At 72.9% G+C, this 57,521-nt stretch carries 49 protein-coding genes and 2 rRNA genes (2 of these 51 cut by a window edge); 40 read left to right on the forward strand and 11 right to left on the reverse strand.

Annotated elements, in window-relative coordinates; genetic code table 11:
* Both CO540_RS26045 and rrf read left to right on the forward strand, forming a co-directional pair.
* Positions 1-2,826 (forward strand): 23S ribosomal RNA (locus CO540_RS26045) (it extends 283 nt beyond the left edge of the window).
* Positions 2,827-2,901: 75 nt separating this feature from the next.
* Positions 2,902-3,018 (forward strand): 5S ribosomal RNA (rrf, locus tag CO540_RS26050).
* 135 nt (positions 3,019-3,153) lie between these two features.
* On the opposite strand, the gene CO540_RS26055 is transcribed toward rrf, so the two are convergent.
* Entirely contained in the window at positions 3,154-3,831 is a 678-nt protein-coding gene (locus CO540_RS26055; protein WP_099163994.1) for a hypothetical protein, read from the reverse strand.
* A gap of 69 nt (positions 3,832-3,900) precedes the next feature.
* Here CO540_RS26055 and CO540_RS26060 point away from each other — a divergent pair, with 69 nt between their 5' ends.
* From CO540_RS26060 to CO540_RS26070, 3 genes are read left to right on the forward strand one after another with little or no spacing between them, the layout of a single operon-like run.
* Positions 3,901-6,519 carry a valine--tRNA ligase gene (locus tag CO540_RS26060; RefSeq protein WP_099163995.1) on the forward strand — a complete coding sequence of 873 codons (2,619 nt, stop codon included), beginning with the start codon at positions 3,901-3,903 and terminating at the stop codon, positions 6,517-6,519.
* Positions 6,516-7,859: a folylpolyglutamate synthase/dihydrofolate synthase family protein gene (locus CO540_RS26065; RefSeq protein ID WP_099163996.1), complete on the forward strand. Its 1,344-nt coding sequence runs from the start codon at positions 6,516-6,518 to the stop codon at positions 7,857-7,859. The genes CO540_RS26060 and CO540_RS26065 overlap by 4 nt, the downstream gene beginning before the upstream one ends.
* Positions 7,856-8,329, forward strand: a complete 474-nt coding sequence (locus tag CO540_RS26070; RefSeq protein ID WP_099163997.1) for a DUF4233 domain-containing protein — start codon at positions 7,856-7,858, stop codon at positions 8,327-8,329. The genes CO540_RS26065 and CO540_RS26070 overlap by 4 nt, the downstream gene beginning before the upstream one ends.
* Positions 8,330-8,377: 48 nt before the next feature.
* On the opposite strand, the gene CO540_RS26075 is transcribed toward CO540_RS26070, so the two are convergent.
* On the reverse strand, positions 8,378-9,685 hold the full coding sequence (locus tag CO540_RS26075) for a VOC family protein (protein ID WP_099163998.1): 1,308 nt from the start codon (positions 9,683-9,685) through the stop codon (positions 8,378-8,380).
* A 145-nt stretch (positions 9,686-9,830) separates the two neighbouring features.
* Here CO540_RS26075 and ndk point away from each other — a divergent pair, with 145 nt between their 5' ends.
* Positions 9,831-10,256: a nucleoside-diphosphate kinase gene (ndk, locus tag CO540_RS26080; RefSeq protein ID WP_091571867.1), complete on the forward strand. Its 426-nt coding sequence runs from the start codon at positions 9,831-9,833 to the stop codon at positions 10,254-10,256.
* A gap of 61 nt (positions 10,257-10,317) precedes the next feature.
* Here the strand turns inward: ndk and CO540_RS26085 are convergent, their stop codons facing one another.
* On the reverse strand, positions 10,318-10,758 hold the full coding sequence (locus CO540_RS26085; RefSeq protein ID WP_091571870.1) for a carboxymuconolactone decarboxylase family protein: 441 nt from the start codon (positions 10,756-10,758) through the stop codon (positions 10,318-10,320).
* A 189-nt stretch (positions 10,759-10,947) separates the two neighbouring features.
* Between CO540_RS26085 and CO540_RS26090 the strand changes: the two genes are divergently transcribed.
* The 3 genes from CO540_RS26090 to CO540_RS26100 all read left to right on the forward strand — a co-directional run bounded on the left by CO540_RS26090 (position 10,948) and on the right by CO540_RS26100 (position 16,833).
* Positions 10,948-12,507 carry an alkaline phosphatase gene (locus tag CO540_RS26090; protein WP_099163999.1) on the forward strand — a complete coding sequence of 520 codons (1,560 nt, stop codon included), beginning with the start codon at positions 10,948-10,950 and terminating at the stop codon, positions 12,505-12,507.
* A 328-nt stretch (positions 12,508-12,835) separates the two neighbouring features.
* A complete protein-coding gene (ileS, locus tag CO540_RS26095) occupies positions 12,836-15,982 on the forward strand; it encodes an isoleucine--tRNA ligase (RefSeq protein WP_099164000.1) in 3,147 nt (1,048 codons plus the stop codon).
* Positions 15,983-16,140: 158 nt separating this feature from the next.
* Positions 16,141-16,833, forward strand: coding sequence for a 1-acyl-sn-glycerol-3-phosphate acyltransferase (locus CO540_RS26100; protein WP_091571880.1), 693 nt, complete (start codon positions 16,141-16,143; stop codon positions 16,831-16,833).
* A 9-nt stretch (positions 16,834-16,842) separates the two neighbouring features.
* Here CO540_RS26100 and CO540_RS31080 read toward each other — a convergent pair whose 3' ends face one another.
* Positions 16,843-18,555, reverse strand: a complete 1,713-nt coding sequence (locus CO540_RS31080) for a hypothetical protein (RefSeq protein WP_099164001.1) — start codon at positions 18,553-18,555, stop codon at positions 16,843-16,845.
* A 232-nt stretch (positions 18,556-18,787) separates the two neighbouring features.
* Between CO540_RS31080 and CO540_RS26110 the strand changes: the two genes are divergently transcribed.
* The 11 genes from CO540_RS26110 to CO540_RS26160 all read left to right on the forward strand — a co-directional run bounded on the left by CO540_RS26110 (position 18,788) and on the right by CO540_RS26160 (position 32,041).
* Positions 18,788-20,773 carry a TIGR03960 family B12-binding radical SAM protein gene (locus CO540_RS26110; protein ID WP_091571887.1) on the forward strand — a complete coding sequence of 662 codons (1,986 nt, stop codon included), beginning with the start codon at positions 18,788-18,790 and terminating at the stop codon, positions 20,771-20,773.
* A 169-nt stretch (positions 20,774-20,942) separates the two neighbouring features.
* Positions 20,943-21,380, forward strand: a complete 438-nt coding sequence (locus CO540_RS26115; protein WP_091571890.1) for a hypothetical protein — start codon at positions 20,943-20,945, stop codon at positions 21,378-21,380.
* A gap of 13 nt (positions 21,381-21,393) precedes the next feature.
* Positions 21,394-22,866 (forward strand): hypothetical protein, encoded by a 1,473-nt coding sequence (locus tag CO540_RS26120; RefSeq protein WP_099164002.1) that lies wholly within the window; start codon positions 21,394-21,396, stop codon positions 22,864-22,866.
* 10 nt (positions 22,867-22,876) lie between these two features.
* Complete coding sequence (gene mycP, locus CO540_RS26125; RefSeq protein WP_099164003.1) at positions 22,877-24,337, forward strand: type VII secretion-associated serine protease mycosin; 1,461 nt, start codon at positions 22,877-22,879, stop codon at positions 24,335-24,337.
* A 325-nt stretch (positions 24,338-24,662) separates the two neighbouring features.
* Positions 24,663-25,382: a TIGR03936 family radical SAM-associated protein gene (locus CO540_RS26130; RefSeq protein WP_099164945.1), complete on the forward strand. Its 720-nt coding sequence runs from the start codon at positions 24,663-24,665 to the stop codon at positions 25,380-25,382.
* 130 nt (positions 25,383-25,512) lie between these two features.
* Entirely contained in the window at positions 25,513-28,623 is a 3,111-nt protein-coding gene (locus CO540_RS26135) for an Rne/Rng family ribonuclease (protein WP_099164004.1), read from the forward strand.
* Between the two features lie 119 nt (positions 28,624-28,742).
* Entirely contained in the window at positions 28,743-29,216 is a 474-nt protein-coding gene (locus CO540_RS26140; protein WP_099164005.1) for a hypothetical protein, read from the forward strand.
* Positions 29,217-29,404: 188 nt separating this feature from the next.
* Positions 29,405-29,722, forward strand: coding sequence for a 50S ribosomal protein L21 (rplU, locus tag CO540_RS26145; RefSeq protein WP_099164006.1), 318 nt, complete (start codon positions 29,405-29,407; stop codon positions 29,720-29,722).
* A gap of 11 nt (positions 29,723-29,733) precedes the next feature.
* Positions 29,734-29,988, forward strand: coding sequence for a 50S ribosomal protein L27 (rpmA, locus tag CO540_RS26150; RefSeq protein ID WP_013288010.1), 255 nt, complete (start codon positions 29,734-29,736; stop codon positions 29,986-29,988).
* Between the two features lie 89 nt (positions 29,989-30,077).
* Complete coding sequence (gene obgE / locus CO540_RS26155) at positions 30,078-31,532, forward strand: GTPase ObgE (protein ID WP_099164007.1); 1,455 nt, start codon at positions 30,078-30,080, stop codon at positions 31,530-31,532.
* 59 nt (positions 31,533-31,591) lie between these two features.
* Positions 31,592-32,041 carry a GNAT family N-acetyltransferase gene (locus CO540_RS26160; RefSeq protein ID WP_099164008.1) on the forward strand — a complete coding sequence of 150 codons (450 nt, stop codon included), beginning with the start codon at positions 31,592-31,594 and terminating at the stop codon, positions 32,039-32,041.
* A 75-nt stretch (positions 32,042-32,116) separates the two neighbouring features.
* Here the strand turns inward: CO540_RS26160 and CO540_RS26165 are convergent, their stop codons facing one another.
* The gene (locus CO540_RS26165) at positions 32,117-32,593 is read right to left on the reverse strand and encodes a DUF4383 domain-containing protein (protein WP_091571918.1); all 477 of its coding nucleotides are present in this window, start codon (positions 32,591-32,593) and stop codon (positions 32,117-32,119) included.
* Positions 32,594-32,790: 197 nt separating this feature from the next.
* Between CO540_RS26165 and CO540_RS26170 the strand changes: the two genes are divergently transcribed.
* Genes CO540_RS26170 through CO540_RS26180 form a run of 3 tightly spaced genes read left to right on the forward strand, consistent with a single transcriptional unit; the run spans position 32,791 to position 34,695 of the window.
* Positions 32,791-33,576 carry a hypothetical protein gene (locus CO540_RS26170; RefSeq protein ID WP_099164009.1) on the forward strand — a complete coding sequence of 262 codons (786 nt, stop codon included), beginning with the start codon at positions 32,791-32,793 and terminating at the stop codon, positions 33,574-33,576.
* 31 nt (positions 33,577-33,607) lie between these two features.
* Entirely contained in the window at positions 33,608-34,060 is a 453-nt protein-coding gene (locus CO540_RS26175) for a phage holin family protein (RefSeq protein WP_099164010.1), read from the forward strand.
* Positions 34,057-34,695, forward strand: a complete 639-nt coding sequence (locus CO540_RS26180; RefSeq protein WP_099164011.1) for a DUF3618 domain-containing protein — start codon at positions 34,057-34,059, stop codon at positions 34,693-34,695. The genes CO540_RS26175 and CO540_RS26180 overlap by 4 nt, the downstream gene beginning before the upstream one ends.
* 70 nt (positions 34,696-34,765) lie before the next feature.
* Here CO540_RS26180 and CO540_RS26185 read toward each other — a convergent pair whose 3' ends face one another.
* Positions 34,766-35,827: a glycosyltransferase family 2 protein gene (locus CO540_RS26185; protein WP_253866196.1), complete on the reverse strand. Its 1,062-nt coding sequence runs from the start codon at positions 35,825-35,827 to the stop codon at positions 34,766-34,768.
* Between the two features lie 139 nt (positions 35,828-35,966).
* Positions 35,967-37,214, reverse strand: coding sequence for a cytochrome P450 (locus CO540_RS26190; protein WP_099164013.1), 1,248 nt, complete (start codon positions 37,212-37,214; stop codon positions 35,967-35,969).
* Between the two features lie 249 nt (positions 37,215-37,463).
* On the opposite strand from CO540_RS26190, the gene CO540_RS26195 reads away from it, so the two are divergent.
* On the forward strand, positions 37,464-37,850 hold the full coding sequence (locus CO540_RS26195) for a hypothetical protein (protein ID WP_099164014.1): 387 nt from the start codon (positions 37,464-37,466) through the stop codon (positions 37,848-37,850).
* Positions 37,851-37,860: 10 nt separating this feature from the next.
* On the opposite strand, the gene CO540_RS26200 is transcribed toward CO540_RS26195, so the two are convergent.
* Positions 37,861-38,079, reverse strand: coding sequence for a DUF397 domain-containing protein (locus tag CO540_RS26200; RefSeq protein WP_089158060.1), 219 nt, complete (start codon positions 38,077-38,079; stop codon positions 37,861-37,863).
* A 66-nt stretch (positions 38,080-38,145) separates the two neighbouring features.
* On the opposite strand from CO540_RS26200, the gene pepN reads away from it, so the two are divergent.
* The 10 genes from pepN to CO540_RS26250 all read left to right on the forward strand — a co-directional run bounded on the left by pepN (position 38,146) and on the right by CO540_RS26250 (position 49,404).
* Positions 38,146-40,662, forward strand: coding sequence for an aminopeptidase N (gene pepN / locus CO540_RS26205; protein ID WP_099164015.1), 2,517 nt, complete (start codon positions 38,146-38,148; stop codon positions 40,660-40,662).
* Between the two features lie 93 nt (positions 40,663-40,755).
* Positions 40,756-41,352: a nicotinate-nucleotide adenylyltransferase gene (nadD, locus tag CO540_RS26210; RefSeq protein ID WP_091571955.1), complete on the forward strand. Its 597-nt coding sequence runs from the start codon at positions 40,756-40,758 to the stop codon at positions 41,350-41,352.
* A gap of 110 nt (positions 41,353-41,462) precedes the next feature.
* Positions 41,463-41,867: a ribosome silencing factor gene (gene rsfS / locus CO540_RS26215; protein WP_091571960.1), complete on the forward strand. Its 405-nt coding sequence runs from the start codon at positions 41,463-41,465 to the stop codon at positions 41,865-41,867.
* Positions 41,864-42,493, forward strand: a complete 630-nt coding sequence (locus CO540_RS26220; protein WP_099164016.1) for a histidine phosphatase family protein — start codon at positions 41,864-41,866, stop codon at positions 42,491-42,493. Before rsfS ends, CO540_RS26220 begins: the two co-directional genes overlap by 4 nt.
* A 48-nt stretch (positions 42,494-42,541) precedes the next feature.
* Entirely contained in the window at positions 42,542-43,390 is an 849-nt protein-coding gene (locus CO540_RS26225) for a DegV family protein (RefSeq protein WP_099164946.1), read from the forward strand.
* 40 nt (positions 43,391-43,430) lie between these two features.
* Positions 43,431-44,207, forward strand: a complete 777-nt coding sequence (locus tag CO540_RS26230) for an SDR family NAD(P)-dependent oxidoreductase (protein ID WP_099164017.1) — start codon at positions 43,431-43,433, stop codon at positions 44,205-44,207.
* Positions 44,208-44,535: 328 nt separating this feature from the next.
* Positions 44,536-45,423 (forward strand): helix-hairpin-helix domain-containing protein, encoded by an 888-nt coding sequence (locus CO540_RS26235; RefSeq protein ID WP_371682314.1) that lies wholly within the window; start codon positions 44,536-44,538, stop codon positions 45,421-45,423.
* Positions 45,420-47,795: a ComEC/Rec2 family competence protein gene (locus tag CO540_RS26240; protein ID WP_172967941.1), complete on the forward strand. Its 2,376-nt coding sequence runs from the start codon at positions 45,420-45,422 to the stop codon at positions 47,793-47,795. Before CO540_RS26235 ends, CO540_RS26240 begins: the two co-directional genes overlap by 4 nt.
* 134 nt (positions 47,796-47,929) lie before the next feature.
* The gene (holA, locus tag CO540_RS26245) at positions 47,930-48,910 is read left to right on the forward strand and encodes a DNA polymerase III subunit delta (RefSeq protein ID WP_098746956.1); all 981 of its coding nucleotides are present in this window, start codon (positions 47,930-47,932) and stop codon (positions 48,908-48,910) included.
* Positions 48,907-49,404 carry a hypothetical protein gene (locus CO540_RS26250; RefSeq protein ID WP_253866198.1) on the forward strand — a complete coding sequence of 166 codons (498 nt, stop codon included), beginning with the start codon at positions 48,907-48,909 and terminating at the stop codon, positions 49,402-49,404. The genes holA and CO540_RS26250 overlap by 4 nt, the downstream gene beginning before the upstream one ends.
* 305 nt (positions 49,405-49,709) lie before the next feature.
* On the opposite strand, the gene CO540_RS26255 is transcribed toward CO540_RS26250, so the two are convergent.
* The 3 genes from CO540_RS26255 to CO540_RS26265 form a co-directional block, all read right to left on the reverse strand.
* Positions 49,710-50,324: an HDIG domain-containing metalloprotein gene (locus CO540_RS26255; protein ID WP_216642304.1), complete on the reverse strand. Its 615-nt coding sequence runs from the start codon at positions 50,322-50,324 to the stop codon at positions 49,710-49,712.
* A 196-nt stretch (positions 50,325-50,520) separates the two neighbouring features.
* Positions 50,521-50,787, reverse strand: a complete 267-nt coding sequence (rpsT, locus tag CO540_RS26260; protein ID WP_091571988.1) for a 30S ribosomal protein S20 — start codon at positions 50,785-50,787, stop codon at positions 50,521-50,523.
* 236 nt (positions 50,788-51,023) lie between these two features.
* Complete coding sequence (locus CO540_RS26265) at positions 51,024-52,055, reverse strand: phosphotransferase family protein (protein ID WP_371682246.1); 1,032 nt, start codon at positions 52,053-52,055, stop codon at positions 51,024-51,026.
* Positions 52,056-52,110: 55 nt separating this feature from the next.
* On the opposite strand from CO540_RS26265, the gene CO540_RS26270 reads away from it, so the two are divergent.
* From CO540_RS26270 to CO540_RS26295, 6 genes are all read left to right on the forward strand, one after another.
* Positions 52,111-52,647: a DUF4240 domain-containing protein gene (locus CO540_RS26270; RefSeq protein ID WP_099164019.1), complete on the forward strand. Its 537-nt coding sequence runs from the start codon at positions 52,111-52,113 to the stop codon at positions 52,645-52,647.
* 95 nt (positions 52,648-52,742) lie between these two features.
* Entirely contained in the window at positions 52,743-54,620 is a 1,878-nt protein-coding gene (gene lepA / locus CO540_RS26275) for a translation elongation factor 4 (RefSeq protein ID WP_099164020.1), read from the forward strand.
* A 232-nt stretch (positions 54,621-54,852) separates the two neighbouring features.
* The gene (locus tag CO540_RS26280) at positions 54,853-55,137 is read left to right on the forward strand and encodes a GlsB/YeaQ/YmgE family stress response membrane protein (protein WP_091572003.1); all 285 of its coding nucleotides are present in this window, start codon (positions 54,853-54,855) and stop codon (positions 55,135-55,137) included.
* A 260-nt stretch (positions 55,138-55,397) separates the two neighbouring features.
* Positions 55,398-55,682 carry a GlsB/YeaQ/YmgE family stress response membrane protein gene (locus CO540_RS26285; protein WP_098746948.1) on the forward strand — a complete coding sequence of 95 codons (285 nt, stop codon included), beginning with the start codon at positions 55,398-55,400 and terminating at the stop codon, positions 55,680-55,682.
* 224 nt (positions 55,683-55,906) lie between these two features.
* Positions 55,907-57,199 (forward strand): sugar ABC transporter substrate-binding protein, encoded by a 1,293-nt coding sequence (locus CO540_RS26290; RefSeq protein ID WP_099164021.1) that lies wholly within the window; start codon positions 55,907-55,909, stop codon positions 57,197-57,199.
* On the forward strand, positions 57,196-57,521 hold the 5' portion of the coding sequence (locus tag CO540_RS26295) for a carbohydrate ABC transporter permease (protein ID WP_099164022.1). It continues 667 nt past the right edge of the window; the window shows 326 of its 993 coding nt (coding positions 1-326); it begins with the start codon at positions 57,196-57,198; its stop codon lies off the right edge, out of view. The genes CO540_RS26290 and CO540_RS26295 overlap by 4 nt, the downstream gene beginning before the upstream one ends.

The following is a 57,521-nucleotide window of genomic DNA, read 5'->3' on the forward strand; positions in this document are numbered from 1 at the left end:
GCGTGTGATACCTGTCAGGGGTTGCGTGGTTGGGGTTGTGGGACCCTGCTGAGTGTGCTGACACGCACTCGAGGAGTTACAAAGCTGGTGGCTAGTCGAACAGTCTGGAATGGCTGACCGTAGACGGTGATAGTCCGGTAGGTGAAAGTTGCCAGTCTTCTGTGGGTGTTCCCGAGTAGCGGCGGACTCCTGAAATCTGCCGTGAATCTGCCAGGACCACCTGGTAAGCCTAAATACTTCCTGGTGACCGATAGCGGACGAGTACCGTGAGGGAATGGTGAAAAGTACCCCGGGAGGGGAGTGAAATAGTACCTGAAACCGTTCGCCTACAATCCGTCGGAGCCTTGCGGGGTGACGGCGTGCCTTTTGAAGAATGAGCCTGCGAGTTAGTGGCATGTGGCGAGGTTAACCCGTGTGGGGGAGCCGTAGCGAAAGCGAGTCTGAATAGGGCGTATTCAGTCGCATGCTCTAGACCCGAAGCGGAGTGATCTAGCCATGGGCAGGCTGAAGCGCGGGTAAGACCGCGTGGAGGGCCGAACCCACCAACGTTGAAAAGTTGGGGGATGACCTGTGGTTAGGGGTGAAAGGCCAATCAAACTCCGTGATAGCTGGTTCTCCCCGAAATGCATTTAGGTGCAGCGTCGCGTGTTTCTTGCCGGAGGTAGAGCACTGGATGGTCTAGGGGGCCCACAAGCTTACCGAAATCAGCCAAACTCCGAATGCCGGTAAGTGAGAGCGCGGCAGTGAGACTGCGGGGGATAAGCTTCGTAGTCGAGAGGGAAACAGCCCAGATCACCAGCTAAGGCCCCTAAGCGTGTGCTAAGTGGAAAAGGATGTGGGGTCGCATAGACAACCAGGAGGTTGGCTTAGAAGCAGCCACCCTTTAAAGAGTGCGTAATAGCTCACTGGTCAAGTGGTTCCGCGCCGACAATGTAGCGGGGCTCAAGCACACCGCCGAAGCTGTGGCATTCACATTTCAACCTCGCTTGGACTTGATTCCTTGTGCAGGTGTGTGGATGGGTAGGGGAGCGTCGTGCCGGGGGTGAAGCAGCGGGGTGACCCAGCTGTGGACGCGGCACGAGTGAGAATGCAGGCATGAGTAGCGAAAGAAGGGTGAGAAACCCTTCCGCCGGATGACCAAGGGTTCCAGGGCCAGGCTAATCCGCCCTGGGTGAGTCGGGACCTAAGGCGAGGCCGAGAGGCGTAGTCGATGGACAACGGGTTGATATTCCCGTACCCGCGAAAGAGCGACCCTGATGAACCTCGTTGTGCTAACCACCCAAACCGTGGATGACCTTCGGGTCTGATGCGGGGAGCGTGGGAACCTGGCGGGTAGTAGTCAAGCGATGGGGTGACGCAGGAAGGTAGCTGATCCCGGCCGGTGGTTGTGCCGGGGTAAGCGTGTAGGCCGTACCGTAGGCAAATCCGCGGTGCATGTAGGCTGAGACGTGATGCCGAGCCGATTCAGGTGAAGTCAGTGATCCTATGCTGCCGAGAAAAGCCTCTAGCGAGTTCTGAGCGGCCCGTACCCCAAACCGACACAGGTGGTCAGGTAGAGAATACCGAGGCGATCGGGCGAACTGTGGTTAAGGAACTCGGCAAATTGCCCCCGTAACTTAGGGAGAAGGGGGGCCGGAGACGTGAAGCCCCGCGCGGGTGGAGCGTTGTATGGCCGCAGAGAGCAGGGGGAAGCGACTGTTTACTAAAAACACAGGTCCATGCGAAGAAGTAATTCGATGTATATGGACTGACGCCTGCCCGGTGCTGGAACGTTAAGGGGACCTGTTAGCTCTTCGGGGCGAAGCGGAGAACTTAAGCGCCAGTAAACGGCGGTGGTAACTATAACCATCCTAAGGTAGCGAAATTCCTTGTCGGGTAAGTTCCGACCTGCACGAATGGCGTAACGACTTCCCCACTGTCTCAACCACAGGCCCGGCGAAATTGCATTACGAGTAAAGATGCTCGTTACGCGCGGCAGGACGGAAAGACCCCGGGACCTTTACTATAGCTTGACATTGGTATCTGAATTAGCTTGTGTAGGATAGGTGGGAGCCGGTGAAGTCCATACGCCAGTATGGGTGGAGGCAATCTTGAAATACCACTCTGGTTGATTTGGGTATCTAACTTCGGACCGTTATCCGGTTCAGGGACAGTGTCTGGTGGGTAGTTTAACTGGGGCGGTTGCCTCCTAAAGGGTAACGGAGGCGCCCAAAGGTTCCCTCAGCCTGGTTGGCAATCAGGTGTTGAGTGCAAGTGCACAAGGGAGCTTGACTGTGAGACTGACAGGTCGAGCAGGGACGAAAGTCGGGACTAGTGATCCGGCACTGGCATGTGGAAGCGGTGTCGCTCAACGGATAAAAGGTACCCCGGGGATAACAGGCTGATCTTCCCCAAGAGTCCATATCGACGGGATGGTTTGGCACCTCGATGTCGGCTCGTCGCATCCTGGGGCTGTAGCAGGTCCCAAGGGTTGGGCTGTTCGCCCATTAAAGCGGTACGCGAGCTGGGTTTAGAACGTCGTGAGACAGTTCGGTCCCTATCCGCCGTGCGCGTAGGATACTTGAGAAGGGCTGTCCCTAGTACGAGAGGACCGGGACGGACGAACCTCTGGTGTGCCAGTTGTCCCGCCAGGGGCACGGCTGGTTAGCTACGTTCGGAAGGGATAACCGCTGAAAGCATCTAAGCGGGAAGCTCGCTTCAAGATGAGGTATCCCACCCACTTTGTGGGGTAAGGCCCCCAGCTAGACGACTGGGTTGATAGGCCGGAAATGTAAGCCCGGTAACGGGTTCAGTTGACCGGTACTAATAGGCCGAGGACTTGACTACCAAGCTGCTACGCGTCCACTGTGCAACTCTGAACAAACACCACCCGACCTGGGATGGTTGACATGTTCATAGAGTTACGGCGGTCATGGCGGAGGGGAAACGCCCGGTCACATTCCGAACCCGGAAGCTAAGCCCTCCAGCGCCGATGGTACTGCACTCGGGAGGGTGTGGGAGAGTAGGACACCGCCGGACAATCTTCAGCTCAGGGCCACCCCGCACGGGGTGGCCCTGACGCATTTCTGGGCACCGATACCGCGACCTCCGAAGTGGGGAGACGGGCCGGCGAGAGGTCGGGCTGCAGGAGAGCCGGCCCGACCCCTTCTCGGGTCAGCGGGTCTGGATGCCCTCGCGGAGCCGGCGGAACAGCGTCGCGGAGTCGTCCACCGCGCGGCCGGGGAACATCCCCATCACCACGCTGCCGTGGTCGGCCCAGCCGCACACCGCGAAGTCGCCGCCGTCGCCGCTGGTCGTACCGCACTTCATCACGCCGCCCAGCCGGCCCGCGTCCACCTCACGCAGCCCGGCGACCTTGCCGGTCTCGTCGGCCATCAGCCCGAAGAGCGTGTCCAGGTCCCGCTCGGGTTGCCAGAGCAGGGTGGTGCCGCCGAAGAGCAGCACGGACCGCTTGGCGTCGCCCGGATCGGTGTAGACCACGCCGAAGCTGCGGTCCAGCTCGATGTCGGCGGCGAACCCGTCGCGCAGGTAGTCGGCGGTGCTGCGGGCCCGGTCGCTGTCGTCGCGGGTGAGCCCGGCCACGTCCGCGGGCTGGGTCAGCCGGGTGTCCTTCTCCTGGACCACTCGCCAGCCGCCCAGCCCGAGGGCGCCGGCGCCGGCGAGGCCGGCCGCCAGCAGGGCGGCCAGCACGATCTTCCGGCGCCGTGACACGGGCCGCCGTTCGGGCTCCAGCGCGGGGTCGCGGCGGCTCAGTTGGATCGGCTCCTCGGTCAGTTCGACCGGACCGTGACCCCCGTCGACCGGACGCTCGGTGAGATGCGCGTCGGACATGCCCGCCACCGTACGCGAATCACCGGTGGCGCACGTCAGGTCTCCGAAAGCGCTCCGTAGACTTTCAGGGTGACCGAGAGACTGGATGCCCACCGCCCCGACGCCCCGACCCTTGCCGGCCAGTACCAGCCCGGCGAGGTAGAGCAGCGACGGTACGAGCAGTGGGTGGCCGGCGGGCACTTCCGGGCGTCGGCGAGCAGCGACAAGCCGCCGTTCGCGATCGTCATCCCGCCGCCGAACGTCACCGGCTCGCTGCACATGGGCCACGCGTTCGAGCACACGCTGATGGACGCGCTCACCCGGCGCAAGAAGATGCAGGGACACGAGGCCCTGTGGCTGCCCGGCATGGACCACGCCGGCATCGCCACCCAGAACCTGGTCGAGCGGCAGCTCGCCGGTGAGGGGCTGTCCCGGCACGACCTGGGGCGGGAGAAGTTCGTCGAGCGGGTCTGGCAGTGGAAGGCCGAGTCCGGTGGCGCGATCCTGGGCCAGATGCGCCGGCTCGGCGACGCGGTCGACTGGGACCGTGAGCGCTTCACCATGGACGAGGGCCTCTCCCGGGCCGTGCAGACCATGTTCAAGAAGCTCTTCGACGACGGCCTGATCTACCGGGCCAACCGGATCATCAACTGGTGCCCGCGCTGCCTCACCGCGCTCTCCGACATCGAGGTCGAGCACACCGACGACGAGGGCGAGCTGATCTCGATCCGCTACGGCGACGAGGTCGTGGTGGCCACCACCCGGGCCGAGACGATGCTCGGCGACACCGCGGTCGCGGTGCACCCGGACGACGAGCGCTACCGGCACCTGATCGGCACCGAGGTGGCCCTGCCGCTCACCGACCGGCGCATCCCGATCGTCGCCGACGAGCACGTCGACCCCGCGTTCGGCACCGGCATGGTCAAGGTGACCCCGGCGCACGACCCGAACGACTTCGAGATCGGCCAGCGGCACGACCTGCCCTCGCTGACGATCATGGACGAGCGCGGCGTGATCACCGCGCCCGGGCCGTTCGAGGGCCTGGACCGGTACGAGGCCCGGCCCGCGATCGTGGCGGCGCTGCGTGAGCAGGGCCGGATCGTGGCCGAGAAGCGGCCGTACCTGCACGCGGTGGGGCACTGCTCGCGGTGCAAGACGACCGTCGAGCCGCGGCTGTCGCTGCAGTGGTTCGTCAACACCGGGCCGCTGGCCAAGGCCGCCGGCGACGCGGTGCGCGACGGCCGGGTGAAGATCGAGCCGGCCGAGCTGGCCAAGCGCTACTTCGCCTGGGTCGACAACATGCACGACTGGTGCATCTCCCGCCAGCTGTGGTGGGGCCACCGCATCCCGGTCTGGTACGGCCCGGCCGGCGAGATCGTCTGCGTCGGCCCGGACGAGACGCCGCCGACCGGCGAGGGCTGGCGGCAGGACGAGGACGTGCTGGACACCTGGTTCTCCAGCGGTCTCTGGCCGTTCTCCACCCTCGGCTGGCCGGAGCACACTCCGGACCTGGCGAAGTTCTATCCGACCAGCGTGCTGGTCACCGGCTACGACATCCTGTTCTTCTGGGTCGCCCGGATGATGATGTTCGGCCTGTACGCGATGGACGGCGTGCAGCCGTTCGACGTGGTGGCGCTGCACGGCATGGTGCGCGACGAGCACGGCAAGAAGATGTCGAAGTCGTTCGGCAACGTGGTCGACCCGCTGGACTGGATCGACCGGTTCGGCGCCGACGCCACCCGGTTCACGCTGGCCCGCGGCGCCAACCCCGGCCAGGACGTGCCGGTCAGCGAGGAGTGGTGCCAGGGCTCCCGCAACTTCTGCAACAAGCTCTGGAACGCCACCCGGTTCGCGTTGCTCAACGGCGCGCACACCGACGGGCCGCTGCCGGCCGCCGCTGACCTCTCCACCGTCGACCGGTGGATCCTGTCCCGGCTGGCGCACGTCACCGCCGAGGTCGACGAGCAGTTCGAGGCGTACGAGTTCGCGAAGGTCTGCGACCTGCTCTACCACTTCGCCTGGGACGACGTCTGCGACTGGTACGTGGAGCTGAGCAAGCCGGTGCTGGCCGAGGGCGGCCCGGCGGCGGACGCCACCCGCCGGGTGCTCGGGCACGTGCTGGACCAGCTCCTGCGGCTGCTGCACCCGGTGATCCCGTTCGTCACCGACGAGCTGTGGGTCGCGCTCAACGGCGGCGAGACGGTGTTGACGTCGGCCTGGCCGGTCGCCGACCGTACCCTGGTCGACGACGCCGCGGAGGGCGAGGTCGGCACCCTCCAGCGGGTGGTGACCGAGGTCCGGCGGTTCCGGTCGGACCAGGGCCTGCGGCCGACGCAGCGGGTCGCGGCGCGGCTCGACGGCCTGGCCGGCGCGGGCATCGCGGCGCACGAGCCGCTGGTCCGCTCGCTGGCCCGGCTCGACGCGCCCGGTGACGACTTCCAGGCCAGCGCCACGCTGGCGATGCCCGGTGCGGTGAGCGTCGCGCTGGACACCCGTGGCTCGATCGACGTGGCCGCCGAGCGTGCCCGGCTGGCCAAGGACCGGGCGGCGGCCGAGAAGGAGGCCACCCAGGCGCGGGCGAAGCTGGACAATCCGGCCTTCGTCGGCAAGGCGCCCGAGCCGGTGGTGGCCAAGATCCGTGAGCGACTGGCGGTGGCCGAGGCGGACCTGGTCCGGATCGACGCCGCCCTGGAGGCGCTGCCCTCATGAGCGACCGTGCCGACCGCTCCGCGTTCGCCGAGGTGGAGGCCGCGCTCAACGCGCGCGGCTTCACCCGGATGCACTTCGAGCTGGAGAAGATCGAGAGCCTGCTCGACCTGCTCGGCAGCCCGCAGCGGGCCTACCCGTCGATCCACCTGACCGGCACCAACGGCAAGACCTCGACGGCCCGCATGATCGACTCGCTGCTGCGGGCGTTCGGGTTGCACACCGGCCGCTACACCAGCCCGCACCTGGAGACCGTCCGGGAGCGGATCAGCCTGGACGGCGAGCCGGTGAGCGAGGAGCGGTTCGTGGCCACGTACCGCGAGATCGCGCCCCTGGCCGAGTTGGTCGACCAGCGGTCCGCCGAGCCGCTGACCTACTTCGACATGACCACCGCGCTGGCGTTCGCCACGTTCGCCGACGCCCCGGTCGACGTCGCGGTGGTGGAGGTCGGGCTCGGCGGCGCGGAGGACGCGACCAACGTGATCCAGGCCGGCGTCGCCGTGATCACCCCGATCGGGCTGGACCACACCGAGTGGCTCGGCGACACGATCGAGGACATCGCGCTGCACAAGGCGGGCATCATCCACCCCGGCGCCACCGTGATCGCGGCGGCGCAGGAGGAGGAGGCGGCCCGGCCGATCCTGGAACGCTGCGCCGAGGTCAACGCCACCGTCGCCCGCGAGGGCGCCGAGTTCGGGGTGCTGCGCCGGGCGGTCGCCGTCGGCGGCCAGGTGTTGACCATCCAGGGCCTGGGCGGGGTGTACGAGGAGATCTTCATCCCGCTGCACGGGGCGCACCAGGCGCAGAACGCCGCCGTGGCGCTGGCCGCGGTGGAGGCGTTCCTCGGCGCCGGGGCGCGGCGGCAGCTGGACATCGAGGCGGTCCGCGAGGGCTTCGCCGCGACCAGCTCGCCGGGCCGCCTGGAGCGGGTCCGCACCGCGCCGACGGTGCTGCTCGACGGCGCCCACAACCCGCACGGGATGGCCGCGACGGTCGCCGCGGTGCAGGAGGAGTTCGCGTTCAGCAAGCTCGTCGGCGTGCTGGCGGTGCTCGGCGACAAGGACGCCGCGAGCCTGCTCGAACTGCTCGAACCGGTGCTCGACTCGGTCGTGGTGGCGGAGAACAGCTCGCCCCGGGCCATGCCGGTCGACGAGCTGGCCGAGCTGGCCCGGGAGGTCTTCGGGCCGGACCGGGTCCAGGTGGCCCGGGAGATGCCCGACGCCATCGAGGCGGCCGTGGCGGAGGCCGAGTCCGACGTGCCGGGCGAACTGTCCGGGGTGGGCGTGCTGGTCACCGGATCGGTGGTGACCGTGGCCGACGCCCGCCGGCTGCTCAAGCGATGACGGACCCGCAGCGGCACCCGGACGCCGAGCCGCGCCCGTCCGGCCCGGACGCGCGGCGGTCGTCCCGGCCGGGCGCCGGGGCGCAGCCGGGCGGTCCGGAGCAGCCCGGCGGGCCGACGCCGGAGGGCGGGCGCCGCTCCGGCCTGCGCAACCCGGACAAGGCGGTACGCGGGCTGGGCGCCGGCACGCTCTCGCTGGAGGCGTTGGTGCTGCTGCTCGCCATCCAGCCGATCCGGGTGGTCGGCGGTGACCTGGGCGGCGCGGCGATCGGCGTCATCGTCGCGCTGGCGGTGGCCTGCGTGGTGCTGGCCGGCATGATGCGCCGCCCCTGGGCGTGGCACGCCGGAACCGTGCTCCAGGGACTGCTGCTGCTCTCCGGGCTGCTGCACTGGTCGCTGTTCGCGCTCGGTGTGATCTTCGCGCTGGTGTGGGCGTACGCGCTGCACGTCCGGCGGGTCATCCTCGGCTGAGCGCCGTTCGCGGTTCGCTTCCCGTTAAGAGGGGGCCCTTCCTATCGCTCAGGCGTTAAGAAGGGGCCCTTCCTTGGGTTCGGCGAGGGCGCGCCACTGGGTGAGCGCCACGCCGTGACCGTCCGGGTCGCGGAAGGCCGCCGCCCACACCTCCAGCTTGGTGCCCCGGTTGACCACGCGTGGGGCGTAGGTGAACCGCACCCCGGACTCGCGCAGCCGCTCGTACGCCGCCTGGATGTCGTCGACCTCCAGGTTGACGTGCACCAGCCGGCGGCTGATCGGGGCGGCGCCGGTCACCCGGCGCAGCACCAGCCGGGTCGGCCCGGAGGAGAGCACGGCGTTGCCCTCGCCCCGGTCCAGCTCGTCGAAGCCCAGCTCGCGATAGAAGTCGAGGGACCGGTCCAGGTCGGTGACGAGCAGCGTGATGCCGACGCCGCTGATCGGGCTGGCCAGCTCGTCCGGCTCCGGGTGGGCGGACGGACCGAAGATGGCCTCGTCCAGCTCCTCGGCCGTGGGCGGGGCGTCGGCCCGCGCGGTCGCGTCCGACGGCTCGTCCGGCGCGTCCAGCGGAACGTCGATCGGGTCGACCGGCACGGTGCCGACCGGCACGGTGTCGCGCTCCTCGGCCGGTGCGCGGGGCGCCGGGGCGCGGCGGGGGAGCGGGTTGGCGGCGGCCGGCTCGACCAGCTGCCCCTCCAGCACGACCGGGCCGCCGGGACGCTGGTGCACCACCACCGGCTCGCGGTCCTCCGGTCGGGGCGGGACGTCGTCCAGGAACGGGTCCGGTGCGGGCGGGTAGTCGTCGCGGAACTCGTCCTCCGGGGCGCGCCCGGCCCACGGCGGTGCCTCCTGCGCGATGAGCGGCTCGTCGAGCGGGTCCGGGCCGGCGTACTCGGGCGGGAGGTCGGCGACCGCGGCGGCCGTCTCGGCGTGGGTCGGCACCTCGTCCCAGAGCACCCGGACGTGCCGCTGGTCGTCGAGGGCCACCCGGACCGGCAGCGCCTGGCCCAGCGAGGGCCACTTGGCGACCGGCACCCGAGGCTCGATGATCTTCTTGGAGCGGGGCGGCAGCCCGGGGGCGTCGATCACCAGTTGCAGCTCGCAGCGCCCGAACGCGTACTGGGTGGGTGGTTCGGAGGCGCTGTGCACGTGCCCCAGGCCGACCACCCAGGTGCGGCCACCGCCGCGCACCGTGGCCAGGGCGATCGCCAGCACCAGCAGCGCGACGCCGAGGGCCACGATCGCCCAGCTGGTCATGCCGAGGCCGAACACGGTCACGAAGGTGGCCACGGTGCCGAGCACCGCGCCGATCAGTTTGCGTACCGGCGCGATCGTGCGGTTCCCGCCATTCGCCACAGTGGACCTCCCAGGGGTTCCAGGGCCAGGCTAGGCCGCCGCGGCGGGCCAGGGAAGACGCAGCCGCCGCGCCGGCGCCGGGACCGGGTCGCTACGCTGACCGTACCCAGCCCGACCCCGTTTGAGTGCGCAGGAGGAAACCAGCGTGTCCAGCAGCAGCCCGGACGAGCGGACGCTCGTACTGATCAAGCCCGACGCGGTGCGCCGTGGTCTGGTGGGCGAGATCCTGTCCCGTTTCGAGCGCAAGGGCCTGCGGATCGACGCGATGGTGAGCCGGACCATGGACGGCGACTTCGCCGACCAGCACTACGCCGAGCACGTCGACAAGCCGTTCTACCCGCCGCTGAAGACGTTCATGACCGGTGGCCCGCTGGTGGCGCTGGTGCTCTCCGGCGACCAGGTGATCGACGTGGTGCGCGGGATGATCGGCAGCACCGACGGCCGCAAGGCCGCCGCCGGCACCATCCGCGGTGACCTGTCGCTGTCGAACCGGGAGAACCTGGTGCACGCCTCCGACTCGACCGACAGCGCCAAGCGCGAGATCGCCCTCTGGTTCCCCGAGCTGGGCTGACCGGAACCGCCGACGGCCCCGGCCCGCACCTCGCGGGACCGGGGCCGTGGCACGTCCGCCGTCAGTCCAGCGCCGGCGGCTGGGTCCGGCAGGTCACCGAGACCCGGTTCCACACGTTGATGGTGGCGATCGCCGTCACCAGGTCCGCGAGTTCCTTCTCCGACCAGACCTTCGCCGCGGCGTCCCAGACGTCGTCCGGCACGCCGTGGTCGCCCAGCCGGGTCACCGACTCGGTGAGGGCCAGCGCGGTCCGCTCCCGCTCGTCGAAGAACGGCGCCTCCCGCCACGCCGCGACGGCGAACAGCCGCCGGCTGTTCTCCCCGGCCTCCAACGCCTCCCGGCTGTGCATGTCCACGCAGAACGCGCAGCCGTTGAGCATCGACGCCCGGAGCTTGACCAGCTCCAGCACCGTGTGGTCCACGTTCGCCCGGACGTACTTCTCCAGCCCCAGCACGGCCCGGTACGCCTCCGGCGCCACCGCCGCCATGTCGATCCGGCTCATCGCCGCCTCCTCGGAAATTCGGGTACGCGGACAGGACGGTCCACGGCCGGCCGGGTGTGACGCGGTGTGACGCCGCTCATGCCGGGGTCCGGACAGCCGTCGTTGAGGTGCCGGTCACCTCGGGCCACGTCCCCGGCCATGTCGGGCCGGTAGACCGGTCTGGCGAGTTCGTCGAGACCGGGAGGACCCATGACGCACATCGACCGACGTACGCTGCTCCGCGCCGGACTGGTCGCCGGGGCGGGGGCCGCCGGCGGGGCGCTGCTCGGCGGAGCCGGCGCGCCGGCCGCCCCGGCGTGGCGGCCGAGCGGGCGGCCGTCGCTCACCCACGGCGTGCAGAGCGGTGACGTGACCGCCGACTCGGCGCTGGTCTGGACCCGGGCGGACCGGCCCGGCCGGATGCTCGTCGAGGTCAGCCGCCGACCCGACCTGCGCGGCGCGCGGCTGGTGCGCGGCCCGGTGGTCGACCCGGACGGCGACTTCACCGGCCGGGTCCGGCTGCGCGGCCTGCCGGCGGGCGAGCGGCTGCACTACCGGGTACGGGTGGAGAGCCTGGACCGGCACGGCGTGTGCAGCGAGCCGCTGACCGGCTCGTTCGCCACCGCCCCCGGGCGGCACCAGCGGCGGGACGTGCGGTTCGTCTGGACCGGTGACATCGTCGGGCAGGGCTGGGGGATCAGCCCGGACTTCGACGGCCTGGCGATCTTCCGCGCCATGCGCGAGCGGCGTCCCGACTTCTTCCTGTGCAGCGGGGACACGGTGTACGCCGACGGCCCGCTCGCCGAGCGCGTCACGCTGCCCGACGGGCGGCTCTGGCGCAACCTGGTGACGCCGGCGAAGAGCAAGGTCGCCGAGACGCTGGCGGAGTACCGGGGACAGTTCGCCTACAACCTGCTCGACGAGCACCTGCGGGCCTTCGCCGCCCAGGTGCCCCAGATCAACCAGTGGGACGACCACGAGGTGGTCAACAACTGGTACCCGGGGGAGATCCTGGTCGACGACCGGTACACCGAGAAGCGGGTGGACGTGCTCGCCGCCCGGGCCCGGCAGGCGTTCCACGAGTGGCTGCCGGCGCCGGCCGGCGGGCCGCTGTACCGACGCCTGTCGTACGGGCCGCTGCTGGACGTCTTCGTGCTGGACATGCGCACCTGGAAGGACCCGAACGACGGCAACACGTACGCCGACCCGGCGCGCGGCCTGCTCGGCCGGGCGCAGCGGGAGTGGCTGGTCCGGGAGCTGCGTGCGTCCCGGGCGACCTGGAAGGTGATCGCCAACGACCTGCCGATCGGTGTGGTGGTGCCGGACGGCCCGGGCGCGCAGGAGGGGGTGGCCCAGGGCGACCCGGGCGCGCCGGCCGGCCGTGAGCTGGAGTTCGCCGAGGTGCTGCGCGCGGCCCACCGGGCCGGGGTGACCGGCCTGGTCTTCCTCACCGCCGACGTGCACTACACCGCCGCCCACCACTACGACCCGGCCCGCGCGGCGGTGGGCGACTTCAGCCCGTTCTGGGAGTTCGTCTCCGGCCCGGCGCACGCCGGGGCGTTCGGCCCGAACGCGTTGGACGGCACCTTCGGCCCGAAGGCCGTCTTCGTGCACGCCCCGCCGGCCGCGAACACCTCGCCGGCGGAGGGCTTCCAGCACTTCGGCGAGGTCGACATCGACGGGGAGTCGGGCGCGTTGACCGTGCACCTGCGCGACCGCGCCGGCGCCTCCCTCTGGAGCACCACGCTGCCGGCGCCCACCCGCCGCTGAGTGTGAGGAGGGGCCCCTTCCTATCGCGTAGGCGATAAGAAGGGGCCCGTCCTTACTCGGAGGCGGAGCGGGGGGCGGGGCGGGTAAGCTTGGGCGCACAGGCGACGACCCGGCCATCACCGGTGAGCCTCCGGAAGAACAGCCGGGCAACCGGCCCAGTAGAACCGGACGGGACGGCCCGTCACAGCCGACCGATGAGCGGGCGGTCGATCCTGACCGCCAAGCGGGGTGGTACCGCGGACCACCCGGGAGCGCCGTTCCAGGCGTACCCCGGAGGTTCGTCCTCGCAGACCCACGACGAGTGAGCTGCGCGAGGAGAGCGACCCCGATGGCCTATCCGTTGCACGACCCGACCGGCGTCGGCGTCCCGGCGAGCCCGGACCTGCCCGCGGTCGAGCGCCGGGTGCTGGAGCACTGGACCGCCGACAAGACCTTCGAAGCGTCCGTCGAGGCCCGCGACGCCGGCCGGAACGGCGAGAACGAGTACGTCTTCTACGACGGCCCGCCCTTCGCCAACGGCCTGCCGCACTACGGCCACCTGTTCACCGGCTACGTCAAGGACGTGGTGCCGCGCTACCAGACCATGCGCGGCAGGCACGTCGAGCGCCGGTTCGGCTGGGACTGCCACGGCCTGCCGGCCGAGGTGGTGGCCGAGAAGCAGCTCGGCATCACCAGCAAGGCGGAGATCCTCGACCTCGGCGTGGCCCGGTTCAACGACGCCTGCCGCACCTCCGTGCTGGAGTTCACCCACGACTGGGAGCGGTACGTCACCCGGCAGGCCCGCTGGGTCGACTTCGCCAACGACTACAAGACGCTCGACCTGGACTACATGGAGAGCGTCATGTGGGCCTTCAAGACCCTGCACGACAAGGGTCTGGTCTACGAGGGCTTCCGGGTGCTCGCGTACTGCTGGCGGTGCGAGACGCCGCTGTCCAACACCGAGACCCGGATGGACGACGTCTACCGGGACCGGCACGACCCGACGCTCACCGTCTGGTTCGAGCTGACCGCCGACGAGAGCGCGCCGGAGCCGCTGCGCGGGCCGGTCAAGCTCGGCGTCTGGACCACCACGCCGTGGACGCTGCCGTCGAACCTGGCACTCGCCGTCGGTCCGGACATCGAGTACGCGGTGCTGGAGCGCGACGGTGACCGCTATGTGGTCGGCGCCGCCCGGCTCGGCGCGTACGCCAAGGAGTTGGAGGGGTACGAGCAGGTCGGCACCGTGTACGGCCGCGACCTGGTCGGGCGTCGCTACACGCCGCTCTACGACTTCCTGGTCGAGCCGGCCGGGCCGAACGCCTACCAGGTGCTCGGCGCGGACTTCGTCACCACCGAGGACGGCACCGGGATCGTCCACCTGGCCCCCGCCTTCGGCGAGGACGACCAGAACACCTGCAACGCCGCCGGCATCCCCACCGTGGTCACGGTGGACGACCACACCCGGTTCACCGCGCTGGTGCCGCCGTACCAGGGCGAGCAGGTCTTCGACGTGAACAAGCCGGTGATCCGGGAGCTGAAGGAGCGGGGGGTGGTGCTGCGGCAGGACGTCTACACCCACTCGTACCCGCACTGCTGGCGCTGCGACACCCCGCTGGTCTACAAGGCGGTGTCGTCGTGGTTCGTCGCGGTGACGTCGTTCCGGGACCGGATGGTCGAGCTGAACCAGCAGATCAACTGGACGCCGGGGCACATCAAGGACGGCTCGTTCGGCAAGTGGCTGGCCAACGCCCGGGACTGGTCGATCAGCCGGAACCGGTTCTGGGGCTCGCCGATCCCGGTGTGGAAGTCGGACGACCCGAACTACCCGCGCGTGGACGTGTACGGCTCACTCGCCGACATCGAGCGGGACTTCGGCGTACGCCTGACCGACCTGCACCGGCCGGCGGTGGACGACCTGGTCCGCCCCAACCCGGACGACCCGACGGGCCGGTCGACGATGCGCCGGGTGCCGGAGGTGCTGGACTGCTGGTTCGAGTCCGGCTCGATGCCGTTCGCCCAGGTGCACTACCCGTTCGAGAACCGCGAGTGGTTCGAGCACCACTACCCGGGTGACTTCATCGTCGAGTACATCGGGCAGACCCGCGGCTGGTTCTACACCATGCACGTGCTGGCCACCGCGCTGTTCGACCGGCCGGCGTTCCGCAACTGCCTGAGCCACGGCATCCTGCTCGGCTCGGACGGGCGCAAGATGTCCAAGAGCCTGCGCAACTATCCGGACGTCTACCACGTGTTCGACTCCTACGGGTCGGACGCGATGCGCTGGATGCTGATGTCCTCGCCGGTGCTGCGCGGCGGGGACATGGCGGTGACCGAGACGCTGATCCGGGACGCGGTGCGGCAGGTGCTCCTGCCGCTGTGGAACGTCTGGTACTTCTTCTCGCTCTACGCCAACGCCGACGGCCACACCGCGCGTCGTCGCACCGACTCGGTGAACGTGCTCGACCGGTACGTGCTGGCGAAGACGAACGAGCTGGTGGCGACCGTCGGCGCGCAGATGGACGCGTACGACATCTCCGGCGCCTGCGCGACCGTGCGGTCCTACCTGGACGCGCTGACCAACTGGTACGTGCGCCGCTCGCGGGACCGGTTCTGGGCCGGCGACGCGGACGCGTTCGACACGCTCTGGACCGTGCTGGAGACGCTCTGCCGGGTGGTGGCGCCGCTGGCGCCGCTGACCGCGGAGGAGATCTGGCGTGGGCTGACCGGCGAGCGGTCGGTGCACCTGACCGACTGGCCGTCCGCCGAGGAGTTCCCGGCCGACCACGAGCTGGTCTCGGCGATGGACAACGTGCGGGCGGTCGCCTCCGCGGCGCTGTCCCTGCGCAAGGCCAAGGGCCTGCGGGTGCGGCTGCCGCTGGCGAAGCTGACCGTGGCCTCGCCGGTCGCGGCCCAGCTCCGGCCGTTCGCCGACCTGGTCGCCGACGAGGTCAACGTGAAGGAGGTCGTGCTCGCCGACGACCTGGACGCCTACTGCCAGCAGGTGCTGACCGTGGTGCCGCGGGCGCTCGGCCCGCGCGTCGGCAAGGCGGTCCAGCAGGTGATCAAGGCGGTCAAGGCGGGGGACTGGGAGCTGCGTGACGGCGCTCCGGTGGCCGCCGGGGTCACCCTGGCCGAGGGCGAGTACGAGCTGCGCCTGGTCGCCGCCGACGCGGAGCACTCCGCGCCGCTGCCCGGCGGCGAGGGCGTGGTGGTGCTGGACACCGAGGTCACCCCGGAACTGGCCGCCGAGGGGCTGGCCCGGGACGTGGTCCGGGTGGTGCAGCAGGCCCGGCGGGACGCCGACCTGGACGTCTCGGACCGGATCGCGGTGGCCGTCTCGGCCTCCGAGGAGGTGCGCGCGGCGGTCGCCGCGTACACCGGGTTCGTGGCCCGGGAGGTGCTGGCCGACACCGTCGACTTCGCCGAGGGGCTCGAGGGCTTCGCCGGCGAGGCGGGCGACGGTGAGCGCGTGGTGGTGAGCGTCCGCCGCGTGTGAGATGTAAGGAAGGGGCCCTTCTTAACGCTTTCGGTATAGGAAGGGCCCCTTCCTAACACGCGCACCGGCGGGTGGACTGCGGGCCACCCGCTCGGCCGGGGGTGGCAGCGTCGGCTACCGTGACAGCGCCTGTCTCACGTACGACCGCCGGAGGACCCGTGCCCCTGCTCTACACCATCGGCAAGCTCACCGTGGCGCCCGCGCTCCGGTTGGCCTTCCGTCCGCACGTGGAGGGGTTGGAGCACATCCCGGCGACCGGCGGGGCGATCTTCGCGGGCAACCACCTCTCCGTCGCCGACGAGCTGCTCCTCGGCACGGTGGTCCCCCGGCACCTGGCGTTCTGGGCCAAGTCGGAGTACTTCAACGGCACCGGGATCAAGGGCGGCTTCTCCAAGTTCGTGCTGACCGGGCTCGGCGCCATCCCGGTCGAGCGGGCCGGGGGGCGGGCCGCGTTGTCCGCGTTCGACGCGGCGATCCCGGTGCTCAAGGCCGGCGACCTGGTCGCCGTCTACCCGGAGGGCACGCGCTCCCCGGACGGGCGGCTCTACCGCGGGCGTACCGGCGCGGCCCGGCTCGCGGTGGCCGCCGGAGTGCCGATCATCCCGGTCGGCGTGACCGGCACCGACAAGGCCCAGCCCATCGGTACGCGGGTGCCCCGGCCCGGTCGCGCCAAGATCACCATCAGGTTCGGCAAGCCGCTGGACTTCACCGGCCGGCCGGACGACCGCACCTCACTGCGCGCCATGACCGACGAGATGATGTCGGAGATCCAGAAGCTCACCGGCCAGGAGTACGTCCCGCGCTACGCCCCGAAGCGCAGCGAGCAGACGCCGGGTGAGGCGGCCGCCTGAGCGAGACGCTCAGGACTGCTTCGGGACCACGACCCGCTGGCGCAGCTCGTCGAGGAGCCGGCCGCTGTCGTCCACCGACAGTCGGGTGAACACGCCGGTGGTGAGGCTGCCGTGGTCGACCGAGGTGCACACCACCACCGCGTCGCCGTCCGCCCGGCCCACCGCGCAGCGCTCGTGCCGGCCCCGTACGCCGGTGTCCACGGTCACCGAGGGTTGCAGGTCGTAGTCGCCGGCGAGGCGCTTCAGCTCGGCCTCGGCGTCGGACTCCGGGCTGAACCGGAATCCGGTGCTGCCGAACAGCGTCACCCGCTTGCCGTCGTTCGTGGTGTAGATGCCGGCGAACGTGTCCTCGGCGAGCCAGTCCGCCTGGCGTACCCGGCTCTTCAGGTCCTCGGCCGCGGCCTGGCTGCCCTGGTCCTGGCGCAGCCGCATCGAGTCGAGCTGGTCGGGGAGGCTGGCGCTGGCCGGGTACTGGCTGGACAGCGGCTGGGCCCACCACAGCGGCACGCCGCAGCAGCACGCCACGGAGAGCAGCAACAGCCAGGGCCAGCGACGCCGCCGGCGTACCGGCACCGGCACGTACCCCTTGGGGGCCCGCCAGCCCGGCGGCGGCGCCACCGGCGGCGGGGTCCTGCCCCGGCGCTGCTTCGGCGGGCGCGCCTGCTTCGGTGGCCGCGGCGGGGCGACCGGGGCCGGCGGCGGGGTGTGTGCCGGCGGTGACACCGGCCGGGCGGCCGGCGGACCCGGGTACGGCGGGGTGTGCGCGGGCGGCGACACCGGTCGGGCGGCGGCCGGGTGCGGCGGCGGCCCCGGGTGGGCGGCGGCCGGGTGCGGCGGCGCCGGGTGGGCCGGCCAGGGCGCGGTGTAGGGCAGCGTCGGCGGCAACGCCGGAAGCTCGACCGAGTGCAGGTCCCAGCCGGTGGTGTCCACGCCCGCCCACGGGTCGACCGGGGTGGCGTGCTCGGGGGACTCGACCGGCGGCACCGGCGTGGGCTCGGCCGACTCGCCCCAGGCACGCCGCCGGGCCGGCGGGGGCGGGACCGCGGCGGAGCCGCTCCAGCGGGGCGCGGTCTCGACCCGGGTGGGGTTCGGCCCGTGCTCGACCTTCGTCCGGTCCGGCGCGTGATCGGCGCGGGTGGGGGCCGGCGCGTCCTCGACCCGGGTCGGGTCGGGGGCCGACGGGGTCGGCGCGGTGCGGCCCGGCACGGCGGCGGAGCCCCGGGCGCGTCCGGCCGGCGCGGGCGGGGTGTCGTCGGCGTCCGTCCCCCGCGGCGCGGCGACGGGGTCGGCCGATACCGCGGGCGCCTCGGCGGCGTCGTCCGGGTCGGGCCGGCCGGTGTCCGCCGGACCCGGGCGGGCGGTGTCCTCCGGGTCTGGACGGCCGGTGTCCTCCGGGCCCGGGCGGGGGGTGTCCTGCGGGTCCGGGTGGGCAGTGCTGTCCGGGTCGGGCGGGTCAGGGGTGGCGTTCGGCTCCGGTGGTGCGGTGTCGGCCGGGGGTGCGGTGGCGGCGTTCGGGTCGCTGTCCCCGTCCGTCGGCGGCTCCGAGCCCGGCGCGTCGCGCTCCGGCGCGGAGCTGTCCGGGGCGGGGTCGGCGAGCTGGCCGGCGGCCTCGGCGGAGCCCTCGGCGTCGACCTGCTTCGGCCCGGGCGACGGCGGCTCGGCGACGACCCGTTCCTCGGTCCCGTCGGCCGGCCGGCCCGCCCCCGGCTGCGGCTGCGACATCGCGGCAATCTCCTCTCGCGCCCGTTGCGAGGTTAGTACCGCCCCGCCACCTCCGCCGAATCCCCGCCCACCCCCGACCCTCGCCCCCGCCTCCGCTCCCGCGGGTGACCAAGGAGTTCGCGTGGGCGGGGAGCGCGGATCGGCGCGCCAACTCCTTGATCAACGGGTGTGGGGTGGGGGAAGGGTGGCGGTGGGGGAGGTCGGGGCGGGGGACCGCGTACCCTTGGGCATCATGAGTGCCCCGTCCACGACCCCACGTCCCACCGCCGACAACTCGGTCTGGCCCCGGCTGGAGCCGCTGCTGCCGCAGGTGACCAAACCCATCCAGTACGTGGGTGGGGAGCTGGGCGCGGTGGTCAAGGACTGGGACGCGGCGACCGTGCGCTGGGCGCTGATGTATCCGGACGCGTACGAGGTGGGCCTGCCCAACCAGGGCGTGCAGATCCTCTACGAGGTGCTCAACGAGCTGCCCGACGTGCTGGCCGAGCGCACGTACGCGGTCTGGCCGGACCTGGAGAAGCTGATGCGCGCCCACGGCGTGCCGCAGTTCACCGTCGACGCCCACCGGCCGGTGCGCGACTTCGACGTGTTCGGTGTCTCGTTCTCCACCGAGCTGGGCTACACCAACCTGCTCACCGCGATCGACCTGGCCGGCATCCCGCTGCTCGCCGCCGACCGCACCGACGCCGACCCGGTGATCGTGGCCGGCGGGCACGCCGCGTTCAACCCGGAGCCGATCGCCGACTTCGTCGACGCCGCCGTGCTCGGCGACGGCGAGGAGGCGGTGCTGGAGATCACCACCATCGTCCGGGAGTGGAAGGCCGAGGGCTCCCCGGGTGGCCGGGACGAGCTGCTGCTGCGGCTGGCCCGCACCGAGAGCGTCTACGTCCCGCGCTTCTACGACGTCGACTACCTGCCCGACGGCCGGATCCAGCGGGTCGTGCCGAACCGCCCGGACGTGCCGTTCCGGGTGCACAAGCGCACGACCATGGACCTGGACGCCTGGCCGTACCCGAAGAAGCCCCTGGTCCCGCTCGCCGAGACGGTCCACGAGCGGTACGCGGTGGAGATCTTCCGGGGCTGCACCCGGGGTTGCCGGTTCTGCCAGGCCGGCATGATCACCCGTCCGGTGCGGGAGCGGTCGATCACCACCGTCGGCCAGATGGTGCAGCAGGGGCTGGAGTTCTCCGGCTTCCACGAGGTCGGCCTGCTGTCGCTGTCGTCGGCCGACCACTCCGAGATCGGCGACATGTGCTCCGGCCTGGCCGAGCAGTACGCCGGCACCAACGTCTCGCTGTCGCTGCCCTCGACCCGGGTGGACGCGTTCAACATCGACCTGGCCCAGGAGCTGTCCCGCAACGGGCGCCGGACCGGCCTGACCTTCGCCCCGGAGGGCGGGTCGGAGCGGATCCGCAAGGTGATCAACAAGATGGTGTCGAAGGAAGACCTCATCCGTACGGTGGTCACCGCGTACTCCAACGGCTGGCGGCAGGTGAAGCTCTACTTCATGTGCGGCCTGCCCACCGAGACCGACGAGGACGTCCTGGAGATCGCCGACATGGCGCACGAGGTGATCCGGGCCGGCCGCGCCGCCACCGGATCCAAGGACATCCGCTGCACGGTCTCCATCGGCGGGTTCGTGCCGAAGCCGCACACCCCGTTCCAGTGGGCCTCGATGGAGCGGCCGGAGGTCATCGACGGCCGGCTCAAGCTGCTCAAGCAGGCCATCAACAGCGACCGGTCGCTGGGCCGGGCGATCGGCTTCCGCTACCACGACGGTGAGCCGTCGCTGATCGAGGGCCTGCTGTCCCGGGGCGACCGCCGGGTCGGCGCGGTTATCCGCAGGGTCTGGGAGAACGGCGGCCGGTTCGACGGCTGGAGCGAGCACTTCTCCTACCAGCGCTGGGTCGACGCCGCGACCGAGGTGCTGCCGGCGTACGGGGTGGACCTCGACTGGTACACCACCCGCGAGCGCGAGGAGCTGGAGGTCCTGCCCTGGGACCACCTCGACTCCGGCCTGGACAAGGACTGGCTCTGGCAGGACTGGCAGGACTCGCTGTCCGAGTACGAGCAGGACGACTGCCGCTGGACGCCGTGCTTCGACTGTGGCGTGTGCCCGTCCATGGACACCGAGATCCAGATCGGCCCGACCGGCCGGAAGCTGCTGCCGCTGACGCCGGTCGGCGGGTTGAAGCAGCCCGCCGCCGCGCAGGGCTGACGGCGCCGAACCACCGCGGAGCGCGGGAACCCCCCGGGGTTCCCGCGCTCCGTCGTCTTTCGCGGCAACCGCGCGCCGCCGTGGGGTGGGGGTGCCCGCAGTGGTGCATCCTCGATACGCTGCGTCCGTATTGGACCGGCCGGGGGCCGGTAGCGGGGAGGACAGCAGCATGGGCATCACGCCGCCGGACACCGGCGATCTGCACGTCAGCGTCGAGGACCTGGACGCCGCCGCGGAATACGTCGAGCGCCTCAAGCAGTACGTGGACGACACCATCGGCTACGAGATGGAACGCATCAAGGAGCGGATGAAGGGCGACGGCACGAACGCCCAGACGGTCGCCAACGGCACGCCGTTCGGCGCGTACGAGGACGCCCGGATGCAGTGGGCGGCGCTGACGAAGTCCACGGCCAACATGGAGGCCCACCTGAAGGACATCTCCCGCAAGTTGGCCGGCCTGAAGCAGGGCACCGAGGACATCGCGAAGGCGTTCCGCGACGCGGAGGCCCGCAACGCCGCCAACGGCAAGCAGATCGAGCGGCTGCTGGAGTCCGCGGCGCCGCCGCCGGAGGCCGGGCAGCAGCCCACCTACCCGTACACGGCCTGAGGGGGAGACGGTCATGGCAGGAGGCACCTGGGAGCGCTGCGTCCGTGAGGTGACGCTGTCGGCGGACCCGGAGACCGTCGGGTCCGTGGGGGCGGGCTGGAGCAACCTCTCCACCGCGCTCGGCTACCTGCGCGACTCGCTGGTCGGGCGCTCGTTCGTCGGCCCGATCGCGCCCGGTAAGGAGCGCCCGCACAGCGGCGGCCTGCCCGGCCTGCTGGCCGGGTGGAAGGGCAGCGGCGGCGACGCCTACCGCGAGCACCTGACCACCATCGGCAAGGACATCGAGGAGCTGATCACGCACGCCAGCGGCGTCAGCGGCGCGCTGTCGCGGATCGAGGGCGACATCCGCACGGCGGTGGCCAGCATCCCGATCCCGCTGATGGACGACTTCGGCTGGAACGAGTGGAGCCTGCCCGGCGGCACCGAGCTGGACGACGCCCGCGACGGCGAGAGCCAGTCCGGGTTCCTCGCCGCGCTGCGCAAGGACTACCAGGCCAACCAGGCGCTCTACGCCGACGGCGCGTTCCGCGACAAGGCCGACGACCTGGAAGCCACCATGAAGGTCGACGGCAACGCCGGCGATCAGAAGCGTGGCGGTTGGTGGGACACCAAGTCGCATCTGGACAACTGGTACCGGGACAACCAGGAGGCGGCCAACAAGGCGATGTCGCCCCTGCCGGTCGCCGTGGAGACCGAGCGCCCCAAGCTGGACGTGCCCAGACCGAACATCGACGCCGATGACGGCTACCGCCCGGACACCCGCACCCCGCCCTCCGGCGTGCCGGACACCGGTCTGCCGGGCGGCGGTGGTGGCGGCGGTGCCGGGGGCAAGATGCCCTCGCTCGGCAGCACCGGCATCGGCGGTGGCGCCGGCGGCGGAGGTGGTGGCGGCTCGTTCACGCCCCCGCCGACCATCGGCGGCTCCGACCTCGGCGGTGGTTCCGGCTCGTACACCCCGCCGGTCACCGGCGGCATCCCCGGCTCCGGCAGCGGCTACCCGGGCTCCGGCGACCACGACTACGGCACCGGCCTGGCCGGCGCGGGCGGTCCGGGCACCATCACGGCCGGCGGCCCGGGCAGCGGCTTCGGCGGTGCCGGTGGCGGGCTGAGCGGCGGTGCCGGTGGCGGCTTCGGCGGCGGTGGGGCCGGTCTCGGCTCCGCCGGCGGCATCGGTGGCGGCGGCCTCGGCGCGGCCGGCGGGATGGGTGTGGGCGCGCTGCCCGGCATGGTGGGCGGCGGCAACGGCAAGGTGCCGCCGCTGACCAGCGCGGCCAACGCGTTGCGCAGCGCCACCGGCGCGGGCGGCATGGGCGCGGGCGGCTCCCGCGGCGGCACGGCCGGCGCCGGGATGATGGGCGGCGGCATGATGGGCGGGCACGGCGGCGCCGGGCACGGTGGCGGCGGTGGCGAGCACTCGTCGTGGTTGACCGAGGACGACGATCCGTGGGGCGCCGGTGACGGCGCGACCCCGGGCATCCTGCGATGAGGACGGACGGATGAGGGTCAACGTCGGCGCGCTCCGGCCGGTGGCGGCCGGGGTGCTGGCCGGTCTGATGGTGCTGGGGGCCGCCCAGCCGGCGGCCGCCGCGCCGCGCCGGGCCGAGCAGTGGTACCTGGACGAGCTGCGGATCGACCGGGCGCACCAGATCTCCACCGGCCGGGGTGTGGTGGTCGGGGTGGTGGACACCGGCGTCGACGCCGGCCACCCGGACCTGCGCGGCCGGGTGCTGCGCGGGGCCAGCACCCGCGACACCGGCGACGGCCGGCGCGACCCGGCGGGTCACGGCACTCACATGGCCGGGATCATCGCGGCCAACGGGGCCGGAGTGGACGGCATCGCTCCGGACGCCCAGATCCTGCCCATCCGGAAGCCGCCCGGCGGATCGTTCACCCCGGAGGATTCCGCTACCGGTATCCGGATGGCCGTCGACGGCGGCGCGAAGGTGATCAACCTGTCCTACGGCAGCGCCGGCGCCGTCGACGAGGGCGAGGTGGCTGCGGTCCGGTACGCGCTGGAACGCGACGTGGTCGTCGTCTCCGCCGTCGGCAACGTCCGGCAGTTGGGCCCGGACGTCAGCGCGCCGGCCAACATCCCCGGTGTGATCGCGGTGACCGGCACCAGCCGGGGCGGTGGTTTCTGGAACGGTTCGGCGCAGGGCCCGGAGGCGGTGATCGCCGCGCCGGGGGACGAGGTCTACAACATCGGCCGCGACCGGGGTTACGGCTGGGGCGACGGCACCTCCGACTCCAGCGCCATCGTGTCCGGAGTCGCGGCGCTGATCCGGTCCAAGTACCCGAAGCTCTCCGCGCCCGACGTGATCAACCGGATCATCCGTACCGCCCGGGACGCCGGCCCGCCCGGCCGCGATCCGCGGTTCGGCTTCGGTCGGATCGACCCGGTGGCGGCGCTGACCGCCGACGTCCCGTCGGTGTCGGCGAACCCGCTGCTCGGCGCCGCCGCGGCGTCGCCCAGCGCGGCCGCGCCACCGGCCGCGGCCGAGGACGACAACTTCGACGTGACCAAGTACGGCGACCGCGGCGGACCCACCGACCAGCAGGTGATGGTCGTCGGGATCGGCATCGCGGTGGCGCTGGTGGTGCTGCTGGCACTGGTGGGGTTCCTGATCTGGAACCGGCGCCGGCACCGCCGCGAGTTGGCCCGGGCGGGTGACATCCCGGACGAGGTGCTCGACCGGATGGGCGACGGCGGGCACGGCCCACCGGTCCCGGCCGGTCACCCGGCCACCCCGTCGGCCGGCTACGCCCGGCCCGGCGCCCACCCCGGTCCGGGCGCCCACCCTCAGCACGGGCAGTATCCCCAGCCTGGCCCCTACGCCCAGCCGGGTCCGGGCGCCCATTCGCCGCCGGCTCACGGGCAGCAGTTCCCACCCGGCCAGAACCCGTGGGCCCCACCGCCCGCCGCTCCCGGACCCACCCCGCCGAACACCCCCCGCTGACCCCCCCGCACCCCCACCCCACCCCACCCCTCCCACCCCACCCCCTCCCCGCGTCGATCATGAGGTTGACGGCACCAACGGAGATCCACTCCGCCGCCAACCTCATGATCGACGCCGGGAGTCGGGCCGGGGGACGGGGACGGGCCCGGGGTCGGGGCCGGGAGGGTTCGGGGTGGTTTGACCCGGGGTGTGGTGGACCCGGTCGCGGGGTGCGGCTGGGACTGCGCCAGGATGGGGCGGACACGCAGGCACAGCCGAGGAGTTCACGATCGCCAGAAAGCCTCAACCCGAGGGCGGCCAGGCCCCCGTCGTCCAGCGGGTCCGCATCCGGTATGCCAAGCGGGGGCCGCTGCGGTTCACCTCGCACCGGGACTTCGCCCGGGCCTTCGAGCGCGCGTTGCGCCGGGCCGGCGTACCGATCGCCTTCTCCCAGGGTTTCACCCCGCATCCGAAGATCTCCTACGCCTCCGCGGCGCCCACCGGCGTGGCCAGTGAGGCCGAATACCTCGAGATCGGGCTGCGGGAGCCGGTCGATCCGGCGGCGCTGCGGGCCGCCCTGGACGCCGCGCTCTCACCCGGGCTCGACGTCCTCGACGCGGTCGAGGCCACCGGCGGCAGCCTGGCCGACCGGATCGAGGCGTCGCGCTGGCGGATCGAGCTGCCCGAGGTGGAGCCGAGCGTGCTCGGCGCGGCCGTGGCGGCGTTCACCGCCGCGGAGGAGATCCAGGTCGAGCGGATGACCAAGCAGGGCCGGCGGACGTTCGACGCCCGCGCTGCGGTGATCGCCATCGATGCGTCGACGTCGTCTGAGACGCCTTCCGGGGCGGCGGCGGCGCCATGTGCGATACTCGAACTGGTCGTGCGGCAGGTCACCCCGTCCGTACGGCCCGATGACGTCCTTTCCGGCCTCCGCGTGGTGGCCGACCTGGAGCCGCCGGTCACCCCGAAGGTGATCCGGCTGGCGCAGGGCACGTTGACCGCGCAGGGCGAGATCGTCGATCCGTTGGACGCGGATCGCGACGGGGCAGCCATCGGAGAGCACTGACCGACGGTCAGCGCTCTGGCAGGCAGACTTCGGCGGTCGCGCACCTGCGCGCCCGGCGGAAACACCTTTGCGGCAACCCTGCGTGGCAGCGCTCAACCGCGCCCGGGGCAGCCAGAACTGGAGAACGTCCATGCTCGAGAACGAGCCCGAGGGCGGCGAACGGACCGGCGCAGAGCCGGCCGAGGCGTCCGCCGCGACCACCGACAGCGCCGCCAGCACGGACGGCGCCGCCGAGGCGAAGCCGCCGGCCCGCAAGCGGGCCACCCGCCGCAAGGCGGCCCCGCTCAACCAGCCGGAGCAGACCGACGCGCCGGTCGAGGCGTCCGCCGCGGCCGTGGGCAGCGGCGAGTCGCCGCAGGCCGAGGTGTTCGCGCCGGTGGCGGGAGAGTTGGACACCGCGCCGAAGACCACCCGCCGGCGCCGCAAGGCGACCCCGGCGAAGGCGGTCGAGGAACCGGTGGCGGCTGCCGGGGTGGAGGCCACCTCGGCCGAGGTCGTGCCGCCGGTCAAGGTGACCCGTACCCGTCGTCGCAAGACCACGCCGCCCGCGGCGGAGGCCGCGCCGGCGGTCGAGTCGCCGACCGAGGCGCCCGCCGAGGCCGTCGGGCCGGTGACGGAGCCGCACGCGGTGGCCGAGCCGCAGCCCGACGCCGTGGTCGACGGGCCCGTCTCGGCGCCCGGGAGTGCGGGTGAGGTCGCCGAGGGTCGGGCCGCGCTCGACGGCGAGGAAGACGCGATCGGTGAGGACGCCGAGGACGAGCCCACCCCGGACGAGGCCGCGCTGCCCCGCACCGACGAGGCCACGCTGGCCCGGGCCGGTGGGCTGTCGGACGCCACCGGCGCGGTGTCGACCGGGGCCGCCGTTCCGGGCGCCGCCGAGGAGCCGGCCGAGGAACTTGCCGAGGAGCGGCCGACCACCGGCCGTCGTCGTCGGGCCGCGCTCAGCGCGCCGACCGTCCTGTTCATGCCCCCGCAGCCCGATGAGGTGCCCGCCGTCCGGGTCACGTACCCGGTTGCCGAGGAGCCGGTGGAGGAGCCGGCCGAGACCGGTCGGCGCCGGCGGCGTGGCCGCCGGGAGGCCGAGCCGGTCGAGGCCGAGGTCGAGGTCGAGGCCGCCGAGGAGGAGGCCGCCGAGGCCGAGGAGATCGACGAGGACGACGAGGCCGCCGCGGCCCGTCGCCGTCGTCGCCGCGGTCGCCGCGGCCGGGGCCGGGGCAAGGGCGGCGCCGAGGAGTCCGAGGACGAGGACGTCGAGGAGTCCGGTACGGCGGAGACGGCCGAGGCCGAGGAGGTCGCCGAGGACGAGGAGGCGGAGGGCGAGGGGATGACCCGTCGCCGTCGTCGTCGCCGTCGTCGGGGCGCGGGGGAGGCGGAGACCGCCACCGAGGACGGCGTGCCCACCGTCGTCAAGATCCGTGAGCCGCGCAAGGCGGTCGACGAGGTGCAGGGCGTCTCCGGCTCGACGCGGCTGGAGGCCAAGCGGCAGCGCCGGCGGGACGGTCGCGAGCAGCGGCGTACCCGGCCGCCGATCCTGAGCGAGTCGGAGTTCCTGGCCCGCCGCGAGGCGGTCGACCGGGTGATGGTGGTCCGCCAGCGCGGCGACCGCACCCAGATCGCCGTGCTCGAGGACGGCGTGCTGGTCGAGCACTACGTCACCCGCAACTCGTCCGGCACCATGGCCGGCAACGTCTACCTGGGCAAGGTGCAGAACGTCCTGCCCAGCATGGAGGCGGCTTTCGTCGACATCGGGCGCGGGCGCAACGCCGTCCTGTACGCCGGCGAGGTCAACTGGGACGCCACCGGCCTGGAGGGCCGGGCACGCTCGATCGAGCAGGCGCTGCGCTCCGGCGACTCGGTCCTGGTGCAGGTGACCAAGGACCCGATCGGGCACAAGGGCGCCCGGCTGACCAGTCACATCGCGCTCTCCGGCCGGCACCTGGTCTATGTGCCCAACGGCAACGCCTCCGGGATCAGCCGCAAGCTGCCGGACACCGAGCGCAAGCGCCTGCGGGACGTGCTGAAGAAGCTGGTGCCGGACGGCGCCGGGGTGATCGTCCGGACGGCGGCCGAGGGCGCCAGCGAGGACGAGCTGGCCCGCGACGTCAAGCGCCTCCAGGCGCAGTGGGAGGACATCCAGGCCAAGGCGGCCTCCGGTGGCGCCCCGGTGCTGCTCTACGAGGAGCCGGACCTGGTCATCCGGGTGGTACGGGACCTCTTCAACGAGGACTTCCGCGAGCTGGTGATCGAGGGTGAGCCGGCGTACGACCTGGTCGAGTCGTACCTGTCGCACGTCTCGCCGGACCTGGTGGCGCGGCTGCGCCGGCACGCCGGCGTCGCCGACGTGTTCGCCGAGTACCGGATCGACGAGCAGATCCTCAAGGGCCTGGACCGCAAGGTGTTCCTCCCCTCCGGCGGTTCGTTGGTGATCGACCGGACCGAGGCGATGACGGTCGTCGACGTCAACACCGGCAAGTACACCGGCTCCGGCGGCAACCTGGAGGAGACGGTCACCCGCAACAACCTGGAGGCGGCCGAGGAGATCGTGCGCCAGCTGCGGCTGCGTGACCTCGGTGGCATCGTGGTGATCGACTTCATCGACATGGTGCTGGAGTCGAACCGGGAGCTGGTGCTGCGCCGGCTCACCGAGTGCCTCGGCCGGGACCGCACCAAGCACCAGGTCACCGAGATCACCTCGCTCGGCCTGGTCCAGATGACCCGCAAGCGGATCGGCGCGGGCCTGCTGGAGGCGTTCAGCGAGACCTGTGAGTGCTGCAAGGGCCGGGGTGTGATCATCCACACCGAGCCGGTGCCGGAGAAGCCGCGCGGCGGTGGCGCGGGGGACAAGGTCAAGGCGGTCGCCTCGGCGGTCGCCACCGCGCCGGCCGAGGAGAAGAGCCGTCGCCGGGGCCGCAAGGCCGCCGCGGAGAAGCCGGCCGCGGAGGCCGCTCCGGAGCCGGCCGCCGAGTCGTCGGCCGCGCCGGAGCGGACCGTCGCCGAGGTGGTCGAGTCCACCGACGACGACTACTACGACACCCAGGGTTACGACCTGTCCCGGTTCGAGACGGACACGCCGGCCGCCCCGGCGGTCGCGGACAGCCAGGAGGGCGACTCGGCCCGGCTGGCCGCGGCCGACGACCCGGACGCGATCGGTGACGGGGAGAGCGACGACGAGGGCACCGAGGGCGGCACCTCGCGGCGGCGGTCCCGCCGTGGCGGCGCCCGGCGGCGTACCCGGCCGTGAGCCGCTGACCTGCGTGGCGTTTGACAGGGCCCCCGCTCCGGCAACAGAGTGCCGAGCAGGGGCCCTGCCGTTTCCCCGTCGACCCCCGGTCGGGCCGGCTCGCCCCGGAGGGAGGACTCATGCGTCGGGTGTTCGTGGTCACGGCGCTGACCGGACTGCTGCTGGCGGGCGCGGGCTGCGCCGACCGGAGGGACGACCCCTTCGCGGTCGGCTTCGCCTCGCCGGCCCCGGCCGCCACCTCGCCCGCTCCGGCTCCGACCGCGACCGGCGACGCCGGTGTCTGCGCCCGGGCCAAGCAGGCCGGCTCCACGGCGGTGCAGACGTACGTGTTCAAGCTGGCGGAGATGCTGCGGGCGGGCGGCACCGGGGACCGGAGCCGGGCGGACGCCGCCGAACGGGACGCGGAGGCCGCGCTGGCGGGTTGGCGGGACGTGCTGCGGGAGCAGTCGGGGCGGGCCACCGACCCGCGGCTGCGGACCCTGCTGGCGGACCTGGCCACCGAGGTGGGCGGGCTCGGCACGGACGTGCGGGCGATCGACGAGGCGGAGTTCGACCGACTCCAGGAGCGCCTCGACCAGCTCTGCCCGGCCTGATCGGCGGGGCCGGTTTGGGCGGCGGGCCGGGTATGGCGTACGCTTGCCTGCGGCGCACTTTGGTGTGCCGAGTTCCCGCGTGCCCGCGCCGCCGGTGTCACGGCTCCCGGCGAGACGCCGTGGGAACGACCGGCCGGTGACGGTCGGTGAAGACGCCAGCAGCCTCAACGACAGGGAGTCCGCCTCCGATGTACGCGATCGTCAAGACCGGCGGCAAGCAGTACAAGGTCGCCGAGGGCGACGTGATCGAGGTCGAGAAGCTCGCCGGTGCCCCCGGCGACGCGGTGAAGCTCACCGCGGTGCTCCTCGTCGACGGTGACGACCTGGTGACCGACGCGGCGAAGCTTGCCAAGGTCGCGGTGTCCGGCGAGATCGCCGCGCACACCAAGGGCCCGAAGATCCGGATCCACAAGTTCAAGAACAAGACCGGCTACCACAAGCGTCAGGGTCACCGGCAGCCGCTGACCCAGATCAAGGTGACCGGCATCTCCAACAGCGGGAAGTAGGTCGTCCTCCAATGGCTCACAAAAAGGGTGCGTCCAGCTCGCGTAACGGTCGTGACTCCGCGGCCCAGCGGCTCGGCGTGAAGCGCTTCGGTGGTCAGGTCGTCAGCGCGGGTGAGATCCTCATCCGTCAGCGTGGCACCAAGTTCCACCCCGGTGACCTGGTCGGCCGTGGCGGCGACGACACGCTGTTCGCCCTCGCCGCCGGTTCCGTGCAGTTCGGCACCAAGCGCGGTCGCAAGACCGTCAGCATCGTGCCGCAGCAGTAGTTCGAAGGCGAAGCGGGCCGCGGACCTCGGGTCCCGGCCCGCTTCGCTTTTCCACGTGCGGGGCGGACCCCGCTGGAAGGATTGGCGTCGTGACGACGTTCGTTGACCGGGTCGTCCTGCACATGCAGGCCGGCGACGGCGGGCACGGCTGTGTCTCGATCCACCGGGAGAAGTTCAAGCCCTTCGGCGGCCCGGACGGCGGCAACGGCGGCCACGGCGGCAGCGTGTCGCTGGTGGTCGACGCGCAGGTCACCACGCTGCTCGACTTCCACTTCCGGCCGCACCTGAAGGCCGAGAACGGCAAGGGCGGGGCCGGCTCGAACCGGGACGGCGCCAACGGCCGCGACCTGGTCATCAAGGTGCCCAACGGCACCGTGGTGCAGAGCCTCGACGGCGAGGTGCTGGCCGACCTGGTCGGGGTGGGCACCACCTTCGAGGCGGCCCGCGGCGGTCGGGGCGGACGGGGCAACGCCTCGCTGGCCAACGCCCGGCGCAAGGCGCCCGGCTTCGCCGAGCTGGGTGAGCCCGGCGACAAGCTCGACGTGGTGCTGGAGCTGAAGAGCGTCGCCGACGTCGGCCTGGTCGGCTTCCCGTCGGCCGGCAAGTCCTCGCTGATCTCGGTGATCTCCGCGGCCAAGCCGAAGATCGCCGACTACCCGTTCACCACGCTGGTGCCGAACCTGGGCGTGGTGCGGGTGGACAACCACACCTTCACCGTCGCCGACGTGCCCGGCCTGATCCCGGGCGCGGCCACCGGCAAGGGCCTGGGCCTGGAGTTCCTCCGCCACGTCGAGCGCTGCGCGGTGCTGGTGCACGTGGTCGACACCGCGACGCTGGAGCCGGGTCGCGACCCGCTCGCCGACATCGACGCCATCGAGTCGGAGCTGTCCCAGTACGGCGGGCTCGCCGACCGGCCCCGGCTGGTCGCGCTGAACAAGGTCGACGTGCCGGACGGCAAGGACCTCGCCGACATCGTCCGCCCCGACCTGGAGGCCCGCGGCTTCCGGGTCTTCGACGTCTCCACCGCGACCCGTGAGGGGCTGCGCGAGCTGACCTACGCGATGGCCGAGCTGGTGGAGGAGGGCCGCCGCGCCGCCCCGCCGGCCGAGCCGACCCGGATCGTGATCCGGCCGAAGGCGGTCGACGACGCGGGCTTCACCATCGAGGCCGAGGTGGACGGCTCCTACACCGTCCGGGGCAGCCGGCCGGAGCGCTGGGTCAAGCAGACCAACTTCGACAACGACGAGGCCGTGGGCTACCTGGCCGACCGGCTGGCCCGCCTCGGCGTGGAGGAGAAGCTGGCCAAGGCCGGCGCGCAGGCCGGTGACCTGGTGCGCATCGGCGAGCGCGAGTTCGACTGGCAGCCGACGCTCTACGCCGGCGTCGACTTCGTCCCCGGCAACCGGGGCACCGACGTGCGCCTGGAGGAGAAGTCGAACCGCCCCTCGGCGTCCGACCGGCTGGCCGCGCGCAAGGCCCGCCGGGTACGGCCGGAGGACGAGATCGAGGCTGCCCCCGAGCCGGCGGAACCGGACTCCGAGTAGCCGTTTCGGGGTCGGTGGCCGGAAACCTCCGCGAAATCCGGCCGACCTACCGTGGCCGGATGCTGATCGAATCCCGGCCCGCCACCGATCCGGAGATCGCCGCGCTCGTCGTCGCCCAGCAGCGTGAGCTGCGCGACGCCGACGGCGGGTTGGACGGGCAGGTGACCGTCGTGCACGGCGACATCCGCTACCTCGCCGCGGTGGTGGGTGGCCGGGCGGTCGGCTGCGGTGGCCTGCAGGCGCTCGACGCGGACACCGGCGAGCTGAAGCGGATGTACGTGCGGCCGGCGTACCGGGGGCGGGGCATCGCCCGGCAGCTGCTGGGCGCGCTGGAGGAGTTGGCGTTCCGGCAGGGGCACCGCACGGTGTGCCTGGAGACGGGCACCTACCTGCCGGCCGCGATCGCGCTCTACCGCTCCAGCGGCTACCGGCCCGTGCCGGTCTACGGCGAGTACGTCGACAACCCGTACAGCGTCTGCTTCGCCAAGCAGCTCCCGGTCGCCGCCTGACCCGCGCGGTCCGGCGCTGGTCTCGGCGTGCGCCGCTGACCGCCTTGGACCACCGGCCCGGCGTGTCGCCTCCGGTCAGGGCCGGTCGATCGGGGTGTCCAGACGGCTGCCGGTGCCCATCTCGTTGTTCAGCAGCAGGCCCGAGGCGAGCATGCCGAAGCCGAGGAACAGGTGCAGCCAGTTGTCGGCGTCGTTGAGCGGGATGACGTTCGCGGAGGTCTCCCGGTCGATGACGAAGCCGTAGAGCCACAGCACCAGGTAGAGCGCGCCGCCGCCGGCCAGGAACACCCGCGCGCCGGCCAGCCGCCGCGCCATCACCAGGCCGACCAGCCCGAACAGCAGGTGCAGCAGGTTGTGCAGCACCGACACCTGGAACAGGCCGAACAGTTTCGCCTCCGAGTGGTGCCCGGCGAACGCCAGGTCCCCGTAGTGGGTGGTGACGCCGGGCACGAAGCCGAGCACGCCGATCAGCGTGAAGACGGCCGCCGCCGCGAGCGCCACCTTCTGCACCGCCGGCCGGGCCGACGGACGTCCGCGCACGTCACGTGCCATCTCTGTCACCCCCGTTGGGCCCACGCCGCCCAGGCGGGCAGGCACCCCATTCTGTGACCGGGGCGGGTCGGTTCCGCAGAGAAATGACGAATCAGGCATGGACCCGACGACCGGGGGTAGGGCCCTTGTCACGCGGAAAGCAATTCGCGTGACCCCCCGAAGACAACCGCGAGGAACGCACGAGCGGAAGGGACACCATGACTCACGATCTTTCCCCCACGTCCGCCACGTACGAGTCGACGAACGGCGGCGGCGTGCGCGACCAGGCCCGGCAGGTCGGCTCCGACGCCGCAGGCGCCGGTGGCGCGGTCGCCCAGACCGCCAAGCAGCAGGGCCAGGAGGTGGTGGGCGAGGCCAAGCGGCAGGCCCGCGACCTCTACGGCGAGGCCCGCAACCAGGTCACCTCCCAGGCCGGCCAGCAGCAGCAGCGCGCCGCCAGCGGCCTGCGGTCGCTGGCCGACGAGATGCGCTCGATGGCGCAGCAGGGCGGCGGCTCCGGCCCGGTCACCGAGCTGGCCCACCAGGCGGCCGAGCGGGTGCACGGCGTCGCCGGCTGGCTGGAGCAGCGTGAGCCGGGCGACCTGCTCAACGAGGTGAAGGGCTACGCCCGCCGCAACCCGGGCACGTTCCTGGTCGGCGCCGCGCTGCTCGGCGTGGTCGCGGGCCGGCTCACCCGGAACATCGCCGCCGTCGGCAACGACGACGGTGGCGTGCGGCCGGCGTACGACCCGGACCGCACCGCGGTCCTCCCGACCACGCCGACCGTGCCCGCCCAGACCCCGCCGGGCGGCTACCTCGACCCGACGCCGGGGAGCTACGCCGAGCCGGACCCGGGCTACTCCGCGCCCGGCGCGGCCTACCCCGGTGGCGGCGCCCCGAACACCTGGGCCGACCCGGCCGGCGGCACCGGCCAGCCGCTGCCGCCGCCGAGCCAGACCGACCCGCTGCCGGGCGTGCCGTCGACCGGCGCTCCCCGTCCGTGAGCGGCCGGACCGGCAGAAGGGAGACCACGGCATGACCGTGCCGACGCAGGACCCCGGCTACCAGGCGACGGGCGCGCCGCACCATGCCGACGAGGTGCGGAGCAGCTCGATCGGTGAGCTGATGAGCCAGGTCACCGGCGACCTGTCCACGCTGATGCGGCAGGAGGTCGAGCTGGCCAAGGCCGAGATCCGCCAGGAGGGCAAGAAGGCGGGCAAGGCCGCCGGCTTCTACGGCGGCGCCGGCTTCGGCGGCTACATGGTGGCGCTCTTCGTCTCCATCGCGGTGTGGCAGTTCCTCGACAACGTCATGGACTCCGGACTGGCCGCGCTCATCGTGGCCGTGATCTGGGCCGTCGTCGCCGCCGTCCTCTACTCGAAGGCGAAGCGGAACGCCGAGCAGATCCGTGGCCTGAAGCAGACCAACGACAGCGTGCAGCGCATCCCCGACGCACTCAAGCCGCACCCGGAGGGAGTCACCCGATGAGCACCGATCCCGACCAGATCCGCCGGGAGATCGAAGCCACCCGCAACAACCTCAGCTCGGACGTGGACGCCCTGGCGTACAAGGTCAGCCCGGGCCGCATCGTCGACGACCGCAAGCAGCGCGTGCGCAGCGCGCTGACGAACGTGAAGGACAAGGTGATGGGAACCGCTTCCGACCTCGGCCACAGCACCGGCCACGCCGCCCACTCGGTGGGCGACCACGCCTCCTCGGCGGCGTCCACGGTGGGCGACAAGGCCCACTCCGCCGCCTCCGCGGTGAGCGACGCCGCGCACCGCGCGCCCCACGTGGTGCGGCAGAAGTCCGAGGGCAACCCGATCGCCGCCGGCGTGATCGCCTTCGGCGTGGGCATGCTGGTCTCCTCGCTCATCCCGGCCACCCGGCGGGAGCAGCAGCTCGCCGCGCAGGTCAAGGAGAAGGCGACCGAGCACGGCGGCGTGGTCAAGGAGAAGCTCGGCGAGGTCGCCGGGGAGCTCAGGGAGGAGCTGCGCGAGCCGGCGCAGCACGCCGCCGAGTCGGTGCGGTCCACCGCGCAGGAGGCCGCCCAGGCGGTCAGGGACGACGGCCGCAGCGCCGCGCAGGACGTGCGGGAGAGCGCCCACCAGGCGCGCTCCTGACGACGGCTCCCGTGTCAGGCGGGGCTCCTTCTTGTCGCCCAGGCGAGAGCAAGGGGCCCCGCCTTGCCTGTCAGCCGGTCTCCACCCAGAGCACCAGGTCGTCCGGGCGCCGCCCGGCCGACCGCCGGCGCAGCGTCCGGGTGGAGTGGGCCGCCACCCGCAGCCGGCTGCCCGCGTAGGGCACCCCGCCGCGCAGCCGCCGGCCGACCGCGAGCCACGCGCACACGCCCCGTTCCAGCAGCCAGACCGGCGCGGCGAGCGTCGTGTGCGCCGGGTAGACCTGGGCGCCGCCGGCCCGGCGCCGGCCGACCTCCGCCACCGCCACGGTGACCAGCCCGGCCCGCAGCAGCAGCCCCGGCCGCCGGGCGGCGAGCGCGGCCGCCGTCGCCGGCAGCACCGCCAGCGCGGCCAGCAGCCACGCCGGTCGGGCCGTCTCGTCGTACGCCTGGCGCACGCGCTGCCCGAGGAAGTGCCCGGCGGCGGGCGGGAGTCGCCGCACGTACAGCCAGGCGGGGGCGGCTTCGCTGCCCCCGTACGCCCGGACCGTCCGGGCCAGCTCCAGGTTCTCGAAGAGCACGTCCGGGTCGTAGCCGCCCATGGCCAGGAACGTGCTCCGGCGCACCGCCAGGGTGCCCGGCCAGTCCCCGCCGAACGCCCGGGCCAGCAGCGTCCGGCCGGTGTCCCACCAGGCGTGCCAGGGCAGCGGGTCGAAGTGGTTCTGCGGCCGGACCAGGTCCACCCGGTCGAGCAGGTCGTGCACGGCGCGCAGCGCCGGCAGGTCGTAGCGGACGTCGTCGTCGGCGACCACCACGTGCTCGTGCCGGGCCAGCGCCACCCCGGTGAGCACCCCGAGCACCTTGCCGTTGCGCCCCCGCAGCGCCGGATCGGGCGGAACGTGCCGGACCAGCCCCCGCCAGGCGGCGGCGTGGCGGGCGAACAGCGCCGGCGCGGACCCGTCGACCACCACCACGTCGACCCATCGGCTCAGCTCGCGCAGGTAGCCGGTCAGCTCGTCGAGACCCCGGTCGTCGTGGGCGCGCACCGGCAGGACGTACGCCATCGGCAGCCGGACCGGCGCGGAGCGCACGGCGGTCCGGTCCGGTCGGCGTGGGTGCGCAGCGGTGTCCGTCACGTCGTCCTCCGGTCCGCTCGGGGAGCAGCCGGTTGCCCGCCACGTGGCCGCTGAAACCCCCGGGCACTGGGGCTACGAGATCGCCGGGGCGGCCGTCCGGCGTCCGCGGGCCGCCTCACCCGGACCGGTACGCCCGGTCCTAGACGGTTGGGCGCACCCCGTCCACCAGCAGCCCGCTGGGCGGCAGCGTCGGCATCCGGCCCAGGTCGAGCGCGAGGTCCTGTGGCGGGACGCGGTAGCTCATCGTGCCGGTCAGCTGGGTCACCGCCCGCTTCATCAGCTCGATGGTGATCCACTCGCCGGCGCAGCGGTGCCCGGTGAGGTGGTCGCCGCCGCCCTGCGGGACCAGCCCGAACGGGTCGTCCCGCCAGCCGGCGAAGCGCTCCGGGCGGAACCGCTCCGGCTCCGGCCAGATCCGTTGGTGGTGGTTCGTGCCGTACAGGTCGAGCAGCACGCGGCGGCCCTGCGGGAACGCGTACCCCCGCCACTCGAACGAGCGACGCACGCGGGCGGCGGCGAGCGGGAAGAACGGGTAGTAGCGGCGTACCTCCTGCACGAACTGTTCGGTCGCGGTGTCGTCACCGACCAACCGGTCCCGCCAGTGCGGGTGGTCGTGCAGGGCCAGCGCGGCGAAGACCACGTACCGGTCCACGGCGACGGTGGGGCGCAGCACGTTGAGCAACTCCACCGCCGCGATCCGGCGGGGCAGCGGCGTGCCCCGCTCGTCCCGGTGCTCGGCGACGACCCGCAGCGCGCTGCCCTCGGGCGCCGGCAGCGCGCCGGCGCGGACCCGGTCGACCTGCTCGCCGGCCCAGCGTTCGGCCCGGCGCCGGCCGAGCAGCCCGCGCCAGTGCTTCGGCCCCAGGACGGCGGGAGCGTCGATCATCGCGTGCATCTCGGCGGTCCGGCGGGCCACGTCGACCTCGGCCAGGGGCACGCCGGCCCAGGCCCAGACCGCCCGGGTGAGGATCCGGCCCACCTCGTCGTAGAGCACGACCGGGCCGTCCTGCGCCCAGGCCGGGGTCCGGGCCCGCCACTCGTCGTCGAAGAGCTGCCCGAGCCGGCGGATCGCGGCCGGTGTCATGATCGACATGAACATGGCCTTGCGGGCCCGGTGCGCCTCGCCGTCGAGACCCTGGACGCCACCGACGCCGGTCAGCGTGCGTTGCCCGCGCATCGGCATGGCGCCGCGCCGGACGAACCGCTCCTCGTCGTAGAACAGCTCGGCGGCCTCCCGGCCGCGCAGGCAGATCGTCGGCTCCAGCAGCAGCCGGGTCTGGAAGACGTCGGTGCCGAACCGGTCGCAGCGGGCGCCCACGAAGCGGTAGCCCTCGCGGAGGAAGGCCAGCGTGCTGTCCGGGCTCCGGTCGCTCGGCATGGTGCTCATCTCGGCGGCTCCTGACCCGGCTCGGTGGCCCTGCTCGACGTTGCGCTGCCTACCCGGGCCGACGCGGCCGAATCCTCCATTACCGCAGGTCCGGCCGCTCGGGGGAGGGGCCAGCCACACGGCCGGCCGCTGGCCCCTCCCCGGGTGCGGAAAAGCTGGTTGGCTCGGAACGCGGGTCGGCGGGCGCCGGTCCGGCGCCCGCCGGCACGGCGTCCGGTGGGCGGTCACCGACGACGGGGGAGGACCCGGATGCGCGACGAGAGGGCGGAGCGACGGCGGCGTGGGGCGGTCGCCGGGCTGCGGGGCGGCAGTCGGGAGGAGCCGCTGATCGGCGGTCCCCGCCGGGCCGCGCCCCGCCCGCCGCGGTTCTTCACCGTGCACCTCGGATTCGCGGCCGCCGAGCCCGCCGTCGCGCGGGAGCTGGCCGTCGCGTACGCCGAGGCTCTCGGCCTGCTCCGCCCGGAGCTGGCACTCGGCGCGGCGGCGCTGTCCCCGGCCGACGCCTGGCACCGGGCCGAGCGGTTGTTCTGCGGGGCGGTCGGGCCCGACGGCGAGCGCTGCGCCGACGTGGCCGACCACCCCGGGTTCCACCACGCGCCCGGGCCGGGCGGGCTCGGCTGGGGTGACGGTGACTGACCGCGCGGGTTCAGTCCAGGTCGAACTCGCCGTCCTGGGCGCCCGCCACGAAGGCGTCCCACTCGGCCTGGGTGAAGACCAGGACAGGCCCCTCCGGCTCGGCCGAGTTGCGCATCCCGATCAGATCGTCGACGAAGGCCACCTCGACCGCACCCTCGGAGGTGTCTCCCTCCGCGCGCTGCCACACCGCCCGAGAGAGGTCGAAATCGCCCTTGGGGTGCTGACCCATCGTTGTTCCTCCATCGCGACGCGTAACGAGAAGGTCCGTGCGGACCTCATCGGGCAGGATAAGCGGATGCCGAGCCTCACCCGTGCAGAGGCGACCGCGCGCCGCGCGTCGATCACTGTCGAGTCCTACCAGGTGGACCTCGACCTGACCGGCGACGCCGAGCGGTTCCGCTCCGCCGTCACCATCCGGTTCCGGGCCAACCCCGGCGCCGAGACCTTCGTCGACGTCAAGCCTCGCCGACTCCTGCGGGCCCGTCTCAACGACCGCGACCTCGATCCGGCCCTGCTGTCCGACGAGCGGTTGCCGCTCACCGGCCTGGCCGCGAGCAACACGCTCACCGTCGAGGCCGAGATGGCCTACTCCAACACCGGCGAGGGGTTGCACCGCTTCGTCGACCCGGCCGACGGCGAGACCTACCTCTACGCCATGTCCTTCCTGGACGACGCGCCGCGCATCTTCGCGGCGTTCGACCAGCCCGACCTGAAGGCGCCGGTGACGCTCGCCGTCACCGCGCCGCCGGAGTGGACGGTGGCGGCCAACGGGCAGCTCGCCGACCGGCCCGCGCCGGGGCGTTGGGAGTTCGCCCCCACCGCGCCGCTGGCCACCTACTTCGTCACGCTGGTCGCCGGGCCCTGGCACGTGCTGCGGTCCGAGCACGACGGCATCCCGCTCGGCCTCTACTGCCGGCGCTCGCTCGCCGCGCACCTCGACGCCGACGCCGACGAGATCTTCACCGTCACCCGGCAGTGCCTCGACCGCTTCCACCAGCTCTTCGCCGAGCGCTACCCGTTCGGCAAGTACGACCAGGCGTTCGTGCCCGAGTTCAACGCCGGCGCCATGGAGAACCCGGGCCTGGTCACGTTGCGCGACGACTACGTCTTCCGGTCCGCGGTCACCGACACCCAGCGCGAGCTGCGCGCCACCACCATCGCCCACGAGATGGCGCACATGTGGTTCGGCGACCTGGTCACCATGCGCTGGTGGGACGACCTCTGGCTGAACGAGTCCTTCGCGGAGTACCTGGGCACCCGGGTCACCGCCGAGGCGACCCGGTTCGACCGGGCGTGGACCACGTTCGCGAGCCGTCGCAAGGCGTGGGGCTACACCGCCGACCAGCGTCCGTCCACCCACCCGGTGGCGCCGCAGGAGGTGGCCGATGCCGCCCAGGCGCTGCTCAACTTCGACGGCATCTCGTACGCCAAGGGCGCCAGCGTGCTGCGCCAGCTCGTCGCCTGGCTCGGCGACGACGCCTTCCTGGCCGGGCTGAACGCGCACTTCGCCGCGCACCGGTTCGACAACGCCACGCTCGCCGACCTGCTGGCCGGCCTCGGCGCCGCGAGCGGACGCGACCTGACCGGCTGGGCCGAGCGCTGGCTGCGTCGGGCGCAGGTGAACACGCTGCGCATCGAGACCGCGGTGGACGGCGACGGCCGGTGGACCGAGGTGGCGGTGGTGCAGACCGCCCCGCCGAGCCACCCGGTGCTGCGGCCGCACCGCATCGGCGTGGCCCACCTGACCGCCGACGCCCCGGCCCGGCGGGTCGAGGTCGACCTCGACCCGGACGCCGACGGCGGCCGTACGCCGGTGCCCGAACTGGTCGGGCAGCCGGCCACCGGCCTGCTGCTGCCCAACGCCGGTGACCTGACCTTCGCCAAGATCCGACTGGACCCGGCCTCGTCGGACGCGGTGCCGATGCTGCTGCCCGGCCTCGACGACCCGCTGGCCCGGGCGTTGCTGTGGGGTGAGGCGCTGGACGCCGTCACCGACGGGGAGCGGCCCGCCGCCGCGCTGGTCGGCCTGATCGCCGCGGCGCTGCCGGCCGAGACCGAGGTGACCATCATCGAGGACGTGCTGCTGCTGACCCGGCGGCTCGTCGACCGCTACCTCGACCCGCTGGCCCGCGACGCCGCGTTGCTGCGGGTGTCCGCCGCCTGCGCGGCGTTGCTCGCCGCCGCGCCGGCGGGCGGCTCGCGTCAGCTCGCCGCGGCGCGGGGGTTGATCGCCGCCACCACCGACACCGGGCTCCTCGCCGACTGGTTGACCGGCAAGCAGGTGCCGTCGGGGCTCTCGGTCGACACCGACCTGCGCTGGGCGGTGCTGCGCCGGTTGGTGGTGCTCGGCGCCGTCGGCGCGGCGGAGATCGACGCCGAGGCGGCCGCCGACCGCAGCGCCACCGGCGCCGAGCAGGCCGCGGCCTGCCGGGCGGCGCTGCCGGACCCGGACGCGAAGCGGGCGGCCTGGGAGATCGTCACGAGCAGCACCGAGCTGTCCAACCGGCTGGTCGAGGCGACCGCCGAGGGCTTCTGGCAGCCCGAACAGGCCGAGTTGACCGCCGGGTACGTCGAGCGTTACTTCACCGACATGCCGGCGGCGGCGCGTCTGCGTACCGCCTGGGTGGCCGACTCGGTCACGGTCGCCGCGTTCCCGCGCTACGCGGTGGCGCAGCCCACCCGGGAGTTGGCCGCGGCGCTGCTGGCCCGCGACGACCTCACGCCCGGCCTGCGCCGGTGGGTCACCGACCTGGACGACGACCTGCGCCGGGCGCTGGTGGCCCGCACCGCGGTGGCCGCCGCGGCCGCCTGACCAGTGCCCGTGCCGGGCGGTCGGGGCGCCCGCCCGGCACGGGCCCCGGTGACCCCGCCCGGGGGTCGCCGTCACGCGGCCTACGATCGCGGGGTGGAGGAAGACATCCGGCGGATCGGCATCATGGGCGGCACGTTCGATCCGATCCACCACGGTCACCTGGTGGCGGCGAGCGAGGTGGCCGACCGGTTCGGCCTGGACGAGGTGGTCTTCGTGCCGACCGGACAGCCGTGGCAGAAGGCGGACGAACCGGTCAGCCCGGCCGAGGACCGCTACCTGATGACCGTGATCGCCACCGCCTCCAACCCCCGCTTCCAGGTGAGCCGGGTCGACATCGACCGCGGTGGCCCCACCTACACCGTCGACACGCTGCGGGACCTGCACGCCGAGTACGGCCCGAAGTCGCAGTTGTTCTTCATCACCGGCGCGGACGCCCTGGAGCGGATCCTCTCCTGGAAGGACCTCGACGACGTCCTCGAACTGGCCCACTTCATCGGGGTGACCCGTCCCGGTTTCGAGCTCTCCGACCAGCACCTCCCGGCGGACACGGTCAGCCTGGTGCAGGTGCCCGCCATGGCCATCTCCTCCACCGACTGCCGCGCCCGGGTGGGTCGGGGCGAGCCGGTCTGGTACCTGGTGCCCGACGGTGTGGTGCAGTACATCGCCAAACGGCGGCTCTATCAGCGGTGATCCCGCCCGTTACGTACCCGTATGCCCCGGTAACCGGGCAGAACTGCCAAGTCGCCGCGTCGCCGGGTGTGAGAGGCTTGGAGGGTCGCACGGTTGATCGAAGGAGAACGGTGACAGTTTCCGAACGCGCGCACGAGCTGGCGATGGCCGCCGCCCAGGCCGCGGCCGACAAGAAGGCACAGGACATCGTCATCATCGACGTGGGCGACCAGCTCGCGATCACCGACGCGTTCCTGGTGGCCTCGGCGCCCAACGAGCGCCAGGTGCTCGCCATCGTCGACGCCGTCGAGGAGCGCCTGCTGGAGCTGCCGGAGAAGGCCAAGCCGATCCGCCGCGAGGGCGAGCGGGGTGGCCGCTGGGTGCTGCTCGACTACGTCGACATCGTGGTGCACGTGCAGCACACCGAGGAGCGTGAGTTCTACGCGCTCGACCGGCTCTGGAAGGACTGCCCGCAGATCCCGTTCGTGGATCGCGACCTGGCCGACTCGGCCGCCGGCACCGCCACCGCCGAATGACCCGCCTGATCGTCTGGCGGCACGGCAACACCGACTGGAACGCGCAGAGCCGGGTCCAGGGCCAGACCGACGTGCCGCTCAACGACCTCGGCCGGGAGCAGGCCCGCGCCGCCGCACCCGTGCTGGCCGCGCTGCGCCCCGACGCCATCGTCGCCAGCGACCTGCGCCGGGCCGCCGACACCGCCGCCGCGCTCGCCGCGCTGACCGGGCTCCCGGTCCGCACCGACGCCCGGCTGCGCGAGCGGCACTTCGGCCAGTGGCAGGGCCTGGCCCTCACCGAGGTCGCCGAGCGCTTCGGAGACGAGTACGCCCGCTGGCGGGCCGGCGATCCCGACCCCGGCGCCGGCATCGAGAACCTGGACGACCTCGGCAAGCGGCTCGGCGCGGCGTTCCGCGACGCGGCCGACCTGGCCGCCGGCGGCACCGTGGTGGTGACCACCCACGGCGGCGGGGCCCGGCAGGGCGTCGGTCACCTGCTCGGCTGGGACCACGCGGTGCTGCGCAGCGTCGGCTCGCTGGCCAACTGCCACTGGACCGAGCTGCGCCACGACGAGGTCCGGGGCTGGCACCTGCGGGCGCACAATGTCGGGCTGATCACCCAGCCGGCGCTCACCGACGCGGTCTGAGACGTCCGGCCCCGGCGCGGCACCGCCACATCGGCTAGCGTGCCGGTCATGCCCGTAGCGGTCGTCACCGACTCCACCGCCTACCTGCCCCCCGAGCTGGTCCGTGCGCACCGGCTCACCGTCGTCCCGCTGACCGTCGTGCTCAACGGCGCCGAAGGACTGGAGGGCGTCGAGACCTCCCCGGCCGACGCCACCCGCGCGCTGAGCGCCCGACGGGTCTCGGTCAGCACCTCCCGCCCCGCCCCGGAGCAGTTCGCGCAGGTCTACCGCACGCTGCTGGGAGAGGGCGCCGACGGTGTGGTCTCGGTGCACCTGTCCGCCGAACTCTCCGGCACCGTCGAGGCGGCCCGGCTGGCCGCCGCCGAGATCGGCGACCGCGTCGCCGTTGTCGACAGCCGCTCCACCGGCATGGGCCTCGGCTTCCCGGTGCTCGCCGCCGCCACGGCCGCCGCCGGGGACGCCGACCTGACCGGGGTACGCGCGGCGGCGCTGGACGCGGTCGGCCGGACCACCATCTTCTTCTACGTCGACACGCTGGAGTTCCTGCGCCGGGGCGGCCGGATCAACGCGGCCGAGGCGCTGCTCGGCACCGCACTCTCGGTCAAGCCGATCATGCACATGCCGGACGGCGCGATCGTGGTGAAGGACAAGGTCCGCACCGCCAGCCGGGGCGTCGCGCGCCTGGTCGACCTGGCGGTCGAGGCGGCGGGGGACGCCGAGGTCGACCTCGGGGTGCACCACCTCGCCGCCCCGCAGCGCGCCGACCAGCTGCTGGCCGCGTTGACCGAGCGGTTGGGCGACCGGCTGCACGACACGTACGTCAGCGAGGCCGGCGCGGTTGTCGCCGCGCACGCCGGACCCGGACTGGCCTGCGTGGTCGTCCACCGCCGCCCGTGAGCCGTTGTCCGGGCCTCGTGCCCGCGACCCGGTGCGTCCGATGAACGCCCGCTCGTACGTGGTCACCGGGGGCGGCCGGGGCGTGGGGCGGGCCGTCGTGGAGCGGCTGGCCGGCGACGGCGGCACGGTGGTCGTCGTCGAGCGGGACGCGGACGCGCTGGACTGGCTGGCCGGGCACCCCGACGCCGACCGGCTGCACGCCGTGACCGGGGACGCCGCCGACGAGGCGGTCACCGAACGGGCCGCCGACCGGGCCGAGGCAGCGGCGCCGTTGGCCGGCTGGGTCAACAACGCCGCCGTCTTCCGTGACGCCGCGCTGCACACTGCCCCGGCCGGCGAGGTGTTCGACCTGATCGCGGTCAACCTGCGTCCCGCGGTGGTCGGCGCCGGCACCGCCGTACGCCGGTTCCTGGCCGCCGGCAGCGGCGGCGCGATCGTCAACGTCTCCTCCCACCAGGCCCGCCGGGCGGTCCCCGGCGCGTTGCCGTACGCCACCGCCAAGGCGGCGGTGGAGGGGCTGACCCGGGCGCTGGCGGTCGACTACGGTCCGCGCGGCGTCCGGGCCAACGCGGTCGCGCTCGGCTCGATCCACACCGAGCGGCACGCCGCCTTCCTCGCCGGGCTGGAGCCGTCCGGGGCGGACCGGGTGGAGGCCGAGCTGGCCCGGCTGCACCCGGTCGGCCGGATCGGGCGCGCCGCGGAGGTGGCCGACGTGGTCGCGTTCCTGCTGTCGACGCGGGCCTCCTTCGTCAACGGCGCGACGCTGCCGGTCGACGGGGGCCGGGCCGCGCTCGGCCTCGACCCCGAGGCACGCTGACCCCCACCCCGACGGCCGGTAGCACATCGACGGCATGATCGGGTAGCTGTCCACAAGTCGCCGTTGTCCACAGACGAGGGTCCGTGGGCCGGTCCTCGGCGCGCCCTCGCCGCTAGCGTCCCGAGCCGTGTCAGACGACGAGGTGGCGACGGTGCGGCGGCGGCTCGCCCGGTTGTTCACGCCGGTGGGTCGCGCGACCGCCGATCCGGCGCCCGCCGACGGTGTGCCGCCCGCCGTCAGAGCGGCGACCCCCGGTCCGTCGCCGGCCCACCCGTTCCCGGTGCCGGAGCCCGGCGGACCGCGACGCGCGCCGGCCCACCCGTTCCCGGTGCCGGAGCCCGGCGCACCGCGACGCGTGCCGGCCCACCCGATCCCGGTGCCCAAGCCCGGCGGACCGCGACGCGTGCCGGCCCACCCGATCCCGGTGCCCAAGCCCGGCGGACCGCGACGCGGCCGCCCGGAGCCCGGCCCGACGCCGCTGTCCGGGGCGGACCCGGCGTCGGGCGAGGCCGATCCCGACAGCTCCGAGGCAAGGTCACCCGGCGAGCCCACGCGCGGGCCGGCGTCCCGGTTGCCGGGGCCGGGCGCGTTCGACCCGGGCCGTCGCGGTGTCCGTGCCCTCGCCGCCGTGGCCGCGCTCGTCGTCCTGGCGGCCGCCCTCTGGGCGTGGCGCTCTCGTCCGACCGCCGAACCGGTGGGTCCGGTCGCGCCGGCCGGCGTGGCCGGGGAGGCTACGCGGGAAGCGGCCGGCGCGACGACCGAGGCGGCTGCTCCGGCCGCCCCGTCCGGGCAGGTGGTCGTGGCGGTGGCCGGCAAGGTCCGCCGCCCGGGGCTGGTGCGGCTGCCGGCCGGCGCCCGGCTGGCCGACGCGGTGGAAGCGGCCGGCGGCGCGCTGCCCGGGGTGGACGTGGCGCTGCTCAACCCCGCCCGCAGGGTCACCGACGGCGAGCTGATCCTGGTCGGCGTCACCGCCCCGCCGGGGCAACCCGCACCCGGGCCGGCGGCCGGCGGCGGCCCGCCCGCGGGTCCGGTCAATCTGAACAGCGCCACCCTGGCCCAGCTCGACGCGCTCCCCGGCGTCGGGCCGGTGCTCGCCCAGCGGATCCTCGACCACCGGGAGCAGCACGGCGCGTTCCGGTCCGTCTCGGACCTGCGCCAGGTCGAGGGCATCGGGGACGCCCGCTACGAGCAGCTCAAGGACCTGGTGACGGTGTGAGCGTCGACGGCGCGGACGCCGCGTTGGACCTGCGGCTGGCCGGGTTCGCGGTGGCCGCGTGGCTGGCCGCGCTGGCCGGGCTGCACCTCGGCGTCCAGGCCCTCGCGGGGCTGGCCGCCGTCGCCGTTGCGCTCGTCCTCGTCGTGGCCCTGGGCCTGCGCGCCGGGCGGCACCGCCCCGTCGAGCCGCTCCGCCGGTACGGCTGGATCGCCGTCGCCGTGCTGCTGGGCGCGCTCTGCGGGGCGGCGGCCACCGGGGCCCGGCTCGCGGTCCGGGACGCCGCCCCGGTGCGGGCGCTGGTCGCCGAACGCGCCCTGGTCACCGCCGAGCTGGTGGTCCGGGACGACCCCCGGCCGGTACGCGGCGCACCCGGCCGCTCGACGATGCTGTTGGTCCGCGTCGACCTGCTGCGCCTCACCGGCCCCGACGGCGGTCGGCTCACCGGCCCGGTACGCGGCCTGGTGCTCGCCACCGATCCGGGCTGGCGAGGGCTGCTGCCGGGGCAGCGGGTCACCACCCGGGGGCGGCTGGCCGAGCCGCGTGGCGGCGACCTCACCGCGGCGGTGCTCTCGGTGACTGGGCCGCCGACCCGGCAGGGACGCGCGTCGTGGCCGCAGCGGGCGGCGGGCACGTTGCGCTCCGGGCTGCAACGTGCCTGCGAACCGCTGCCGGACGCGCCGGGCGGACTGCTTCCCGGCCTGGTGGTGGGTGACACGAGCCGGCTTCCGCCCGAGGTGGAGGAGGACTTCCGGGCCACCGGGATGACCCATCTCAACGCGGTGTCGGGGTCCAACGTGGCCATCGTCGTCGGCGCGGTGCTGCTGCTGGCCCGCTGGGCGCGCGCCGGCCCGCGTACCGCCGCCGGGTTCTGCGTGCTCGCGCTCGTCGGTTTCGTCATCCTGGTGCGGCCCTCGCCGAGCGTGGTGCGGGCCGCGGCCATGGGCGCGATCGGGCTCGCCGCGTTGGCCGCCGGCCGATCCCGGGCGGCGTTGCCCGCGCTGGCCGCCGCGATCGCCGCGCTGGTGCTGCTCGACCCGGAGCTGGCCGGGGACCCGGGCTTCGCGTTGTCGGTCTGCGCCACCGGCGGGCTGCTGCTGTTCGCCCCCGGCTGGCGGGACGCGCTGCGTCGCCGGGGCGTGCCGGTGGGGCTGGCCGAGGCGCTGGCGGTCCCGGCGGCCGCGCAGCTCGCCTGCGGTCCGGTGATCGCCGGCATGTCCGCGACGGTCAGCCTGGTGGCGGTGCCGGCGAACCTGCTGGCGGTGCCGGCCGTCGCGCCGGCCACGGTGCTCGGCGTGCTCGCCGCGGTGCTGTCGCCGGTGTGGCCCGGCGGGGCCGAGTTCCTCGCCTGGCTGGCGAGTTGGCCGGCCCGCTGGCTGGTGACCGTGGCGGCCCACGGGGCCGTGCTGCCGGCCGGGACCCTGCCGTGGGTGGGCGGGGTGGTCGGCGCGCTGCTGCTGGCGGTCGTGAGCGTGGCGCTGCTGCTCGCCGCCCGCAGGCGTCGGGCCCGGCGGCTGGTCGCGGCCGTCGTGGTGGCGGTGGTGCTGGGCGCGCTGCCGGTCCGGCTGCTCGCCTCCGGGTGGCCGCCGCGTGGCTGGGTGGTGGTGGCGTGCGCGGTGGGGCAGGGTGACGCGTTGGTGCTGCCGGTGGCCACCGGTCGGGCCGTGGTGGTCGACGCGGGTCCGGAACCGTCCGGCGTGGACGCCTGCCTGCGCCGTCTCGGCATCCGCGAGGTGCCACTGCTGGTGGTCAGTCACTTCCACGTGGACCACGTCGGCGGGGTGGCCGGCGTGTTCCGGGGCCGGCGGGTGGGCGCGGTGGTGAGCCCACCCTGGCCCGAGCCGGCCTACGGCGTCGCCCAGGTGCGCGAGGCGGCCCGTCGGGGCGGCGCCTCGCTGGCCCCGGCGCCGGCGGGATGGCGTTGGGGGCAGGGCGCGGTGCGGCTGGTCGCGGTCGGGCCGCCGTACCCGCTGCGCGGCAGCCGCTCCGACCCGAACAACAACTCCCTGGTCCTGACCGCCACCGTGTCCGGGGTGCGGATCCTGCTGGCCGGGGACGCCGAGACCGAGGAGCAGCGGGCGGTGCGGGAGACGCTCCCGGCCGACGCGATCCGCGCCGACGTGCTGAAGGTGGCGCATCACGGGTCGGCGTACCAGGATCCGGAGTTCCTCGCCGCGGTCCGCCCGGCGGTCGCGCTGGTCTGCGTGGGTGTCGACAACGACTACGGGCACCCCCACCCGGCTCTGCTGGGCCGGTTGGCCCGTGGCGGTGCGCGGGTGGTGCGGACCGACACCGACGGGGACGTGGCGGCGGTCCGGACCGCGACCGGCCTGGCGGTGGCGGTACGCGGCGCCGCCCCTGGACGACCCCGGTGACCCGATGACGGACAGGAGGGAATCTTGGTGGGATAGGCGAGGATCAAGGCAAATGTCTGGATTTGCGTTGAGTGCGGGCTGTGCCGTCACAGTCCCCGATGAGCAGGCACGATCGGGTCGGAGGGCGTGCGAGTATGGGCGACGTGACCCCCGCCAGCCTGCCTCCTATTCTGCTCGTCCTCGGCGACGAGGAGCTGCTCGCCACGCGCGCGGTCACCGAAGCCGTGGCGCGGGCCCGTGAGGTGGACGCCGACGTGGACGTCCGGGAATACCAGGCCGGCTCCCTGACGGTCGGCGAGATCGACGAGATGTTGAGCCCGTCGCTGTTCGGCGGCCGGCGCGTGCTGGTGCTCCGCTCCGGCCAGGACGCCCGCAAGGACCTGTCGGCCGCGCTGCTGGCGTACGCGAAGAATCCCGACCCGGACGTGCAGCTGGTGGTGCTGCACCTCGGCGGGGCCAAGGGCCGGGCGTTCGCCGACGGGCTGCGGTCCGCGGGCGCCACCGTGGTGCCGGCGGCCAAGCTCAAGGGGCACCGCGACCGGGTGGCCTTCGTGCGGGAGGAGATCCGCCGCAACGGTGGCACGTGCACCGAGGACGCCGCCGAGGCCCTGATCGCGGCGGTCGGCGCCGATCTGCGCGAGCTGGCGGCCGCCTGCTCGCAGCTCGTCGCCGACACCGACGGGCGGATCGGGGCCGACACGGTCTCCCGCTACTACCGGGGTCGGGTCGAGGTGACCGGCTTCACCGTGGCCGACGCGACGATGGTCGGCGACGTTCCCGGCGCCCTGGAGGCGCTGCGGTGGGCGCTGCACGTCGGGGTGGACCCGGTGCCGATCGCCGACGCGCTCGCCGACGGCGTACGGACCGTGGCCCGGGTCGCCTCGGCCGGCCGGGGCAGCGCCTACCAGCTCGCCAGCAGCCTCGGCATGCCGGCGTGGAAGATCGAGCGGGCCCAGCGCCAGGGCCGGGGCTGGACGCCGGAGGGCCTGGTCGAGGCGATGCGCGTGGCCGCCGAGTGCAACGCGGCGGTCAAGGGTGGCGCCGACGACCGGGCCTACGCGCTGGAACGGGCCGTCTTCTCGGTGGCCGCGGCCCGGCGGGGCGGCGCCCGGTGACCCGAGCGTGGTCGACCGTGCCGACGGACGAGGAGCGGTTCCGACCGCTCTACGCCCGGGTGCTCGGCCTGCGCTTCGTCAACCCGGGCGGGGTGCTCTGCTTCCTCTTCTTCGAGGGGGCGGCGGCGCTGGCCGTGCTGCTCGCCCTCGCCGAGCTGGTGAGCTGGTGGGCGGTGCTGGTCCTGCCGACCGCGGTGGCGGTGATGGTCAAACTCAACGACGTCGTGGCCGAGATGGTCGTCCGCACCGCCGCCCAGGTCCCCGAACAGGAGCGGGACCGGTTCCGCCGGCAGATGGAGCCGGTCGTCGGGCGGGCCCCGGTGCCGACCACGGCCCGGGCGCTGCCCGGCGGCCCGAGCCTGGCCGGACCGGGGGCGCCGCGCCCGGCCGTTCCCCACCACCAGCCGGGACGATCCACGCTGCCGTTCGACCGGGCCGGCGAGCGGAGACGCGGGACCGAGCCCGGCGTGACCTGGCCGGACTCCTTCCGTTGACGACGGCACGCGCGGCACTGCAGGGCCGAACGTCGGGTGCGGGGACAGCGCGCCCGCATGCCGGCGAACTCCGCTGACGTCGGTGCCGGTGGCCCGTGCGCCCGGGCCGACGAGGACCCCCACGGCGCGGACGTGACCTGCCACCATGGACCTCCGCGCGGGCAGCGGGACGGCCGTCCGGGTGCCGGGCACCGGCCGTCGGATCTCCAGCGTCATCGCCCTGCGGCACCGAGGCGAGACGCAGCGGCTGGTCGACGAGGGTAGGCGGCACCCCCGGCTGACGGCGGGCGGGCGGTGCCGGATTCTCAGATGATCGGGTGCCGATAGCGGTCGGACAGGGGGCGAAGATCGGGCTCGCCGAACCTCTCCACCAGCGCCGCGAACCGGGCCACCTTGTCCGCGCCGAACCGTCGCACTCCGACGGCGTAGGACTCCGCGGTCACGAACGTGGGCGGTGCCGTCTTGCTGTGGAACTTGTCCGCGTACAGCACCAGCTGTTCTTCCGGCGTGTCGGCGGTGTAGTCGGCCACCGGCAGCGGCAGGCACTGCCGCAGCACGTCCTCGCGAGTGAGCCCGACCCCGGTGTGGTGGGAACAGAACCTGCTTATCCGCTCCGAGAACCCGAGGTCACGCAGGAGCGCATGCCCGAGCACCCCGTGGCGGACGTAGTTCGCGTGATCGAGTTCTCCGGTCGCCCCGTAGAGGCGATAGACACCGATGTCGTGCAGGAGGCTGCCCGCACGGACCAACTCGACGTTCAGATCCGTGGGGCACCTGTCGAGCAGCTGCTCGGCCACGGCGCACACGATCCGGCAATGGGTGTAGACGAGCGTGAAGGCTTCCTCGTGGGGTGCGATCCGTTCGTGCAGCGCCCGGATCTGCTCGTCGGTCGGGACGGCCAGCGTGTGATCGAGGGTCACGTGTCGGCACCTGCCTCGCCGGGCCACTCTCCGGACAGCCGTCGATGCCGGGCCCGGGCCGCCAACTCTGGCGGCAGTGCGCCGTGCCGACGGTCCCGCCCGGTCCTCCGCCCCGGGCGGAGGACGCCGTGGAACGTTGACAGCCGGAAGCCCCGGGGCGTTGCCCCGGGGCTTCCGGTCGGGTCTACGGCGTTGGTCAGGCCGAGAACGACGCGACGCGCTTGGCGATCGCCGACTTCCGGTTGGCCGCCTGGTTGGCGTGGATGACGCCCTTACTGGCGGCCTTGTCCAGCTTCCGGGTGGCCTCGCGCATGAGAACGCTGGCCTTCTCGGTGTCGCCGGCCTCGGCAGCCTCGTTGAACTTCCGGATGGCGGTCTTCAGCGACGACTTGACCGACTTGTTACGCAGCCGGCGCTTCTCGTTCTGCCGGTTGCGCTTGATCTGGGACTTGATGTTCGCCACGCGACAGCCTCGTCTTGATAGCTCGGGTTGGTCTGCATTCGCGCACGACGAGCATGCGTCATCGCCGCGCGAATAGCCAGGCTACCAGGTCGGTCCCGGACGAGCCAAAACGCCTCCGGGCGACCCCGCCACCAGCATGCCGTCGCAACCCGGGATCACGCCAGATCGGCACCACCTCGGGGAGGTGGTGTGGTCCGGGCCCGTGCGACACCGCCACTTCCCCGAGCTGGTGTGGATCAACGAGCTGGGGTGGATCCAGCGGGGCGCGCCCAGGACCAGCCTTGCCGCTCGGCCAGCCAGGTGAGCGCCTGCTCGCCGCTCCAGCGCCGGTGGGCGCGCAGGTGCGCAGACATCGTCGACGGCCCGGCGGCGGCGCCGGTCAGGTGGTAGCCGGCCAGCGCGGCGAGCGTCACGTCCAGCGCGTCCTCGGGCGCGCCCGCCACGGCCGGGTGGCGGGCGAACGCGGCGTCGGCGGCCAGGCCGCTGGCGTACGCGGTGAGCAGCAGGCCGGCCAGGTCGAACCAGGCGGGTCCGTGGCAGAGCCAGGTCCAGTCGCACAGCCAGGCACGGCCGGCGGGGTCGAGCAGGAGGTTGTCCACCCGCAGGTCGCCGTGGGCCAGCCCGGGGGCGGCGTCGGCGTAGCCGGGGAGGCGGGACTCCAGCGCGACCAGCTCCGCCAGCGGGGCCCCGGCCGCCGGGGCGGGGAGTGGTTCGCGGCCGGCGGCCACCTCGCCCCACCAGAGGATGTCCTCCCGGGCCAGGTCGGCGAGGCGGGGCAGCCCGAGCGCGGCGAGGTCACCGGGCGGGTCGGCGAGCGCGGCGGCCACCTCGGCGTACGTGGTGAGGGCGGCGTCCAGCTCGGCCGGGTCCCAGGGCAGCCGGGGGACGCGCCCGTCGATCGCGTCGAGGGCCAGGGCGTACCAGCCGACCGCGGTCAGCGCCCAGCGCGGCCGGGGCACCGGCAGGCCGGCGGGGAGCCGGGCCAGGACGGCGGCCTCGTGGGCGTACCAGTCGACCAGGTGCCGCTGCCCGTCCAGCGCCGCCGCCTTGACGAACACCGGGTCGCCGCCCGGGCCGGTCAGCACGGCGGCGAAGCCGCGGGTGAAGCCGCCGCCGGCCACCCGGACCGCCGCCGGTGGGCCGCCGAGCCGGGCGGCCAGCGCGTCACGCAGCCCCGGCGGCAGGTCGACCCAGCCGGGCCGCTCGGCCGTGGCCCCGTACGCGACGGGGGGTAGCGAGATCGCACGCACCGCACCATGCTGCCGCACCGACGGCGCCCGGTGTGGGCCGCGGCGTCGGTGGGCTCTGCCAGACTGCCTGACCATGAGGACCGACGAGTTCTGGCAGTTGATCGACGACGCCCGGAGCGGGGCCGGGGGAGAGCCCGACGCGGTCGCCGCCCGGGCGGTCGCGCTGCTGGCCGAGCGCGACCCGGAGGAGATCGTCGGGTACGCCCACCACCAGCGGCGGGTGCTGGCCGCCTCCTACCGGGTCGACCTGTGGGGCGCGGCCTACCTGATCAACGGCGGCGCGTCGGACGACGGCTTCGAATACTTCCGGGGCTGGCTGATGACCCAGGGCCGGGCGGTCTTCGCCCGGGCGGTCGCCGAGCCGGACTCGCTGGCCGAGCTGCCCCGGGTGCGGGCGGCCGCGCTCAGCGGCGAGGAGTTCGAGTGCGAGCCGATGCTGGCGGTGCCGTGGGAGGCCTACCGGAAGGCCACGGCGAGCGAGTTGCCGGCCGACCGCGACCCGGTGCCGGAGCCCGACCTGAACGACTTCTGGGACTTCGACGACGAGGAGGAGGCCCGGCGTCGGTTGCCGAAGCTCGCCGCGCTCTTCGTCGAGCCGCCCCAGGAGTGACGGGGGAGCCCGGGCGAGCGCCGGGCGACGTGGGAGCATAGAGGGGGCCGGCGACGCGCCGGCCCGCTCACGTCAGCCGACCAGAACGGACCGCTGTGCCACCGACGCTCGATCCCGGCGCGAACGCTCCTGGTGCCACCGACCCGGCGCGCATCCGGAACTTCTGCATCATCGCCCACATCGACCACGGGAAGTCGACCCTGGCCGACCGGATGCTGCAGCTCACCGGCGTGGTCGATCCCCGGCAGATGCGCGCGCAGTACCTGGACCGGATGGACATCGAGCGCGAGCGCGGCATCACCATCAAGAGCCAGGCCGTCCGGATGCCGTGGACGATCCGGGAGGGCGACCGGGCCGGCGAGACCGCCGTGCTCAACATGATCGACACCCCCGGCCACGTCGACTTCACCTACGAGGTGTCCCGCTCGCTGGCCGCCTGCGAGGGCGCGATCCTGCTGGTCGACGCCGCGCAGGGCATCGAGGCGCAGACGCTGGCCAACCTCTACCTGGCGCTCGAGAACGACCTGCGCATCATCCCCGTGCTCAACAAGATCGACCTGCCGGCCGCCCAGCCGGAGAAGTACGCCGAGGAGCTGGCCCACCTGATCGGCGGTGACCCGGCGGACTGCATCCGGGTCTCCGGCAAGACCGGTGAGGGCGTGCCCTACCTGCTCGACGAGATCGTCCGGCAGTTCGTGCCGCCGGTCGGCGCGGCCGAGGCCCCGGCCCGCGCGATGATCTTCGACTCGGTGTACGACGTCTACCGCGGCGTGGTCACCTACGTCCGGGTGGTCGACGGCCGGATCTCGGCGCGGGACCGGATCAAGATGATGTCCACCGGCGCCGTCCACGAGCTGCTGGAGATCGGCGTCATCTCGCCGGAGATGGTGAAGGCCGACGCGCTCGGCGTCGGTGAGGTGGGCTACCTGATCACCGGCGTGAAGGACGTCCGCCAGTCCCGGGTCGGTGACACGGTCACCATCAACGGCAACCCGGCCAAGGAGGCGCTCGGCGGCTACAAGGACCCGAAGCCGATGGTCTACTCGGGTCTCTATCCGATCGACGGCTCCGACTACCCGAACCTGCGTGAGGCGTTGGACAAGCTCAAGCTCAACGACGCCGCGTTGGTCTACGAGCCGGAGACGTCCGGGGCGCTCGGCTTCGGTTTCCGCTGCGGCTTCCTCGGCCTGCTCCACCTGGAGATCATCCGGGAGCGGCTGGAGCGGGAGTTCAACCTGGATCTGATCTCCACCGCGCCGAACGTGGTCTACCGGGCCCTCACCGAGGACGGCCAGGAGATCGTGGTGACCAACCCGAGCGAGTACCCGACCGGGAAGATCGCCGAGGTGTACGAGCCGACGGTGCGGGCCACCGTGCTGACGCCCAACGACTACGTCGGCGCCGTGATGGAGCTGTGCCAGGGCCGGCGGGGCAACCTGCTCGGCATGGACTACCTCTCCGCCGACCGGGTGGAGCTGCGCTACACCCTGCCGCTGGCCGAGATCATCTACGACTTCTTCGACCAGCTCAAGAGCCGCACCAAGGGCTACGCCTCGCTCGACTACGAGACCTCCGGCGAGCAGGCCTCCGACCTGGTCAAGGTCGACATCCTGCTGCACGGCGAGCCGGTGGACGCGTTCAGCGCGATCGTGCACAAGGACAAGGCGTACAACTACGGCACGACGATCGCGGCGAAGCTGCGCGCGCTGATCCCGCGCCAGCAGTTCGAGGTGCCGATCCAGGCGGCCATCGGCAGTCGGGTGATCGCCCGGGAGACGATCCGCGCGATCCGCAAGGACGTGCTCGCCAAGTGCTACGGCGGTGACATCAGCCGTAAGCGCAAGCTGCTGGAGAAGCAGAAGGAGGGCAAGAAGCGGATGAAGATGGTGGGCCGGGTGGAGGTCCCCCAGGAGGCGTTCATCGCCGCGCTCTCCTCCGACTCCGGCGACGCCAAGCCCGCCGGCAAGAAGTAGCCGCAGAGCCGTACCACCGGCCGGCGTCCTCGTCCGAGGGCGCCGGCCGGTGCGCGTTCTCAGGAAATTTTCAGCTGCGGACGACGCTCCTACCTGCGGTTTCGGGCCGCGGCGGCGGTCAGAAGGGCTCGGACGGCGCGGAGGTCGGTTTCGGTTTTCGGCGGGTCGGGAACTTAGCGGTCACGACAGGAACCGCACAGAACGTGCGAAACCGCTTATAGGAGGACCGACCGTGGAGTTCACCGTCTGGGGCATCATCACCGCGCTGATCGTCGGCCTGATCGTCGGCGCGCTGGGCCGGCTGGTCGTGCCGGGTCGTCAGAACATGCCGATGTGGCTGCACATGCTGATCGGCGTCGGCGCCGCGCTGCTGGGCACGATCGTCGCCCGGGCCTCCGGCTTCGCCGAGACCGCCGGCATCGACTGGCGCGAGCTGCTGCTGCAGGTGCTCTTCGCCGCCATCGCGGTCGCGCTGGTGGCCGGCGTCGGTCGTCGGCGGGGCGTCACCCACCACTGATCGCGCACCCTGCGCCTCGACGGGCGCCCGGCCTCACCGGCCGGGCGCCCGTCGGCGTTTCCGCATTGAACCCGGTCGGTTCCCTCGCGCTCCCGTCGGGGGCAATCGGGCTGGGGTTTTCGGGGAGAAACCCCAGCTCACTGCCCGTCCGAACAATTCGTCACCGAAGTCGGTTTGGATTTTTGGCGGGTCGGGAACCTATCGATCACGACAGTGAACACACGACATCGTGTGACTTGATCCGAAGGAGGAGGGCGACCATGGAGCTCACCGTTTGGGGCATCATCACCGCGCTGGTCGTTGGTCTGATCGTCGGCGCGCTGGGCCGGCTGGTCGTGCCGGGCCGGCAGAACATGCCGATGTGGCTGCACATGCTGATCGGCGTCGGCGCCGCGCTGCTGGGCACGATCGTCGCCCGGGCCTCCGGCTTCGCCGAGACCGCCGGCATCGACTGGCGCGAGCTGATGCTGCAGGTGCTCTTCGCCGCCATCGCCGTCGCCCTGGTGGCCGGCGTCGGCCGTCGGCGTAGCGTCTCGCGCTACTGACCCCGCACCACAACGCCTCGACGGGCGCCCGGCCTCACCGGCCGGGCGCCCGTTCGCGTACGCCCCCTCTGAGCTGCCCGGACGGCACCCCTGCCGGCCGGGCCTCCGGCTGCGATACGGTCGCCTCGGCCGCCCGCCGCGAACACCCCCTGTTGTAAAGGAAATTTTCCTACTAAGGTGCGGCGGAGAAGGTTAGTGCCAAACGGCCCTGAGGGAGATATGGCGTGAACAGGTGGAAGCGGCTGGCTCCGGTCACCGCCATCGTGGCGTCGGCCGCGCTGGTGCTGACCGGTTGCGGTGGCTCCGGCGACGACGACAAGGCCGCCGACAACAGCAAACTGACGGTCTGGATGATGGGTGAGGGCGGCGACGCCCAGACCACGTTCCTCGACACGGTCGAGGCGGAGTTCAAGAAGAAGCACCCCGAGACCGACGTGGTGGTGCAGTACATCCCCTGGCTCGAGGCGCCGAAGAAGTTCCAGGCCGCGCTCGCCGGTGGGGAGGGTCCCGACGTCACCGAGCTGGGCAACACCGAGACCCAGGGCTGGGCGGCGCAGGAGGCGCTCGCCGACGTCACGGACAAGTTCAACGGCTGGTCCGAGGGCAAGGACATCCTTCCCGACCTGGTGAAGAACGCCCAGCTCGACGGCAAGCAGTACGGCGTCCCGTGGTACGCCGGCGTGCGCGCCGTCTACTACCGCACCGACTGGTTCGCCGAGGCCGGCGTGAAGCCGCCGACGAACTGGGACGAGATGGTCGCCGCCGCCAAGGCCGTCCAGGCCAAGAAGCCCGGCACCTACGGCATCGCCCTGCCGGGCAACTCCGAGCTGCCGTTCTACTCCTTCCTGTGGGGGGCCGGCGGCGAGATCGCCACCAAGGAGGGCGACACCTGGAAGTCCGGCTACAACACCCCCGAGGCGCAGAAGGCGGTCAAGTTCTGGACCGACCTGGTGACCGTGCACAAGGTCGCCCCGCCCGCCGCCGCGGGCTGGAACGAGGTCGACGCCCGGACCCAGTTCGCCACCGGCAAGGCCGCCATGGCGTTCGCCGGTAGCTGGCAGGGCGGCGCGATGAAGAAGGACAACCCCGACATCGAGAAGGTGTGGGGCACGTTCCCGATCCCCGGCCCGGACGGCAAGGCCGCCCCGGCGTTCGCCGGCGGGTCCGACATCGCGGTCTGGAAGGACAGCGAGCGGCAGGCGCTGGCCTGGGACTACATGACCGTGCTGCTGAGCAAGCAGAAGGACCAGGAGTTCGCCAGCAGCCTCGGCTTCTTCCCGGTCTACAAGGACCTGGTCAGCGGCGGCAACTACGCCGACGACAAGGTGATGGCCGCGTTCGCCACCGCCATCCAGAACACCAAGCTGACCCCGCTCACCCCCAAGTGGGTCGAGGTCAGCCGGACCAAGACGGTGACCCAGGCGATGAACAGCTCGGTCATCAAGGGCCAGAAGACGGTCGAGAAGGCAACCGCCGACGCGGCCACCGAGATGGAAAGCATCCTCAACGCCAAGTGACCACGCTGACCGAGGCCACCGACGAGGCCGCCGCGCGGGGGGAGACCCCCGCGCGGCGGCCCCGCCGAAAGGTGGACCGCCTCCCGTACCTGCTGCTCCTGCCCTGCCTGGCGATCATCGCCGTGCTCCTGCTCTGGCCGCTCGGCCAGGTCGTGATGATGTCCTTCTACAAGTTGGACAGCGTCCGGCAGCTCCGGGGGGACCGCGAGTGGCCGTGGGTCGGCCTGGCCAACTACGCGCAGATCCTCGGCGACCCGTTCTTCCGTACGGTGTTGCGCAACACCGTGCTGTTCGCGGTCGCCAACGTGGCCCTGACCATGGT

Source organism: Micromonospora sp. WMMA2032 (assembly GCF_002688545.1).
Lineage (GTDB): Bacteria > Actinomycetota > Actinomycetes > Mycobacteriales > Micromonosporaceae > Micromonospora > Micromonospora sediminicola.

What these genes read in the sequence shown, in the direction of transcription:
- CO540_RS26055 (WP_099163994.1), bottom strand. Translation starts at nt 3,831, where the DNA reads ATGTCCGACGCGCATCTCACCGAGCGTCCGGTCGACGGGGGTCACGGT.
- CO540_RS26065 (WP_099163996.1), top strand. Translation starts at nt 6,516, where the DNA reads ATGAGCGACCGTGCCGACCGCTCCGCGTTCGCCGAGGTGGAGGCCGCG.
- CO540_RS26070 (WP_099163997.1), top strand. Translation starts at nt 7,856, where the DNA reads ATGACGGACCCGCAGCGGCACCCGGACGCCGAGCCGCGCCCGTCCGGC.
- CO540_RS26085 (WP_091571870.1), bottom strand. Translation starts at nt 10,758, where the DNA reads ATGAGCCGGATCGACATGGCGGCGGTGGCGCCGGAGGCGTACCGGGCC.
- CO540_RS26090 (WP_099163999.1), top strand. Translation starts at nt 10,948, where the DNA reads ATGACGCACATCGACCGACGTACGCTGCTCCGCGCCGGACTGGTCGCC.
- ileS (WP_099164000.1), top strand. Translation starts at nt 12,836, where the DNA reads ATGGCCTATCCGTTGCACGACCCGACCGGCGTCGGCGTCCCGGCGAGC.
- CO540_RS31080 (WP_099164001.1), bottom strand. Translation starts at nt 18,555, where the DNA reads ATGTCGCAGCCGCAGCCGGGGGCGGGCCGGCCGGCCGACGGGACCGAG.
- CO540_RS26110 (WP_091571887.1), top strand. Translation starts at nt 18,788, where the DNA reads ATGAGTGCCCCGTCCACGACCCCACGTCCCACCGCCGACAACTCGGTC.
- CO540_RS26115 (WP_091571890.1), top strand. Translation starts at nt 20,943, where the DNA reads ATGGGCATCACGCCGCCGGACACCGGCGATCTGCACGTCAGCGTCGAG.
- CO540_RS26120 (WP_099164002.1), top strand. Translation starts at nt 21,394, where the DNA reads ATGGCAGGAGGCACCTGGGAGCGCTGCGTCCGTGAGGTGACGCTGTCG.
- mycP (WP_099164003.1), top strand. Translation starts at nt 22,877, where the DNA reads ATGAGGGTCAACGTCGGCGCGCTCCGGCCGGTGGCGGCCGGGGTGCTG.
- CO540_RS26135 (WP_099164004.1), top strand. Translation starts at nt 25,513, where the DNA reads ATGCTCGAGAACGAGCCCGAGGGCGGCGAACGGACCGGCGCAGAGCCG.
- CO540_RS26140 (WP_099164005.1), top strand. Translation starts at nt 28,743, where the DNA reads ATGCGTCGGGTGTTCGTGGTCACGGCGCTGACCGGACTGCTGCTGGCG.
- rplU (WP_099164006.1), top strand. Translation starts at nt 29,405, where the DNA reads ATGTACGCGATCGTCAAGACCGGCGGCAAGCAGTACAAGGTCGCCGAG.
- rpmA (WP_013288010.1), top strand. Translation starts at nt 29,734, where the DNA reads ATGGCTCACAAAAAGGGTGCGTCCAGCTCGCGTAACGGTCGTGACTCC.
- CO540_RS26160 (WP_099164008.1), top strand. Translation starts at nt 31,592, where the DNA reads ATGCTGATCGAATCCCGGCCCGCCACCGATCCGGAGATCGCCGCGCTC.
- CO540_RS26165 (WP_091571918.1), bottom strand. Translation starts at nt 32,593, where the DNA reads ATGGCACGTGACGTGCGCGGACGTCCGTCGGCCCGGCCGGCGGTGCAG.
- CO540_RS26170 (WP_099164009.1), top strand. Translation starts at nt 32,791, where the DNA reads ATGACTCACGATCTTTCCCCCACGTCCGCCACGTACGAGTCGACGAAC.
- CO540_RS26175 (WP_099164010.1), top strand. Translation starts at nt 33,608, where the DNA reads ATGACCGTGCCGACGCAGGACCCCGGCTACCAGGCGACGGGCGCGCCG.
- CO540_RS26180 (WP_099164011.1), top strand. Translation starts at nt 34,057, where the DNA reads ATGAGCACCGATCCCGACCAGATCCGCCGGGAGATCGAAGCCACCCGC.
- CO540_RS26190 (WP_099164013.1), bottom strand. Translation starts at nt 37,214, where the DNA reads ATGAGCACCATGCCGAGCGACCGGAGCCCGGACAGCACGCTGGCCTTC.
- CO540_RS26195 (WP_099164014.1), top strand. Translation starts at nt 37,464, where the DNA reads ATGCGCGACGAGAGGGCGGAGCGACGGCGGCGTGGGGCGGTCGCCGGG.
- CO540_RS26200 (WP_089158060.1), bottom strand. Translation starts at nt 38,079, where the DNA reads ATGGGTCAGCACCCCAAGGGCGATTTCGACCTCTCTCGGGCGGTGTGG.
- pepN (WP_099164015.1), top strand. Translation starts at nt 38,146, where the DNA reads ATGCCGAGCCTCACCCGTGCAGAGGCGACCGCGCGCCGCGCGTCGATC.
- CO540_RS26220 (WP_099164016.1), top strand. Translation starts at nt 41,864, where the DNA reads ATGACCCGCCTGATCGTCTGGCGGCACGGCAACACCGACTGGAACGCG.
- CO540_RS26225 (WP_099164946.1), top strand. Translation starts at nt 42,542, where the DNA reads ATGCCCGTAGCGGTCGTCACCGACTCCACCGCCTACCTGCCCCCCGAG.
- CO540_RS26230 (WP_099164017.1), top strand. Translation starts at nt 43,431, where the DNA reads ATGAACGCCCGCTCGTACGTGGTCACCGGGGGCGGCCGGGGCGTGGGG.
- holA (WP_098746956.1), top strand. Translation starts at nt 47,930, where the DNA reads ATGGGCGACGTGACCCCCGCCAGCCTGCCTCCTATTCTGCTCGTCCTC.
- CO540_RS26270 (WP_099164019.1), top strand. Translation starts at nt 52,111, where the DNA reads ATGAGGACCGACGAGTTCTGGCAGTTGATCGACGACGCCCGGAGCGGG.
- CO540_RS26285 (WP_098746948.1), top strand. Translation starts at nt 55,398, where the DNA reads ATGGAGCTCACCGTTTGGGGCATCATCACCGCGCTGGTCGTTGGTCTG.